Consider the following 57,671-nt stretch of genomic DNA (forward strand, 5'->3'; position numbering starts at 1 on the left):
TAGGCTACGATCTGCTCGTGTTCACGGACGCGCTGCGCGCCGACATTCGCGGCATTCCGCATAATCGGATTCCGTTTACGGTCAACGACTCTCATTTTTTCAGCTTGCATGAGGAGCTGTTTATTTTCGCGCAAGCGGTCCGGAGCACTCAGAACGGCTCGAGCTACTACACGCCTATGGCTTTGAACGCCGTGTTCGAGGAGCTGTTGAACTGGATCTCGGTACGTTCCGCGCAGTTCCATCTTCCCGATACGGAGACGCGGATGCTGCAAACATTCGGCTACATGCGCAGCCAGATGGCGGTGGAACCCGGACAGAGCTTCTTTTTTTATCGTCTTTACACGATGTTATGGAAGCTATGGCTGGAGCCGCATCCGGAGCGGGACCGTATAGTGAGGCTTGAGGCGGAGGCAGCGGACAAACAGCTGTCGCACGCGGAGACTCCTGCATCCCCGTCCCTTGCGCTGGCCAGAGGGTATGTCTTGTTCCATGCGGGCAACTATGAGGAAGCCTGGCAAGCGCTGTCGTCGCTCGGAACGGGTATCCGCTCGGTCGCCAGGCTGTACCTTCCTTTCCTGGAGAGGTTGGCCGCGGAGGAAGCTTGGGAGCCGCTGCTGGACTGGCTGATGAAGTCGACTTCGGCTTTTCAGCGCGGGCTGCAAGTGGAGATGGACGCCTATTTGAGCTGCTGGAAAACGTTGATCGCGCATCGGCCGGAAGCCGAACAGCGGCTGTGGGACGCCTTGGAGGAGCTGCTTCCTTACTCAAGAAGAATTCTGGAGGATCTGCTGTACGAGCAAGGCAAGTGGAAAGCGTGGATTGAGCTGCAGCTGGTGCAGGATACGGATCCGTTCTACCATCGCGCCACGGTCTTCGCCCCGATCGAGAAGGAAGCGCCGGAAGCGCTGCTCCCCTACTACCATCAAGCGATTGACCGGCATGTCTCGCTCAAAAATCGGGATTCCTACAAAGCTGCGGTCAAGCTGCTGAAACGGTTGAAAAAGGTGTACAAGCGGCTTAAGCAGGAGGAGCGCTGGGCGCGGTTTTTGGCGCGGTTCACGGAGCGGTACAGCCGTCTCAGGGCGCTGCAGGAGGAAATGGCGAAAGGAAAGCTGGCGGAATGAGCGCGAAATGGATGACTTTGGAATTGCATGTGATGCTGACGGAAAGCGGCGATGCGCTCTTGTGGGCGACCCGCGAAGGCGAAGTCGATGTGCAGGGAGTGCTGCTCCGCAGGCTGCTGTTCGCGTGGCATGAGCCCTCCTGCTACGGAACGGAGCTGGAGCTGCAGCAAGCCGGGGACTTGACGGTCATTGTGCTGCCGGCCGAGATGGTGCTGCCTTTCTTCGCCGAACCTCCCTTCGTGAAGGCGGTGCGCTGGGAGGCGGGGAACGACGCGGCTCGGGTTTTGCTCGCCGCCGCGCCGGCGCTGTGCCGGGAAGCGCGGGAAGGCCGGTATGCGCCGAACCACGACGCGTTCCGGCAGGGCAAGCTGCAGTGGACGTGGGAGGCTGACTCGGAACGGTTGGCGGATCGGGACGGGCTGCTAGGGCGGGACGGACTGCTAGGGCGGGACGCGCTGCTGGGGCGGGATGGGCTGCAAGGGCGAGACGGACTACAAGGGCGGGACGCGCGGGACGGACTGCTAGGGCGGGACGGGCTGCTAGGGCGGGACGCGCTGCTAGGGCTGGACGCCCTGCTGGGGCGGGACGGGCTGCAAGGGCTGGGGGCGGCGTTCTCCGCTGTTGTTTCCGCAGAGCACTACGCGGACGAAGCGTCGGCTGCTGAGCTGCGGCGTAACTATCCCGCGCTGTTCGAGCGTTCGCCGTCGGCGGCCGCGAGCCGGGGCAGCGCAGAGGAATGGCTTGCCGCCATCGGCTGGAAGCCGGACACGGCCCCGTTCCGCCCGGCGCTGCAGCTGCTTGAGCCGGACGAGGCGGAGGAGCGGGCCGATTGGCGGCTGCGCCTCGTGCTGCAGGACAAGCGGGACGCGCAGACGCTCGTGCCGCTTCGCTTGTTCACAGATGGGCACGCAAGTGGGGTATGGCCCGACGAGTGGAGCCTCTACATCCGCGAGCGGGCGGCCGGCTGGGCGGCGGGGCTGGCGGCGGCGTTGCCGGGTGTGGCGGGCGGTGATCTCAGCGCTGTGGCGGGTGTTGGCGGTGAAGACGGCGGGGCTGCACCTGGCGGCGGTGAAGACGGCACGGCTGCGCTTGGCGGTGGCGGCACCGCCGTCGCTCAGCAGCTGCTCGCCGAGCCGCTGAGCGATGAAGCCGCCTGGCGGTTCCTGACGACGGACAGCCGGCAGTTGCTGAGCGACGGCTGGAACGTCATGCTGCCCGCCTGGTGGGAAGCCGCTTCCCGGCGCAAGCCTCGCTTGCGAGCTCGGGTGAAGGCTGACGCCGGAGGCGAGGCAAGCGGAGGCGCCGATGGCGGCAAGCGCCGCTCGCTGTTCGGGTTGAACTCGATCGTCGAGTTCGATTGGCGCATCGCGATCGGGGAGTCCGACTTGGATGCCGCCGAGTTTGCCCAACTGCTGGAAAGCCACGAGCGACTCATCAAGTTCCGAGGCGAATGGGTGTATCTCGATCCTGTCCTGCTGGACCGCATCCGTCAGTTCATGGCCGGCCTGAAGCCGGAGGAAGGCTTGTCCTTGCAGGACGTGCTGCAGCTGCATCTTCTGAACGAAGCGGATCGCGAGTCACGCTGGGCGGGCGGCAAGCGGCGAGCTGGCGAAGCAGCGGAGGACGATGAGGAAGAAGAGCGCGTCCGACTCGATGTCGAGCTGAACACGCATCTGCTCGGGCTGCTTCGTCAGCTAAGCCAGCCCGCGGAGCTGCTCGCCGAGGTGACCGTGCCGAGCGGCTTGCAAGCCGAGCTGCGCGGCTATCAGCGCGAAGGCTTCGCCTGGCTCAGCCTGCTCCGCAGGTTCGGGCTTGGCGCTTGCCTCGCCGACGATATGGGGCTTGGCAAAACGGTCCAGTTCATCGCCTATTTGCTGCAGCACCAGCCGGAGTCGGACACCCCCGCCCTGCTCGTCTGCCCTACCTCGGTGCTCGGCAATTGGCAGCGGGAGCTCGCTCGGTTCGCACCTGGCTTGAAGGTGCATCTGCATTATGGTAAAGGCCGATCGACCAGCGGGGACTCATCGGATGCCACAACATGGTCGGACGGATCCATCGATATCGTCCTCACCAGCTACACGACGGCACAGCTCGATCAGGAGCTGCTGCAAGCGACGAATTGGAGCTCGCTCTGTCTCGACGAGGCGCAGAACATCAAGAATGCGCAGACGAAGCAGTCCGCCGCCGTCCGTTCTCTCCAGGCACGGCATCGCATCGCGCTGACCGGGACGCCGATCGAGAACCGGCTGTCCGAGCTGTGGTCGATCTACGATTTTCTAAACCCCGGCTACCTTGGAACTCAGCGCGGGTTCCAGCAGCGATTCGCGAATCCGATCGAGAAGGATCGCGACGAGGAGCGCACGGCTCAGCTGCAGAAGCTGGTCAAGCCGTTCCTGCTGCGCCGCAAGAAGAAGGATCCCGCGATCCAGCTCGATCTGCCGGACAAGCTGGAAATGAAGGTTTACATCAACCTTACCGCCGAGCAAGGCGCCATGTACGAGCAGTCGGTCAAGACGCTGATGGAGCGTATGACCCAGCTCGAAGGCATCGAGCGCAAAGGCGCGATTCTCGTCGCCCTCACCCAGCTCAAGCAAATCTGCGATCATCCCGTGCTGCACACCAAAGAGACCGGTGCCGCCGGCAGCAACGACCTGCAAGACGAGGGCTTGCGCGAAACGTTCGTCGTGCGCTCCGCCAAGCTCGAGCGGCTCGTCGCGATGGTCGACGAGCTGCGGGACGAAGGCGACCGCTGCCTCATCTTCACGCAGTACATCGGCATGGGGCAGATGATCGCCGATGTACTGCGAGCGCAGCGCGACGAGCCCGTGCTGTGGCTGAACGGCAGCACGTCCAAGGTCGACCGCGACAAGATGATCGACACCTTCCAAGCGTCGGACGGGAGCGGTCCCGGCATCTTCGTCCTGTCGCTCAAAGCCGGCGGCGTCGGCCTCAACCTGACGGCGGCGAATCATGTGTTCCACTTCGACCGTTGGTGGAACCCCGCCGTCGAGAACCAGGCGACCGACCGCGCCTTTCGCATGGGCCAGAAACGCAACGTGCAGGTGCACAAGTTCATCTCGCTCGGCACGCTCGAGGAGAAAATCGACGAGATGCTCGAGAGCAAGATGAGCCTGAGCGAGAACGTCATCTCCACCTCGGAGAACTGGATCACCGAGCTGTCGAACGACGAGCTGCGCGATCTGTTCGCGCTGCGGCAAGCTTGGTGATGGAGCCGTGCAGCCCCATCTCTACGAGTCTGCAATGTGGAGCAATTGACAGATGGACAATTCACAGCCGAAGTAGAAGGAAGGGGCGATCTGCAAGCATATTGCAGCGGCAGCTATCGTGATTAAAGAAACTTATTTCGACCTTGAATCGTTGGAGGAGCCTTCGCAGCCTGCCTCCCTACCTGAGAGTCTGGAGAAGCAATTGGCCGACATACCAAAGGAGCGCTTGGTCTCCCTTCTGCTAGAGTTGACCAAACACTCCGAATCGGTCCGGCAGCGAATCCGACTGTTCGTCTCCCAATCAGGCGACAAAGAGGAGCTCGTAGAGAGCCGCAAGCTGATCCGATCCTATATCAAACAGGCAAGCGACCGCCACGGGTTCGTCGATTACAATCATGTACATGAAGCGGTGGAAGGCGCGGAATTCGTCCTTAGAGCTTGTGAGCAGGCTGCTGAGGACGAGGAGTGGATGCGGGCCTTCGGTTTGTACTTGTGCGTGGCCAAGGAAATGATCCTCCTCCTGCAGTCCGTCGACGATTCGGACGGAACGGTTGGCGGGCTCGTAGAGGATGGGTTGCAGGGGATGCTGGAAGTCGCGGCTCAACGAGAACACATTCCACCCGGTCAGCAGGAGCAGATTTTTCGACAGCTTATAGAGGAAAGCTCTCAGCCCTATATGGCAGAATGGGCGGATTGGAGTCTCCACATGCTCGAGATCGCCTCCAAGCTTGCCATTTCGCCCGAACGGCGTCAGGAATGGGAGAATCGCTTGAGCGCGGCAGAGAATCGATTGTCTGACCGGAGCTACTATACCGCGAGAATAGCTCAACTGCGCTATGCCATGATCGTTAATCAGGACGGTGAAGAACAAGCGGAGCATTTCATAGACCGTCATCTGCATCTGGAGCACTTCCGAACGATAGCATTCCAGAAGGCAATGGATGGCTCCCAGTACGAGAGAGCCGTCCAACTGGCAGAAGAAGCGATACGGTTGGAATCCGGCAGCATGCGCGGCTACGGCTCCAAATGGAAACGGATGTTGTTTGATGCTTATGAGCGGTCGGGTGACGTAGCAAAAGTCAGGCAGTTAAGCGAGTTGCTGCTGCTCGCCGGCGCTGTTGAATACTACACGAAATTGAAAGAAAGCTGTCCGGCTGATGAATGACCAACCGTGTATGCCCGTATTGTAGAGAAGTTAGAGCGAACCGGTTATTTCCAAGCCTATACTTCAATCCTAGTTGCAGAGAAAGAGTGGTCACTGCTTCTAGTCTATGTCAGGAAGTACCCTGATCAGATCATCAGCTACTACAAGTATCTGAAAGCGCCCTATCCGGCGGAAGTTATTGAGTTATTCAGACAGCATATTTCCACACAGGCAGCTATTGCGGCTAAACGCCCTCACTATCAAGCTGTGTGCAGGCTGATCGGTACGATGCGCGAAGCTTGCGGGTCTGAGCCTGCTGGGGTGATGGTTCACTCACTATTGTCGAGGTACTTGAACAAACCTGCCTTCCAGGATGAACTGCTGCAGGTCCGAGTAAAATAGCGATACGAAATCTAGTTCAACTTTGGTTCTCAAATTGGCCGAAATTGGAGCACTAATGCGAAATTTGGTTCTCCGATAGCGAAATTTGGTATCCAGCACACCCCTCAATTTGGTTTGGCGGACACAGATGCGCTTATTTGCCCTTTCGCCCCCTCAAAACCTCACTTTTGGCCCCAATAACGCATCGTATGTCCGCTTACCCCGTAAAATAGCCATTTTGTTCACAAATAAGGGCCGTATGGTCCGCATACTCGCCGTTGTTGGAGTCCCTACCCTGACAGCATTGAGCACACCCCGCCACCCTCCCTCCTCCAACATCACTATCACCGGACGATCACCTGAGCGTAAAATAGTCCCCTATCTGCTGACCAGATGGGGACTATTAAAGGCTTACAACCATAACTCTACGTTGGCCGCAGCCGACTATTTCACTCACTAATCAGACCAGTTTTTTTATGCATTTTGTTTAGGTTGCTGCTGATTGGGGGAACAGCGCTATGCTTATTTCGCCGAAGCCTCGCCCACGAGTAGCTCGCCGCCCACAATTTCGACGGCGTCGATCGTGACGAAGGTGCCGACGGACTCGGCGCGGCGTTTGCCGCTGACGACGAGGCGCAGCTCGTGCTGCTGCGCCGGGTCGAGCCCGTGCACCGCGATCAGCGCTTTGCGGTAGCCAGCGATCCGGCTGTAGGCGTCGACGGTGCCGCGATACTGGCCGTCCACGAAGACGTCGGCCAGTCCACCGTCTTCGCCGGTCGTGCCGACGAGCCGGACCGAGCGGCCTGTGAAGGCGAAGCTCAGCGCGGCACCTGCGGCGTCGGAGCGGTGGACGGTACGGGTGTACACGTTGTAGTTGCCCTCGACCGGCGTCCAGCCCAGGTCGTTCGCGGCTGCGGCTTCGCTGCCGGCGTTGGCTGCAACGCCAGCAGCGGGTACACCAAGCGCTCCTTGTTCAGCCGACGCAAAGCGCAGCACCGGGTGCCGGTCATCGTATCGCCGGCAGCTCACGGGCAACATCCCTGCACCGACGTCGCTGCACTCGCCACCAACTACACCAGTACCAGCTCCTGCACCAGCTCCTGCACCAGCCCCTGCACCAGCCCCTGCACTAGCCCCTGCACTAGCCCCTGCACTAGCTCCTACACCAGCCTCTGCACCGGCTCCTGCACCAGCTCCTGCACCAGCTCCTGCACCAGCCCCTGCACCAGCCCCTGCACCAGCCCCTGCACTAGCCCCTGCACTAGCCCCTACACTAGCTCCTACACCAGCCTCTGCACCGGCTCCTGCACCATCACCTGCACCGACATCAGTGCCTGCACCTTGACCGGCACTGGCACTAGCAACGGCACCTCCACCAATACCAACACCCGCAACAACACAGGCACCATCACCATCACCTGCACTATCACCTGCACCATCACCTGCACCATCACAGGCACCATCACCTGCACCATCACCTGGACCGGCACCAACACCTCCAGCCGCACCAACTACACCCACGCCCACGCCAGTGCCGACACCTGCACCTGCACCTGCACCAGCACCCGCATCGGCATCGGCATCGGCACTAGCACTAGCGGCTGCCCCGGCGCCGGCCTCGACCGGCTCGATGCGCAGCCGACGGAACGCCGCCGCGTGGTAGCCGCTCATGAGCGCCACGTGGCCGGCCGGCAGCCGGCTGTCTCGGATGCGCACAAGCGGTTCCGCTGCCGCAGCACGGCCCCAGCGTACTTCGATGTTGTCGTCTGCGAGGCGCAGCTCGACCCGCTGCCAAGCATCCGCGTCGAACGGCTCCGTGCGCCCGTGGACGAGCAGCTCCAACGCCCGCCACAGCTCATACCTGCCGTCCGGCCGAATGAGAAACCGGTAACCCTCCGGCGGGTCGCTGCTTTTGGACGTATAGCTGACCCGCCCGGCTAGCCCGACATATCCTTCCGACGAGCCGACCTTTACGTCGACCGACACCTTGTAATTCGTCCACTCCAGGCTCCCGAGCAGCGTGTAAGGCTCCGGCGTCTTGCGGTACGTCCAGTCGATCGGCACTTGCCCTGCGCCGATCTGCTGCCGCAGACAAACTCCATCGCCGGACCCGTCGTCAACAAGCTCGAAAGCCCCGCCTTGATCCGATGCATACAGCGGATAATACCCGGCCACCTCCCGCGTCGTATCGAAGTCGTCCGCATAAGGAAGCGGGAACATCGTAAATGCATCGGCCGCATCCTCTGCATGTACACCGCCACCCGCTGCCACACGCGCCGCCACCCCAGCATCCGCGATCGCACCCGCACCGGCAATTGCGCTTGCTCCGGTACGCGCCGCAACGCCCGTCTTCACCTCCGCTGCTCCCGCACGCGAGCAATCCGAGGTGCCTTTGCGCTGCCCCGTCGTCGTGCTGACCGTGTACATCGCATACGGCTCCGCCGTAAACGCGAGCACCCGGTCATCTCCGCACGACACCGTCGCCACGCGAACGAACTGCTCGCGCTCGTCGGTTCGCCAGATATGGACCGGCTTGCCCGCGACGAGTCCCGGCGCGAGCTCGAACCGGTACTCGCGCCGCTCCGCGCTCCGGTTGACGAGCATAATACTGTAGTCGCCGGAGCCGCTGTCCGGCGGCGCGAGCAGCGTGACGAAGCCGCCCGCTTCGTCCATGGCGCAGCCGCTGTCCACGTACGTCCAGCCCGGCTCGGCGAACTGGGTGAAATGCGCGACGACCCACAAGCCCGGGTCGACTACATAATGGCCGGACCACGGCCAAGTGGCGACGAGGATGCCTTTGTAGCTGAACGGCGTGTTCTCGTACTCAGCCTCTATTAGCGGATGCAGCACATACTTGACCATTCGGCCGGATACATACATCTCGATCATCCGCCGTCCGATATCGAGCGCCCCCGCCGTGAACCGGTGGCGGAACGGGGCCAGGTCCTCGCTCAACCACAAAGGCTTGCCGCTTGCCTTGGCCGTGTCCGTGCTGTCCTGGCGATAGTGGACGGCGTAGCTGTGCACCGCCGCGAACAGCGCCGGGTCGGCCGCCGCATGGTCGGCTATGTCCCAGCCGTGGTCGCTATCGTCGGCCACGAGCCGCACATGCGCGAAGCCGTCGCGATCGAGCCCCGGCCTCAGCACTTCGACCGTCCAATCGCGGCTGAACGCACCTTCGTTAATATCCGGTCCGAGGAAGTCGAACTCGAGCCCGAACTCCTCGCGAGCTCCGCGCAGGAAGCTCAAGTAATATTCCAGCTTGTCGTCGAAGCTCTCGATCCATCGCGGCGTACCCCAGCGCAGCGCGTCGAGGATCAGGTCCGGCCGAATTGCCTTGGCCTGCCTCGCAAGCTGCAGCCCGATGCCGCGACGGATGTCGAAGTCGTCCCGGCTGCGCATATGCGAAGGCTCGGTGCCGCTCGACGTGTTGACGTCGGAGCCGAGCTCGACCTTCAGATGCTGCAGGCTTGCGCCGAACCCCGGCTTGAACAGCAGCTCCATGATTTCCTGCCGCACCGCCTCCGGATAGTCCATCAGCAGCTTGGACATCCCGTTGCTCGTAATGCCGCCAATCCCCTCGAACATGCGCCCCCCGCTTGCCGGGTCGATTCGAATTCGTTTTTCAGCCGCATTAGCCGTCCCTGCCGCACCGCCTGCCATCGCTCCGCCAACTCCATTGCCTATCGTCATACTCCTTCTCCCTCTCCTTTTCCCCGAAAAGCGATTCGCCCAGCCAAACCGCCGAAGCGCCAGCCGGGCGAACCCTCCTTACAGTTATTTTTTCAGGTAAGCCTGATACGCGTCGTTATACACTTTCTCCAAGTCGGCCAGCCCGCGGGACTGCAGCTCCTTCACGAACGCATCCCACTCCCCGATCGGGCGCGCGCCCATGATGAACTTGTCGATGTTTTGCTTGAAGTAGTCGGTAACCGCCGTGCCTTTGCTGCGCAGCACCTTGTTCTGCTCCTCGTCGAAGCTAAGCGTAGGATCCCATTGCACGATGCCCTTGGCGTCTTCCATTACCTTGCGCGAGTACAGGTAGAGGTTCTCGTCCTTGTTGTCGTTCGGGTTCAGCGGCTTCTCATGCTCGAGCGGGAACTCATATTTGTTAAGGTAGTACACCCAACCGAAATCTTTCACAAGGTCTTTGCCCGTCGGATTGTTCTTGCCCTGCATCTGAGCGGAAATGGAGATCGTACCGTCGCTGTTCTTCGCAAATGTCTCGCCCTCGATGCCATAACGCACGATATCGCGGCCGGCTCCATACACCCAGTTGACGAACTTGAACGCCGCATCCGGATTCTTGGCATTCTTGGTCACGACGATCCCCGCATTGGCCAGAACCGGAGAGCGCCCTTCAATGCCGCTATTGCCTGTCGGGCCCTTAGGAGGCGCTACTGCCGCCACGCGAGCATTGCTCTTTTTGCCCAAATACTGATCGTTCAACGTCTGAATCCGCGCTATGAAGTCGATCGTGAACAAGGCTCCCTCATTCGCATAAGCCTGCTCCCACTGCGGCGTCGTGCGCAAAGCGTATTCTTTGTCCAGCAAGCCCTGATCGAACATTTTCTTGAGCCATACCACCAACTGCTTGAACCCGTCCTCGGTCGGCCCATACACATATTTCTTGCTGGTCGTGTTCAAGTAAAATCCGCCCGTTGCCGGCTCATACCCCGTGTTCCAACTGTGCGCCAGACGATTGATGATATGCTCCGAGCCGTTGCGGTTGATCCATGGCACTTTGTCCGGGTATTTCGCCTTCAACGCCAGCAGCACTTGCTCCAGCTCGTCGAACGTTTTCGGCGCACCTAGCTTCTCTGCATCGAGCAAATCCTTGCGGAAAATGAACAGCTCCGTCATCGTGTCGAACAAAATGCGCGGCATAATGTACAGCTTGCCGTTGCTGGCGGCGATCGTCTTGCGGATGTCCGGGTACTTGTCGATTGTGCTCTTGATGTCCGGCGTTTTGCTCAGGTAATCGTCGTACGCGAGGAAAGCGCCCTTTTCGCCCAAAGCGTTGATGTTCGCATCGTTGCTGCTGTTCCAGATGATATCGGGCATGTCGGTGCTGTTCAGGACGAGGCTCAGCTTCTGCTTGTAGGCGTCTCCGTCCGGCACGGACATGATGTTCAGCTTAATGCCCGTTTTGTCCAAAATATACTTGAGGAACGCGCTGTCATTGAAAGCCTTCACGGGGAACGACGGATGCTCCTGCATAAGCACGGTCAGCTCCGTTTCTTTGTCGACGATCCAGCCTTCTTTGCCATTGCCCGTTGGTTTGACGCTAGCGCCGGCACTCGGACTGCTGCTCGATGTCCCTTTGTCCCCGCTGCCCCCTCCGCCCGAGCAAGCTGTCAATGCCACTACGAACGCGAGAAAGATAGCCAGCAATGCGGTCGGTTTTTTGTATTTTCGTGTAAGCATGTCTATAGAACCCTCCCTATTTCGATTCAGAATCGGTTAACCCCATTAACCTTTAATCGAGCCCATCATAGCCCCTTTGACAAAATACTTCTGAATAAACGGATACACCATCACAATCGGCGCTATCGCCACCACGATTGTCGCGTACTTGACCGAGTCGGAAATAATTAGCTTGCTCGGATCGATACCCGCCGTCGCTTCCGCGAACGAAGTGTCGTCCGAGATGAGGATCTGCTGCAGAAGGATCTGGAGCGGATACTTCACTTTCTCATTCAGATAGACGAGCGGCAGGAAATACGAGTTCCAATGCCAGACCGCGTAGAACAGCATGATCGTCAGCAGGATCGGCTTCGACAGCGGCACTACGATGCGGATGAGCACCTGCAGCGGGTTGCAGCCATCCACAATCGCAGCCTCCTCCAGCTCCGACGGGAACGCTTGGAAGAAGGTGCGCATGATCATCAAGTTCCACGTGCTCACCGCAATCGGCAGGATGACCGCCCACATCGTATTGATCAGCCCCAGCTCGCGGACGATCAAGTAATTCGGGATGATCCCCCCGTGAAAAAACATCGTGAACACGACCAGCACAGTGAAAAAGCTTCTGCCGTACAGCGTCCGCTTCGAGAGCGCGTATGCCATCAGCGTTGTGAGCACCAGGTTGACCGCCGTGCCGATGATCGTGTACTGGAGCGTGTTGCCATAGGCCGTCCATAAGAACGAGTTTTCCAGCACCGCCTGGTACGCGGTCATGTCGAAGCCGATCGGGAAAAACGTCACTCTTTTTTCGATGACCGCATTTGCCTCGCTGATCGACACGGACGCCACGTGCAGGAACGGGTAAATCGTCGCGACGAGCACGAGCAGTAGCCAAGCGTGCGTAATCGCATCGAACAGTCGGGAGCCGAGTTTGCCGGCACGAGGAGCTTGCTTGTTGGGCAGCATGGGCTTGTGCGTAGACGCGGGCGTGAGCACGGGCAAAGGTTTGTTTTTGTTAGGCATAGGTGTCAATGTCCTCCTCTACCATAAGCTGCTCGACGCGAACCGCCGCGCCGCATAGTTGGCCAGAATGACCAGCATGAAGCCGATCACCGACTGAAATAGGCCGGCCGCCGCCGTGAAGCTCCACTCCGTGCCCACGATCCCCCGCCTGTACACGTAGGTGCCGATGACGTCGGCCGTCTCGTACACGTTCGGGTTGTAGAGCAGCAGCACTTTCTCATAGCTCGCGTTCATGATGCCGCCGATCTGGAAAATGAGCAGCACGACCGCCGTCGGGATAAGCGCCGGGATGTTGATGTACACGATGCGGTGCCAACGGTTCGCTCCGTCGATTTTGGCCGACTCGTACAGCTGCGGGTCTACGGCGGCGAGCGCCGCCAAGTAGAGGATCGAGCCCCAGCCGATCGACTGCCAAATGTCCGAGACGACGAAGATCGTCCGGAAGTATCCGGGCAGCAGCAGGAACTGCTTCGGCTCGAAGCCGAACCACCCGCCGATCTGGTTCACCATCCCGTGCAGCGACACGAAGTTGAACACCATCCCGCTGATGACGACCGTCGAGATGAAATGCGGCAAGTAGCTGACGCTTTGCACCGTTCTTTTCCACCACCGGCTGGTGACTTCATTGAGCGCAAGCGCCAGCAGGATCGGCATCGGGAACGAGAAGACGATCGTATAGACGCTCAGAAGCACCGTGTTGCGGAAGATGATGTAGAAATCGGGCGACTGGAACAAGTCGATGAAGTGCTGCATGCCCTTGCTGTCCGCCCACGGGCTGCCCCATATGCCGTCGAAGATGTTGAAGTCTTTGAAGGCAATCAGAATCCCGTAGATCGGCGCGTAGTGAAACACCAAATAATAGATGAGCCCGGGCAGCAGCATCCACAAGTAGTATCGGCTGCGATAGACGGAACGCAGATGGTTCCGTATCGGCTGACCCAAGTTCATGACCGTGAGCCCCTCCTTCTCTTGCTGGGATGATGCCGATTATGCGGGATGGAGGAGGGGGTGAAAATAGCAAAGTTGTTAGGTTGCGATTGAGCTACGGGTTGATGGGGCGGGAATGGGGTTGCAGTTCCGATAGGTTGCGTTTGTTGTATAGTTGGCGCCGGTGCGGGCAGAATTGACTCGTTTCGAGTAACACTTCTCCGCGCCACCGCCGGTTTCAGCGAAATTAGTCCGTTTCGAGCAACAACTCCACTCCCCAACGCCTGTTGCGCCAACGCGCCCAGCTAAGTCCCGGTGCCCGCTCCTGCGCGATCCGCCGCCAGCTGTTCGATGAATTTGCCCGGCGTGACGTTCATCTGCTTCTTGAACACCTTGATGAAGTAATGCGTATTGTTGAAGCCGACTGCCTCGGCGATTTCCATAACCTTCATGTTCGTCCCGGTCATGAGCTCGACCGACTTGTCGATCCTCACCTGATTGATGTAATCGGCCATGTTCTGGTTGACCGCTTGCTTGAACAGCCGGCCGACGTACACCCGGTTCAGACCGATCTGCTCGGCGATTCCGTCCACGGAGATCGGCTCGCGATAGTGCTTGTGGATATAGTCGAGCATCTGGCGGACATGCTCATTGGAGTGATGCTCCCGTCGTTCGACGATGTAGCCGCAGAACCAATCCGTCCAGCGCTGTAGGAGAGCAAGCTTCATCTGATCGGATTTCGCCTGCAGCACCGCCTGGCAGAGCGTTGAGAAAGACAGGCCGTCGAACAGCTCGTCGGTCTCGGGAATTTGCAGCTCCATCAGCCTGCGAGCCAAAGTGTGCAGCAATTGGAACGACAGCCATTGCTGCTCACCGGGATTAGCCGAACGCCGTTCGCGCATGACGTCAAACATCTCGCGCAGCCTCGCCGCCGCACCCTCCCTGTCGCCCTTCATCAGCTGCTGAAGCAGCTTCTCCTCGAGCTGGGTCGGGTACTCCGGCTGAGCTGCCGCCCCATGCAGCTCGCGGTACGTGACGACCTCGAACGGTCCTACCGTCTCGGCGTACGCGAGCGCAGCCAGCCCTTCCTGGTACGACTTGTTCAGTTGAGCCGCCGATTCTCTCGCCAGTCCGACTCCCGCGCTGAGCGAGATTTTGATGTAGCTGCGGACCGCTTCCTTGATTGCGTAGGCGAGGTCGGCGGCCCGATTCTCGGTTTCCGCGGCACCCGGGCGTATGTCCGATCCACCACCGGCCCCCGTGCCCGCACTCCCCATCCCCGTCGCCGTGTCCTCAAAGCTGACGGCGACGGCGAACTTCGCCGTCTCCAGGCTGAGGAAGAACCCGCTCCCCGTCCGGCGCACGATCTCCATGACGATGTTCTCCATCGCGAACTCCCACAGCATCCGGTCACGCAGCGAGAACCGGTTCACATACTGCTCCATTTCGTCCACGCCAATGACGATAATCGTATAGTTCGCCTGCGGCGCCAGGCCGAAATAGTCGAGCTTCTCGCGAATTTCCTGCTCGCCGTAGACGTTGCGCACAAGCAAATCGTATAGAAATTGCCGCTTCAGCGAAGAGCGATTGAGATCGACCGCTTCCTTCAGCTTCTGGTTCTCATTGATGAACTGGTGGATATGCCCGGTAATCAGCTCGTATTCGTCGCGGTTGTCCGCTTCGTTCAGCCCCAGCAGGCGGACGATGTCCTTGACCGGCCGATATAGCCTGCGCGACAGGCTCGTGACCGCCAGTACACTGACGACCAGCGACAACGCCACGATGACGGCGATAATTTGCAAAGGCACTAGCATACTGCGAGACAACGGATCGTAATCGGATTCGCTGACATATTTCCAACCGTACAAGGGGGATGAATAGGAGGAAACGATTCGTTTTTTCCCATCCCGCGTGGTGATGTAATTATCCTCCAGGCTGCCAAGCACCCGCTCCGGACGCAAGTAAGCATAGTCCTGGATTTGACGGAACAGCTCGTCTTCCGGGTCGGAGGACACGAATATCATCCCGGACGGGTCGATAATCCGGAACTGAAAGCCTTCATAGACGTCCTGATTGCGGATCAGAAAGCGGAACAGTTGGTTGGCGTCGATATGAAGCACATAGGTGTACGTATGGTTTAGCGCATGCAATGGGAAATTCATAACGATCGGAATGACTTCCTTGTCGCCGTTCGGGAGCGTCGGCAGCTTGCGCGCCGGGAGCACGGTCAAGTCCTTCGACGTGTCGAGAGACTCCGTCCAGTCTTTATCGTAGAAATCGGACAATTCGAAGCTGAAGCCCATCGAGACATACACATGATTGCGTGTGTAGTAGTAGGCCGAGTGGATGAAGTCGGAAATGCGGGTCAGCCGGTTCAACTGCTCGTATATTTGTCGGTTCTCGAATTCGACGCGGTTGCGGTTGTCCAGCGGGGGTTGGGGGAAAGCGGTACCTGCCGATACCCCGGTGACCGCGCCGTCGGCGGACTCGTCGGAGGGACCGGCTGTCGAGGCGGGGCCGCCGGGAACGCCGGATGCGCCGGAGCCTGCTCCGACGGCCGTTCCTGCTCCCGCGCCTGCTCCTCCTTGCTCCTCGCCGATCGACACCATCGCCGCCTTAATCGTCGTATCGAGGAACAGCTCGTACGTGGAGGCGATCTGCTTGTCCATGCGAGCATTGCTCGTCATCAGCTCGTTCAGGATATGGCTGCGGATGCTCGTGTAATACACGGCGCAGCCGAGCAGCACGACGGCGGACACGATGGTGATCATATAGATGACGGAACGGAGATAGACGCTTTTTCCACTCATGCTGATTCCTCCGTTACTTCTGCATATTCAACAGCTGCGCATAGCGGGTGCGAACCGCCTTCCGCAGGTCGCTGCGCATGCCCGCGCCATCGCGCTTGATCGTCTCCTGCAGCTGCGCGAGCGGCAGACTGCCCACGACGACCTGGAGCTCGGCGTTCCTGGCCTGCTCCGCATAGGCCGGATGCGTCATCGAGAAGCGGACCGCCTCCGGCACGAAGCCCATGCTGTACGAGACCGGATTCGTGATCAGCAGCTGCCCCTTCTTGCGGTAGTATTGGAGCCGCTCGTTCTCCGTCGCATTGTCGCCCACCCGGGCGAGGCTCTCCCCGCGGAACGTGTCAGAGATGCCGAACAAATCGCGTTTGACCGCGGCGTTCTGCGCTTCCGTCCGGACGATCAGGCTGCGGTTCGAATCGTAGCTTTCATAATGTACGCCCTTCACGCCCAGATTGCTGAGCTGGATCATCTCGCGCGTGTTCATCTTGTCCAGGAAAGCGAGCGCCGTCTCATAGGGGGCGTTCTTCGTAATCGCGAACAAGGCGTTCGCCCCCATCATGCTGCCTGCGCCGTTGTAGCCGTATGACTCTGGCGCGAAGTTCCAGATGCGGCCTTCCTCATCGCTCGGCCCGAGCAGCCACTCGAGCCTGGCGCCCGGCACGAATGCCTGGAGCTCCTTCTCGAGCTGGACCGTCTCGTTGGAGTAGGCGCCGATGAGTCCGATTTTGCCGAGAATGAACTTCTGCTCCGGACGGCTCAGGCTGAGGAAGTCCGGGTCGAGCCATTGCTTCTCATAGGCTTGCCGTGCAAATTGGAGCAGGGCGGGGTAGCCGGCCTGCTGCTCGCGCAGCTGTACCGCCTCGGCGGATCCGGCGTCCGGGTGCAGCGTGTTCCAGAGGTAATCCGTCTGGAACGCCCCGCCGAACACGCCGCCGAATTCATTCAGCCGCCACGACGTGATGCCGAACGTGTCGTTCCTGCCGTTGCCGTCCGGGTCTCGGGCGACGAAAGCGGCCATTGCCAGCTCGAAGTCCGCCAACGTCCTCGGCTCGGTCAGGCCGAGCTTGTCGAGCCAGTCCTTGCGGACGATGACGCCGTACGGATACGAGGTGGTGACGCCGGGGACGCCATATACTTGATCGTCGCTCCCCACCTTCATGAGGGAGAGGAGCGTATTCGTCACGTTCAATTGGATGTTCGGCGCTTGATCCAGTTGGATCGGGGCAAGCCGCCCCGTACGCGCCCAGCCGGGGAAGTTCTCCTCGCCCGACCAGCCCAGCTGTATTATATCCGGCTCGCGCCCAGACGCCATCAGCACGTCCAGCCGCTCGTTATAGCTGCTCGCCGGCACCGTCATAATTTCGAGCTCGATGCCGAGCTCTTCGGACAGTTTGGCGATGTAAGGGTTGTTTTGGGATTTGAAAGCATCTCCCATCTTCAGCAGCACAGTCAAGCGCGGCTTGGACGGAGGCGGGGAGGCCGGCACCCAGCGGGTGTAGAGAAGCCAGGCCACGGGTATGGCCGCCGCCAGAACCAGCAGCAGCATCCACTTCATTCGCAGCAAAGGGGGACACTCCTTCTCGCGCGTGCGCGGGCATTCTGTAGGGAAGCCAAGATGTAGCTCTAATTTTGATTCATACTCGGGGGGATGTAAATAGCAAACATTTGATGTATGGGGATTGCTATCGGCTCCATACGCTCCATTTCACGAAAAATAACGCTACGGCTGCTTATTTCCCCGGAATTGACTCGGTTCGAGTCCATGAGGGTGAAATTGCGCTACGCCGTAGCGTTATTTTGGTGCATGAGCCGCATTTGGGGGAAATAGCGTTATGGCTGCACCACCTTATCGGTTGACGGCGGTACGTGCAGCAGGTGCTAGATCCCGAAAAACGCTTTAGCTGTGCTGGTAGTAGCCTCGGCTACCTCTTCAGGCGACTTGCCCACACACCGAGCCACTTCCTGCAAAATATGCGGCAAAAAGGCAGGTTCGTTGCGACCTTCTGCCGGCTTCACCTTGAGGTCGCGCGGCGTCAAGAACGGAGCGTCCGTCTCAATCATGAGACGATCCAACGGGATCAAGCGCACAAGCTCCTTCAAGTGCCGGCCCCGCCGCTCGTCGCAGATCCAGCCGGTAATGCCGATGAGCAGCCCCATGTTCAGGTAAGCCTGCAGCTCCGCTCGGTTGCCGGTGAAGCAGTGAACGACCGCTCTTTTCACCTGGTGCTCCTTCAGCATCGACACAAACTCGGCGGACGCATCCCTTGCGGATGAATCCCGGCGGTGGCGTAAAGTTGCCGGGGGTAGCGTGCGGCATATCGAGCGGCGTCCTGACTATTTCTTAAGCTGGTGCCGGTGATGACAAGTGGGGAAACCTGCTGCTCCAACGCATGCTGCACCACTTGGTCACGGTCCCCATGGAACGAACGGTGCATCAAATTGACGCCAATATCGATAAGTGGGGTATGGGTTTTCATAAGTGGTTAGACTCCTCCATTGGCGATATGTAGACTCTACAGCAAGCCGCAGGGACGAAATCCGCTAACCGATAAAGAACAGCAGGCGGCTGGCCTGGCGTATAAGCAACTCGGTCATGACTATGACCATAGCGGGCTCGAATGCGATCCCGATTGATTTCGTAGCGCTGCTTGTCGGAACGGGCAACCACCAGTTCGATGTTTGTCTGGGTATGGGTACTCCCCTGATTGAATTATATCGCCCCTACCGGTTATTTGCTGGTACTATTTTCCTAAAGCGATTCTCTCCCGACCCTTAACCGATACAGCCGCTCCGACACGTCCCGCAATCTATCGCGGATCAAAAGGGTGTCGACGTATCGCCGCGGCAACTGCTCATAGCCCCAATACAATCCGGCCGGTCCGCCGGCTATCGCCGCATTCGTGTCCGAATCGCCGCCTTGGTTCGCCGCTCGCTGCACAATGTCCCCGTAACTCGTCCCTGTCCACAAGTGATGCAGCACCCAGTGCAGCGTATGCACGACATAGCCGTCAGGCTCGCAAGCAGGTGGTGCATCCGAGAGTGAGGTAGCATATTCGGTCCCCGTGACGGATTGCTCGATCGCCTGTCTTAGGGTCACCCCTCCCTGGAGCAGCAGATAAGCAGTCCGATTGTATAGGACGCAAGCTTCGCTGCAGCTTTCGTCATAGTGGGTCATCTTGGACTGCATTCGCGTGACCCGCTCCACCGTTGGCCAGTCTGGAAAAGCAAGCGCGACCGGCAAACAGCGCATCAGCGACCCGTTGCCCCCGCTTCGGCCCAGATCCAGATCGGCCAGAAAGGCGGCCTCGAACCAGTTCCCTTCGTACAGCTCGAATACGTGGCGGATGATGTTGCCGATGTCCTTGGGGCGCGTCATGTACCAGTCCATAAACCGCGTCCCGATCGATACCATCGGTTCAGCCGGATCGTCCAAAACGCCCTCCGCCACGCACAAGGTCATCATCGTATCGTCCGTCACCTCGCCCGGCTTCAGCCCCCACACACCACCGCCGATGATTTCAGTCAAGTAACCATGCTTCGCTCGAATTTCAGCCCGGCTCCTAAACTCCGTCGTCCCTCCCAACGCATCGCCGATCGCTACGCCGAACAAACCGCCTCGAATTTGGTCCAATAGCTTATCATTACGCTTCACTCTGTCTCCTCCTCCTCTCTCATAGCACCAACCGACTACTGTACCACGCATGCCGTAGAGGGAGTTGCTCCAGGCAAAATCCATTCGCCCACGCTGCGATACTTGCGAAACCGCCTCAGCGCCTCGCGCACCCGCGCCGCCCGCTCCTCCACCGTGCCGCGAAGCAGCATGTAAGGGATTTTGCGCCGCTGGAGATCCGCCACGATCTGCTTCTGGAACACTTGCCGATCGGCGTCGCCGGAACGGTCCCACGTGTCCGCATACGGAATGTCCACGTCGCACACGAACACCAAGTCGTACCGCGACGCCGCCTCCAGCGCCAGCCGTTCCAGCCGGGCCGTCGCCCGGCCGTGGTACGCGCAGCTGAACATGTACGTCGTGATCGCGTTCGTGTCGACGAACAGCGTCCCGCGCGCCTCCCGCGCCAGCAGGTCCTCCCGCTCGAGATGCCCCACGGCGATCTCCTCCAGCTGCTCCAGCGTGAGCCGCCGATCGACCTGATGCCGCTCCCAATACTCGCGCCCGTACTCCGGCATCCAGACGGTCCGCTCCAGCTCGGCCATCGCGGCGGCCAAAGTCGTCTTCCCCGTCGAAGGCGCACCCAGAAACGCCACCCGCACGATCAAGTCCCGATACACCTCTGGCGCCACATAAGCCCGCTGTCCATAAGGATCCTGCCTCACCAACGTCCCCGAAACCGGCACCTGCAGCCGATTCGGATCCACCTGCCGGTTCACCGCCCCCAAAGCCGCGCTCATATGCTCCCCATAAAACTCGCTGGAATAAAAATGCGTCACCTTCACGCCCCCCAGCAGCTCCAGCATATACGCCTCATGCCGCGCCATAATCTCCGGCGTATCCCCGATCTCGGTTGGACCGTCCCACGCCTCCAGCACCTGCACCCGCTCCGGATACAGCTCGCGAATCCATCCGGCACGCACCTGCAGCGGTATGTCTATAGTCTCCGGACAGTCGTACACAACGACGATCACTTCATCCATTTCCGCCAGCGCCGTCTCGATTATCAGTTGATGACCGCGATGCAGCGGTGCGAATTTACCCAACGTCAAGCCTCTTCGTGTTTCCGCCGCCATAGCCGCCACACGACCTCCCCCTTCCGTCCGGCTCCCGCCATTTCCCGCCGCCACGAGATGTATCCGCTAGTCGCGATCAGCAAATATACGACGTACAGCATCGCCACCGTGTTCAACTCTTTGTAAGCATACATCCCGATGGACAGCACATCGACGGAGATCCACACGAGCCAGTTTTGTAGCACCTTCGACGACAGCAAATATTGAGCGATTAAGCTAAGGGTAGCGATAAAAGCATCGATATAAGGAATGGAAGCGTCGGTGAACCGAGCCAGCACATGGCCCCAGCCCAGCGTCACCACGACAAGCAGCACCCCGAGCACCACAGCCAATCCAGGTGTGATCGATCGTGTCGGCCGCACTTTGGCGCCTTCCCGTTGAGTTAGCCAATGAATCCACCCATAGATGCTGAGCACGAAAAATACAACCTGCAGCGACATATCCGCATATAGCTTCGCCTCCTCGAACAGGAAGAAGAAGCATCCCACATTGATCAGGCTGATCGGCCATGCCCAGATGTTTTGTCGAGCGGTCAGCCAGACACATAACAACCCGGTAGTCGTAGCCCATAGCTCCAAGGTGGTGGTGGATGTCCAGTAGGCGATTGCGAACAGGACGACGAATACGGCGGCCATTCCCCATTTTCTCAACATAACAAGCAGCCTCCCGCAACGAATAATAATGTCAAAATGACAATATAGATCCCGAAAAAAATTTTCCTCTCCGTCAGCCGTAAATCGACAAAGCCGGCACCGCATCGCTAAACCGGTACAGCTGCGCCGCCCGTTGCGAATAGCGATTCGACTGCTTCGGTCGCCCTTGCGCGTCCAACGCTTCCTCCAGAATCCCTTTGCGGCTCTGGGTGGACGTCACCTTGCGGATAAAATTGCGCTCCTCGAAGTCCGGCACGACCGTTCGGATCACCTGATACAGCTCGCTCAGCGTAAACTCCTCCGGCAGAAACGACCGGGCGATTGTCGTCGTCAGCATCTTCTCGCGGATTTTCGCATAGGCGTCGGTCAAAATGTCCCGGTGATCAAAAGCTAGCTCCATCCCCAGCGCCTCCTGCAACGGAAATAACCGTACATCCGCCGCATCATCGTCCGCACGCCGGTCCGCCAGCAAATTCTCCTGCACTAACGCATAGAACGCATGCGACAAAATCCAGCCCCGCGGATCGCGCCCCGGCTCGCTGTACACGTTGAAATATTCCATCGGCACATCGGTCACGCCGGCCTCCTCTTGCAGCTCCCGTCTGGCGCAGTCGTACATGCTCTCCGTCTCCCGGCAAAACCCGCCCGGCAACGCCCATCGGCCTTTATACGGCCATTTTTTCCGCTGAATCAGCAGCACTTGCAGCTCGCGGTGAGGGAGTGCTTTCTGCGTCGTTTTGCGCTCGGTGGAGGTAATGGTGAAAATAACGATGTCGCTTGGCGCCCCATCCGGCGTACGGTAGCGCGATGGCGTATAGTTGGATTCGTTCTCGATCGGGGAGTCCATAGGGGGTCACCAGCTTCCGTCAATGTAATTGTCGATTTGATAATATCAATATGACATATTAAATTGCTTATTGTCAATGGGCATACGTAAAAAAGAACAACCCCTCATCTCCGCCACTACTCCGAGACAAAGGGTTGATCTTCACCGCCAACCTACTCTACTTCAAAAACCGCTCTTGCCGACACCCCGGTGGCCACGTCCTTCGCGACAATCGTCCACTCGCCCGCCTGCGCGTTGAAAGGCATGCTCCACGACCACTCGCCGCCGCTCGCATCGACGCTCCTGTTTTCCGAATAGATCCCCTCGTACTCGCCGGCAGGATTATACACATTCACATTAAGCACATGCCCGTACGATCCATTCGGCCGCTCGCTGTCGACGCGAATAACCGCCTGCACCGTTTCGCCTCGCTGCACCCGCTGTGCCGCCAGCTCAACATGCACCCCGTTCACCGCAACAGGTAAAATCGAGAACAAACAAGCCTCGCCATGCGGCAGATCGACTTCTACGCGGTCCGTGAACCCGAGATAAGCTTTGTCGCGAATGCTGTACACATGCCCCACCCGATCGAACTCCACCGCAACCCGGTTCGAAGAGCTCGAGCCCGTCTGTCCGCCGCCGACCGCCAGCCCGTCATGGCCGAGCGCTCGCGCTTCCAGCTTGCTTTGCACCGCCACGTACCGGGCTTCCCCGTCCGCATAATACACCGTCTCATAGCCGAACTCGATCAGATTCCCGTGGCCATCGCGCAGAACGGCGGGACGGCTCACATCGGCCATCGCCAGGATATGCTTCATCAGCGCCCTCAGCCCAAAGCCGCTGCCATCCCGACGCAGCTTCGGATAGCCGTCCAAGGACAGATTCAGGTACACTCCTTTTCCGCCGCCATTCCCATATTCATTGACCACCACCGAAGCTACCGTTCCCATAAAATCATCGACATAAGCCGCCTGCCCGTCCTTCACCCGCGTACCGATCTCGGCCATCGTCAGGCCCGACTCCCCATCCTCACGTCCCGGGATATGGGCGAGATTGAAGTCGAAGTAACGGAAGCTGCTGTTTGTTCGGAACCCTTTGTTGATGTAGAAAGGCCGCGCCTGCACGCTTAGCCGCTCGATCCCGAACACTTCATCCAGTTGGCCGGCTTGCGCCACGACATTGTGCACGTCCATGATGCCCGTCTGGAAATCGCCTACCACCGTGCCGCCGCCTGCGACAAATCGTTTGATCTGCGCCGCTTCCTCCTCCGTAAGTGCGATGGAGTATGGCAGGATGAGCAGCTTGCAGCCGGAGTCGAGCAGGAAGCCCGCTTCGATTTGCTGCGTGGCGACGAAATTGTATTGACAGCCCAAATCCTCCAGCAGATCGATCCACCCTTGCCGGTTGCTCTCGAACCGCGGGGTGTCGCCTTGCAGATGAGCGCCATGAATCGAAGGAATCGAATAATGAACCGCTATGCCGAGCGAGTCGCGCTTCGCTCCGTACAGCAGCAGCTTGCCGATCCCTTCCCGGCGAATTTCCAAGAAAGCCTTGCTCATATCCTGCGCGCTGCGGCTGTATGTGAAGTCCGGATTCAAGCAGCTGTACTCCCAGAACAGGCTGATCAGCGTCAAGTTGTGGAACAAGGCGTTCCAGATGCTGTTCTGCACGCCGATGCCGTCCGCCCCATAGCCGTACCAGCCGCCGATGATCGTATTCGGTCTCGCAAATGAGCGGTGGTATTCGAACTGGTTGCCGACTCCGTAAGCTTCGAAATAGCCGACATGCTGATGAAGCTGATAATAGTCGTAGCCGGAGTAAGCGGTCGACGCTTGGCAGCCGGACATGCGGATCACGCCGCCCGGGTCCGCCGCCCGAACGAGCTCGGCAATTTTCTTGTACGAGGCGGTAAACGTCCGCTCCATAAAAATCCGGTGATCGGCCCACGGTGCGAATTTGCCTTGGCTTTGAGCTTCCTCCAGGGTGAATGGCACCACGTCCTCCCAAGCGCGGAAATCCGTCCTCCACACTCGGTTCAGCTCCTCCAGGCCGCCGTAGGAGGCTTGCAGCCACTGCCGCATCCCGCTCAGGCAGTGCGGACAGAAGCACAGATCAAGCTCATCCACATAGCAGGTGATCGAGCCTTCGTCGTTGGCGAAATAGGAAACCGGTCCGTATTTGCGGAACTGGCCGATCGTCGATGTAACTCGCTCTTGCAGCTCGTTCCACAGCGCGGGATCGTTCAGGCAGGGAACACGTTGCAAGTAGGCTTTGTCCTTCGTGCGGAAGTATTGCTCCTTGCGCTCGACGTAAGGGCCGCGGTGGTACCAGTAGACGCCGAGCCCTTTGGCGCCGGACATCGTCAGCGTCTTCGGACTTCCCGGGTATAAGCCGGTCACGCCCATCTCGCGGGACAGCCGGCCGACTAGCGGCAGATGATCGCCGTGTCCGCGGTTCTGCGGGCACATGAATACTTCGAAATCGCGGAGTGCGCGATCGGCCGGGGTCAGCACCTTGCGCGGCGAGTCCAGCCGCTGGAGCAGCAGGCCGCCCAGCCACAGCTCCGCGCGGACGCGCAGGTTCATGGACGGCACCGGCTGCACCAGGTGCTCATAACGGATCGGCGCCTCTCCCGTGGCGGCTGCCGCATGCTGGGCGATGACGCGATCAAAGTCATCGAGCACTTGGATCCGGCACTCGCATGGCGTGCCGGTCGTGTAGAGGCAGACGGCGAGCCGATCGCCCGCCTGCAGCTCCGTGGCGCCGAAGTCGGCCGACACGAACGATGAGGCCGGCGGCACGGACAGCGACGCCGTGCCCCAGTCGAGCAGGCGACCGTCGGCCAGCAGGCTGACTTCGACCCGATAGTCGCCGCCGAGGCGAAGCTGCTCCGGCAGGCGGATGGCCGATGCGGACGGCGTCTCTCCTTCGGCGACGAGGAGGTCGTAGGCGTTTCTGACCGCGTAGCGGAGGGTGTATCCGTCTGGCGCCTCTGCTGCCACGCCCACGCTTACTCGAAACTCCTCGCCCACAGCCGCCGCGACCTCGATCGACTCGATCCGGCTCGGAGATTCCTGGCCCGCCGCCCACACGACGCTGCGGTAGATCAGCTCATAGAAGTATTCCAGGAACGGGAACGTCACGCTCGTTCTGGAGCCGCCCCAGTTTTCGATGATGGCGTCGAACGTCGATTCCTTGCCGGTAAAGGCGCTATGCTGCGGCAAAATATCGCGCGGGTAGTAGCCAAAAGCGACTACCCGGCCTTTGCCGAACGGCTGAACCGCCGCGATCGGCTGCCCGGACTCGCCGCGCAGAATCGTTTCGCCGACGGCCTCGTACGGGTAATAAGCCAGCTCGCCGTAAGGAAATTGGTCGAACGGAATGCCGCTTGTGATATAGTGCCCGCCGTTCGACTCGGCTGACACGGGGAGCCAAGCCTCCTGGATATGCCGATCGTACGCGGTCTGCGGGAACCCCCCGCCTGCATTCGGATCGTCGCCCAAGCCTTCCTCGACCAGGTTGCGCAATGGCGACAACCGGTTCAGTTCCTCGGACGGCTCCATCCCTTGACCGTGGAACGGTCGGATCAGCACGAGCCCGGCACCGGCTTCCACCCTGCGCAGGATCGCTTGCCGCGCGGCGGCCGGGAAGTGCGCCCAGCCGTTGACGCCCGGGATGACCAGCACGTCGAAGTGCTCGTCCGACGTCAACACGTCCTCCAGATTTTGATGGATCGCCCGAAAGTCATCAATCGCCGCACGCACATCGTAGAAATCGCCGATTCCCCATTTATTCAGATCCCATGCCTTGTCGTAGGTCACGGTCTCATAGTCGATGTCGGTCCGCTGGATGAACTCCACGATTTCGCGGCCATAGCGTACGCTCGGCACGAAGAACACTTTCAATTTGCCATTCACGAACGAACGAAGCTTCTCTGGATACTCGGTTGCAATGGCAGTGGAATAACGAATGTCAAACCGTTTTTGAGTCACAAGTGGTCCTCCCCATCCTCTTTTTGTATAGAGCTCTTCACCTTCTACTCTACCTGATTGTCTCTCCGAGTCCCATTGTCGCGTTTATGGAAATGTTCATGGAATTAACGATATCGAAATATCCGTTAATAATCGAAAAAAGTGAGTAGTCGGCGGAGGATGGTCGGTAGGCGGGGATTGCAAGTTGAGGCGCCTCGCAAAAAGCCGCCCTCGGCGAGGGCGGCTCGACAAACCAAGTTGCGCCATCACCTGACTTGCAACAGATGATGGCAGACCAACGCATAGAATTGGCGGGTGGAGCGGGTGCCAAGCTTCTTCATCATGTTCGCGAGATGATTCTGCACCGTTTTCTCGCTAATGAAGCACTGCTCGGCAATGTCGCGATTCGACAACCCGTTCACCACCAGCAACAGCAGCATTTCATACTCCCGCCCAGTAAACTGGTACCTCTCTGCAAACTCCTTCATCACGAAGGAGGGATCCAGTCGATCCACTACAACCAACTCTCTCATGGCCCTCATACCGGAGCCCTGGTATTCGGATAAATTTGCAACAACAGCAGCAGCACGTCCTGCCGGTCAAATTGGCCGTCTCCGGTCACATCCGCGCCTGACAACCGAATGTAGTCGACTACATGCTGGATCCGGACGGCTTCCCCGCTGCCGTAAGTCAGCAGCTGATTGCGCAGTGCAACGGACTCCGACTGCGACTTGACCGGAAGACCGCTCCAGCGCAGCATCGCCTTGCCGTTCTTCGCTTGGACCGCGCCGGCATCGACGTTCAGCTGCACCGGCATCGTCGATGTGCTTTCGTAGACCGGCTCGTTCAGCATCAGCACTACAACCTGATCCGAGCTGTAACGAGCGTAGCTGACGGTGAGCGAAGTTCCCTTCAGATGGAAGCTCGACGCATTCAGCAGAACAGAAGTATCGAGCGGATAATTGAACTGCAGCGTCATCTCCGTGCCGCTCGCACGGATGGCCGCCACCGACACGCGGAGCGGGTCAGGATCGGTGATAATATTGTCCACCTGGAATCGGCCGACACCGGATTCATTGCCCGCGGCGTCTTTCCCTCTTGCTTCCAGCGTACCATTCTCCGCCATCGTTACGAGCTCCGACTCGGTAGCAGCGAGCCAGGAGCCTCCGTTGACCCGGTACTCGCGCACCGAAGCGTCCCCCCAGCCCGACAACGTCACCAACACCGGGCCGGTCGTCGGATTCACCGTATTCGGCGTCAAGGTTGGCGTCGGTGGGGCGGTCATATCGATGTTGCTTACGACTATACTTCCAGGTGCACTGACATTGCCGGCCGAATCAGTCGCATAACCGTGCACAATATCATTCACGGTTAAAATAACCGGACCGGTATAACTCAGCAATGCTCCTTCTCCGATCCGATATTGATTCAACACCGAGTCGACCGGATAAGAAATTGCAACCGTGACCGGGCTGTTGGTCGGTGTCGCAGGATTAACCGTCAAAGTAGGCGAAGCAGGAGCCGTTCGATCGATCTGAGTTACTTCATGAAAGCCAATAAGCGAAACGTTCCCTGCAGTATCCTTCCATCGCGCCCAAATCGTTCCATTCTCCGTCATGGTGACCGGGGAGCTGTAATTGAGCCAGGTAGACATGTTTACGCTGTATTGCTTGACCACTGCATCGATCGGGTAATAGACAGCGACACTGACTGTGCCGGTCGTCGGCGTCGACGGAGTGCTGCTAAGCGTGGGGGCAGAAAGGATAGGACCCGTAACTACAGTTGGCGCAGTAGAAGCCTCCACACGAATGATGAGCTTGTAGTTGAAACCGACCATGCCACCACTGTCGGTCAATTCCATGTACAGTTCATTCATCCCGGGCCTCAATTTATTATTAAATCTTGAATCGTTATCAAGACTCCCCTCGCTACCACCACTAATAATATTGTTACTAGCCACATCTTGATTGTTCAGATCGACCTTGAGTCCGTTATCCGCCTTGAACTCGAAAAAGGAATACGGATTGGAAAACGAATCCGGCATAATAAATCTGACCCGGTAGAGAACCGTTTGATATTCACAGGCTGACCAGCTGACAGCGCAATTCAACCAGTTGTTTGTTCCATCGACCAGACCCCAAGGATGCTCACCAGGATTTAGGCCAGGCAAATAAGCTGGCTTCCATGTTTGACCGCCGTCAAGTGTGAACTCCGTATGGGAGCTGATCTCGCCCGTTTCGCCATTGTCGCCCAAAATCGTCAACGTCTGCGTTGCAGGCGGAACAACGGCCTGAACCGGAGGCACCGGCACGACCAGCCCGACCAGCCCGCATAGCACCAACCCGACTACGATCCAACGAATCCATTGTTTGCCCATCTCCACCATCCTCTCGCATCGTTCAACCGGATTCACCGCTCGATCGATTAAAGCCTGTCTAGTACGCCATGTGAATCTCTCTCCTTTCATCATAGATATATCCAAGGACCTATTCAAGGGAGGTATTTCACTAGAATCGGGTATGAAGAGGTCATTTTCGCAGCTGAATTCACTAAACGCATATGACTAAGGTCATGTTTGTGTGTTACACTTAGCATGGTAAATATTTCTTCCGGCTTGCGAGGCTATAGTATGGACCCCCAACTTAACAAAAAAATCCTCTTTCTCCTGCACGTGATCGTCGTATTGACCGCCATCCTTACTTTGGTCAATACCCCCTACTTCTCCTGGGGGCTTGTCGCGTTGTCCGGTTTGTATGCAGCGGTCGCACTAACCCGGAATTGGCTGTTCCATGTCCCCTTAAGCCGATTATCCGGCAACCTCTATCTGTACATGCAGCTAGCGATAGCCGCCACGCTGTTCGTCTGGTCCCAGAGCTTCTTCGCGCAAGTGTTCGTGCTCGTTCTCATTGCCGAATATACGTTTCATAACAAGCGGCTGCCTTCCTTCCTATTCACATTGGTCAGCTATGGAAGCTGGTACGCGAGCCTCATGCTCTACCTGAATTTTCCGGACTTCCGGGAAGTGTATCACTTGCTTCCTCGTCTCATTGAATACTTGGGAATATTCGGGATGAGCTACATGGCCAAGATCGCCTATCAGCAAAAAAATCAACTGGCCCTCGACAACGAGCAGCTGCGCATCGCTTCCTTAGAATTAGAGCGGAAAACCCAACTCCAGGAACGAACCCGCATTTCCCGCGAAATTCACGACTCCGTCGGCCACACCCTCACATCGGCGCTTACTGGACTGCAAACGGCCGCTTATGCCATGGAGAAAAACCAACTCGCCTTGGCACAAGAAATGATCGATCGAACGAAAGAAAATATTAAGCGCGGGCTGGATGACGTGCGGAGCTCCGTCCATTTGCTTAGAGAGAGCCTCCCCGAGCAACAGCCGTTCATCCCCGAGCTCATCCGGCTCATCGAAGACACGAAGAAACAGACGCAAGTGGACATTGCTTATGAAATTTACAGCTCCTTGCCCGACTTGTCGCCGCGGGTCGAGCTCACGCTGTACCGGGCGTTGCAGGAAGGGCTCACGAACGGCATCCGGCACGGGGCCAGCACGAAGTTCCAGCTGCGCTTGACCCAGCACGCCGATCATATTCGGTTCGCCCTAAGCGATAACGGGTCGGCCGTGACCGAGATTGTACCGGGCTTCGGTCTGACCGCCATGCGGGAACGGGTCGAGGATGTCGGCGGGAAGCTGAACATTGTCCCGAATACCGCCCGTGGCGTCGGTGGAGGCGTGCTCTTGGAAATTCTCATTCCATTACAGTCGAATACGATCCAGAGGAGGGAGCAAATTGGCTAAAACGAAAGTGCTGATCGCCGACGATCAGCCGTTGATCCGCGACGGCCTGGCCGCCATTCTGAGCATGGAGGAGGCGTTTGAGGTCGTGGCGCGGAGCGGGGACGGTCTGGCTACGATCGAGGCTGTGGCCCTGCATCGTCCCCATCTCGTGATGATGGACATCCATATGCCCAAGCTGAACGGCCTCGAAGCGACGAAGCGGATTAAGGCGGAGTGGCCGGACACCAAGGTGCTGATCCTGACAACGTTCGAGGATGAGGATTATGTGTGGGATGCGATGCTTCACGGAGCAAGCGGCTTTCTCGTCAAAGGGGTGGAGACGGGGGCGATGCTGACCGCGATCCAGGATTGCCTGGGCGGACGGATCAACTACCCGGCAAGCCTGCAGCGGCGTCTGCTGCAAGCGATGCAGATGAGCGGCGGTTCCGCCGCATCACCGCTGCCGGGGACGGCGGCAGAACCGGAGGCGGCGGCAACCGCTGCCGGCGAATGGCAGGGCGACAAGCTGAACGGCTTGTCCGCGCAAGAGAGGAACATCGTCCGCCAGCTCATGCTCGGCAAATCGAACCAAGCGATCGCGGCGGAGCTGTTCCTCTCCATCGGGACAGTCAAAAATTATTTGAGCACTATATATAGGAAGCTTGATGTAGCGAGCCGCTCAGAAGCGCTCGCGCATCTGAATCAATCGGGTAAGAATCATAAATTATTATAAATTCAATTCAATATATTGAATTATTGTTGGGTGGATAGTATAGTGAATGCTGTACTATCTTTTTCATGTTTGATTACCATTCAACCTATTGAATATCATACAAAGGAGTGAAACTATGTCCACTCAGCAAGATCCTGTCCGTCTCGCCGTCGTTGGCGGACGCCGCGGCGCCTCCTTCAAGCATGCGCTTGGCATTCTCGCCGACCGGGTGCAGCTTGTGGCGGTTTGCGAGTTGAACGAAGGCATGCTGCGCGACTGGCAGGCCGCTTATCCCGGGATCGCCGCTTACTCCGATTACGATCGGCTGCTGGAGAATCCGAACGTCGACGCCGTCCTGCTGGCGACTCCGCTGACGCTGCACGCCGGGCAGGCCGTCCGAGCGCTGCGCGCCGGCAAACATGTACTGAGCGAGGTTATCGCCGCCCATACGCTCGAGGACGCTTGGGAGCTTGTGGAGACCGTCGAGCAGACCGGTCTGACCTACATGATGGCCGAGAATTACTGCTACATGCGCCCGAACATGATGATCGGCCATATGGTGGAGCAAGGCGTGTTCGGCGACATCACCTTCGTCGAAGGCGCCTATCTGCACGACTGCCGGCGGCTGACGCATGATGCTGGCGGGGCGCTTACTTGGCGGGGCAACCTGCAGCGAAGTCATGACACGATGAACTATCCGACGCATTCGCTCGGCCCGCTGGCCCAGTGGCTCGGCATCAATCGGACCGACGAGCTTGATTATATGAGCACCTACACGTCCAGGAACGGATCGATGGCCAAGTACTTCCGCGAGCAGTTCGGCGAGCAGCACCCGGGCAGCCGCGACGACTACTGGCTGCAAGGCGATTCAGCTGTTACGACGATTCGCACCAAGAAGGGCGTCGTCATCTCGCTGCGGCTCGACTGGGTGTCCGGCCGCCCGCACCAGATGACCCACTACGGCCTGCAAGGCACCGGCGGGGCCTATATCTCGTCCCGGCACCACGACGAGGACCCGCTCGTCTGGATCGAGGGTCGCTCGCCCGGCTCCTCGATCGACTTGCCGGGGCAGCCGCGGGCGACATGGGAGTCGCTCTGGGGCTACCGCGACGAGTACGAGCATCCGCTCTGGCGAAGCTGGCTGAAGGAGGCCGAGCAGGCAGGCCACGGCGGCGGCGACTTCTTCGTCATCGACGAGTTCGTCGGCGCCATCCTCGAGCGACGTCCGCCGGCGATCGACGTCTACGACGCGGTCACCTGGAGCTCGGTGTTCCCGCTGTCCGCGCAATCCGTCGCCGCCCGCGGCAAGCCGGTCGATTTCCCGGCATTTGCGCGGAATCGGCGAACTCCGGCGCGGTAGGCGGAGCGCTCGCGGCGCCCGCGTGGCGGCTGCGTGGCGCGTGGCGGCGACACTTGCACTCGCACCGTGCCTGTATTTGCCCTCGCGCGCTTGGACACGCCGGCCGGCGCAACCCAAATAGCGTTATGGCATCCCCTTATTTTCCCGGAATCCCCCTTTTCGCGGAAAATAAGAATCTCCCATAACGCTATTCCACCCAAATCCCTTGCGCAGAGCGGCTAACCGAAGCCAATAACACTGTGCCGTATCGCTATTTGAGCGCCGAGCCTGCCATCCCGCCGAATAACGATACGGCATCCCCTTATTTTCCCGCGTCATGTCACTTCCGGAATCCTGCCTGATTTCTTAGCGGACTCAGATGACACTATTTTCTCCAAAACAGCCCCCACCGCCTTCTTGGCGGACACAGATAACCTTATTCTTGTCATTTTGTCTCCCTGTCCTTCCTTTTGCGCGAAATAAGAGCATCTGTGTCCGCCAACCTGCCGAAAAGCCCGGTTTGTTCACAAATAGCGGCTCTATTGTCCGGCAAATGTTCTTCGTTGCTCAACCCTTTCGTAAAACTCTAGTATGACATAACCACCAAAGCTACTCAGACAAGATCAGACGGTAGCGTGGGTGGGGAATGTTAAGATACCAAGGTTACTTGGCCGAGGCCAGAGTTGCTGCAGAATACGATGGTGTTCAATCTGCACGGACCCAGTACCAGTTCTCCTTCATTCTCTCTATTTCTCGCAACGTGCCGCCGAAATCATCAGCTTGGGGCTCTTGTCCGCTTGGGGAGTAAACAAACCCCGAGAAATTGTCAACCACACCGCGAAACGTAAAGAATAAAACCTTCCCGCTTCGACTGTCCAGCAAAACATCTCCGCCGCCCCTGGATACATGTTTGTACTCAAGCGGCAATGGAATGACGGCTTGAACTCCGCTCGTGTCAGGCTGGATCAGGATCGGCTTCGTCTCCAATTGTTGAATGACTTGCTCCCGATCGGCAAGGTTCCTATGGAAATCGACATAAAGTATTACCGTGGTGAAGGGAAATAGCGCATACATAAGCAGAGCAGCCACACAAACGATCAATGGAGTCCTTATTCTTGTAAAAAGAAATAAGAGCAACCCGGCTAGCAGTACGATTATAAACAAGAGAAACACTACGCCATGAACAAATGGCCAAAGGAACGGTGTGAACAGCTCGATCAAACTCCACTGGAAGGCAACCGTTGCTAGTAAGAGCAGGCTGCTGAACAAAGAGAATGCCAATCCAGCCGCGTATAAAATCCGTTTCAATTCCACATTTCCCTTCGTCACCCCCACCCCCTCCACTTCACGCTAGAACCGCATCCGCATCCGTTTTACTCCGGTCTACATCCACTCGCTTGAACCATGCCGAGCAGCAGCTCCAGAAGCTTTTCCTTCGAACAGCCTTTCAACTCCCGCTTAATCTGAGCCTGTGATATCATTCCTCTTCCCCTACTTGTCTTCTTGTTTCATTCCCTCATTTCCTCGTACCGAGCTGCGATTTTCCTCACATAAGCCCCAAATGCTTCCCGTACCTCCGTCGGCTCCAGCACCTCGCATTTGTCCCCGAACCGCAGCAGCACATCGTACCCGGAGGCATCGTTCACGATCTCATAGAGCGCCAGGCAATGATCTTCCTCCACGCGCAAAATGTGGTCCTCTCCGAACCGCTCGATCACTTGATCCTTGACCGACAGTGCCAGCCGCAGGGTCACCGTCACCCGATTCCCGCTCATCCAGTCCGTCCCATCCATGGCCATCGGGGTAAACGGACGCGCCGCGAACGTCTCCGCCATCACGCAAAGTCCGCTCATCCGAGACAGCTTGAAAATCCGGTACGCCTCCCGATCGACGCAATAGGCTTGGACATACCACTTGCTTTCCTTAAACACGACACGATAAGGCTCCACTCTCCTGGAGGTTGCCTTCCCGTCCTTGTCCATGTAGCCAAACTCCAAGTAACGACGCTCATTCATAGCCGTCTCCAGTAAGCTGAGCAGCGCGCGCAGCTTTCGGTTGCCCCGGTTCAAAGCCAAATCTGCCACAAAACCGCCGGCCCCCACTCTCGACTCAATCCCCACTCCAGCTCCAGATTCCGATCGGAGGCTATTCAGCTTCTCCAGCGCATGCAGAATGTCCTTGTGTCCGAATAGCTGCTTGTAGCTTTCCAGGCTTGTGGCAAGAGCTTGCACATCCTTCGGCGTGAACAGCTTCTTGTCCATCTTGAAGGCGCTCATCAGCCCTACTCCGCCCGTTGCCCCCTGCGTCGTGAACACCGGCAGCCCGGCCATCGTCAACGCCTCGATATCCCGGTACACCGTCCGCCGGCTAACCTCCAGCTTCCGGGCGAGCGCTCCGGCACTAATGACTTCATGCTCCAGCAGAATAAAAACAATAGCAAGCAAACGATCGATTTTCATGCTCTCCCCCCGCCTCAAGTATGCCACACTGCTGTCATAGTTGTCATGCTAAGCTGGATGCGTAAGGCAGCCAACATAACGTATGGGAGGAACTACAATGAGCGAGTACCGGGTTGAGCAAAAAGAAAGCTTCCGTCTAGTAGGCTTCAAAACCATGTTAACGGGATCAACCGAGATTCATTCGCCAGCCTTCACGGGGCAAAAAACAGCCTTTTTCAAAACCGTGATCCAAGACGGGCAAATGGCGCTCCTTCGGCCGCTGGCGGAAAGTCCTTATGGGTATGGCGCGATCGCTGTGGAGGGAAACACCGTTTCCTACTATGCAGGCGTTGTCACCAACCGGCAGGCGGAGGAAGGTCTCGGAGCGGACGAGCTGCTGTTTCCGGGCGGAGATTACTTGGTGCTGGAGGGAGCCGGCGGATTGTCGCGATTGGCGTTCGATAAGCTGGAGGATCAAGCGTTCGGCGAGATGCTGCGCGAGTCGGATGAATGGGCCTATGCCGGCGGGCCGGTGGCCGAGGTGCTGCTGAACGGCAATCCGACCGACGCGCAGGTGGAGGTTTGGGTGCCGGTTAGGAAGCGCGGGTAGAGGCGAAATGATGTCGACTAGAAAAAGACTGCCGACAACCGGCAGTCTTCTCGCTTTATCCGTTATTCTTCCACGCCCCAAGCTTCCTTCAAGTCCGCCACATATTGCACCAAAGCAGCCTTAGCCGCCGCAGACACATGCTGTTGCATATTCGACTTGTTCAGATGCTTCAGCAAATCGTTCAAATGCTTGGCCGCCTTATCCGGCGAGCCTTTGTCGTACTGATGCTGCGCCTGCGCCAGACCGTTGGTCACCTGGGGCACCAACGGGCCGGACAGCTCGCCGGAAGCGATATACCCTTGCACAAGCCCGCCCAAGCCCAACAGGGTGACAGGCACCGCCTCCGTCTCAAACGTGACCCCCACCGGCACGGTGTTCACGTACGAATAAGGAACGGATGTCGGATTCGGCCTCACATGCCGCAGCACATTCGGCTGAACCTCCACGTAGTAGTCGGTGCCAGGCTCCAGTCCGCCTGGGAAGCTCACTACCATCCGCTTCTCCTTGTACGTGTAGCCTACACCGGTCTTGAACTGGACCACAAAGTCCGTACCTTCCGCCAACTGCACGCCTGTAGCATCCGTGCCTTCGTACACCTTCACGATCCCCGCGAAATTCGAACCGCTCAGCAGCTGCGGCGTGCTCGTCGGGTCGATCTTGTTGATGTCGCCGATGCCCTCGCGGTTCAGGAACTCGACGTTGAAGCCGATCTCCACTTGAGCATCTACCGGCACTGCAGTCGCATTGCTCCCCGGCGCGATGAACACATCCGGCGTTGCATCATATGTCCATACGTCCGACCATCTGGCCGGGTCCAGCTGGCGAGTCGTCAAGACGGCCCATGAATTCCCCGGAATTCCCGTAACCCTGTACACGCCTCCAGCCGTATTGGACGATTGCGTTGACGCAGCCCCGCTTGAGGATAGAACGCCTTTCGCCGTAATCTTACCGTCGCCGTTCTCGTTCCACATGTACACATAATAGGTTTTGGACGTATCCAGCCCTTCGACGCTAATGCTCGTAGCCGCCGTCAGCGACTGATTGAGCAGGAACAAGCTTTGCTCCGTCCCGTCCGCACTTTCCAGTGCCGCAACGATTTTACCCGACACCCCGCCGTCTCCCATACCGCCGCGAACTTTCGCCGTACTCCAGCCGGTTTCCGTCGTCAGCGATTGCAGCAAGAAAGACCAGTACTCCGGACGAAGCTCATACCCGTCTCGCGCGTCTCGAATCATGCTGTGGTCCTGAATGTCCCCGTCATACTTGGCATGATACACGTCCCACTTGCTGGTGCCGTCGAACCCAAGCGCAGCCGACATAATGTTGAAGCCCGACGTTTCGTACGCGTATTTGATCAAATTGGCCTGGTTTCCGCTGTAATTCGGATTCATGTAGCCTTTGTTCGGGCCGAATTCGGTAATCTGAACCGGCTTGCGCTGATTTTCCGGCAAAGCGTTGATAATCGCCTGCACCGTAAGCAGCATATTGTAGCGCGTCGAGCCGTCGAACCAGTAGCGATGGATCGAGTACACGTCGACCACGTCGTTCAGATTTTCGCCCATCAGCTTGAACCATGCCATCTGGCTGCCGGTCAGCAAGTCGCCGCCCACGATATCCACCAGATTGCGAATGCCCTCGTTCTTCAAAGCCGTATCAAGCGCGCGATACACCTGCACGTACTTGTTCATATCGATCGGCGTATCGTCGTTCGGCTCGTTGTAGATCGTCAGCGATTTGATATTGCTGTACCCTTTGGTCACGATCAGCGTCTTCAGATGCTGCGCCCAACGCGCCATCCCGGTGCTGATGTCCCAATTGAGATCGCCGCTCGCCACGACCTGCCCACCTATCTCCACCGCCGGGTGCCAGTATGTGAGGTTCACAGCGGAACCGGTGTCCATCGCGAGCTGCAGCGTTTGCTCCAGCGACTCATAGTTCAAATCCCCGTAGATCCCCGTGTAGCCCGTGTTGCCGCCGGCCGCCGTGTTGATGTACGGAATCGCCCGCTGCGGATCCGGGTCATAGAAAATGCGCGTATATTTCGGATTCAAATTGATCAGCTTGTCCTTCAAGTTCTCAAGGTTGGCGTCGGTGGCGTTGTAGACGGCCCGGTTCAGGTCGGAGAACAGCTGATGATTGTACTGGCCGCCCCAGCCGTAGAAGTCTTCCACCAAAATATTGCCGTTCACCTCTTGCGATATAGCCGGTTTGTACACAAAGTTGGCGTTCGTCCCCTCGAGCGGTGTATCCGGTGCAGCCGGAGGATCCCCATCCGGAGCAGCGGCTTGCAAGCCCGGGATATTCACCAAATACGGCTTCGTAATCGGCAGCGGCGACAAGTTGTAGTCCGCTATGTTTGTCCCGTTGGCCAGCGTGTTATAGGGATTGGAGCCCCATGTGTACAGCACGTCGCTTTTCCAGGCGATCACCGTATCGTTGAACCCGAAGAAGCCTTCCACCCCGTTCAGGGCCGTATTCTCTGTGGCAAAAGGAACGACGGAGCTGTTGCTGATGTCCCCGATGCCGAGACCCAGCTTGGCGCTCTGGTTGCTGCCCCATACGTACACCTTGCCGTCCGAGGCTTGGACCATATAAGTAACGTTAGTGCCGGCCCCAAAGGCTAGAATGCCGTCGAAAATGATAGTCTCCGCATTCGGAATGCCGTTCGTCGCATCATAGATCGCCGCTGTTTTCTGCGGAGCCAGGTTCGCCTTGTTGTTAGAGAAGGTGCCTGCGAACAGTGAGTACACTTGGCCGATATCGTCCAGCATGATCGCTGTGCCGGCCACGGATGCGCTGATCTCGACGAATTTCCGCCCCGTCACCGGGTGAACGACCTTCGCGAAGCGATTGCCCGAATCGGAGGAGAATTGCCCTGCCCCCGTGCCGCCGAAAGCGTACAAATTCCCGAGGTCGGTCAAAATGATTGCGGAAGTCGTGCCGGCCCCGACGATTTCGATTGCTTTCTCAGCCGGATCGGTGCTGAACAGGATCTGCTCCGGCTTCGCCGAATACCAGGCTTTGCCCGCTTCGCTGTACTTGATGCCGTTCGCAACCTGCGCTTCCCACACGGGGCGCAATATGCCAGCCGAGGTCGGGATTCCAGACAGAATGCGGCCTAGCCGGAAGTCATTGTTCCAGCCGTTCGACTCGCTGCCCGTGTTGGCCGCCGATGCTTGCCCCCAGGACCATACTGCTCCGTTCTCGTCGATCACATACGTGCTGCCGACACTGCCCGTAAGCGAACGCTTCTCGCCGGCGAATGCAATCGGGGTCCCGTGGAACGTAGAGGCGGTCGCCCATTGCACCGATGCGCTGGAGTTCGGAATGCCGGAACGCTCGAAGCCGTTTTTGCCCCAGGCATACAGCTGATCGGTGTCCTCGTCCCAAGCGTACAGCAGGTTGCCCTGCGATGTGTAGATGCGGTCGATTCCGCTCAGCTCGACGCCTGCGCTTGTTTGAGCCGCACGGAAAATCCCGGTCAACCCGCCGCTAGGCATAGCTGGAGAGCCGCTGGCGTATATGCCGTTCACGTTGTTGCCGTTCACATACACTTTGCCGTCGGTGGTCAGCAGAGCGGTAGCATTGCCGTCCGCATCCGAGCCGCTGAACGTCACGGCTTGCCGGATGACCGTGGACGGGGATGCTGGAGCGGAGCCGGTCGCGAACTTGTAAGCCGTATCCGACGGCGGGTACTGGCCATGATCTTGATCTTCGAAGGCGCCCGCCTTCACGATGAGGTAGTAGTCCGTGCTGTAGCTAAGCTCGGACGCCGGTGTGAGACGCACTACGGTGTTCTGGTTCTCGAACATTGCCGTAGTGGAGACCAGCGTACCCGAGACGCTGCCTTGTCGCAGCTCGACCGCTGCGTTCAGGCTGCTTAAGTTCGTGACCGCTTTTGAGAACGTGATCGTCGGTTTGATCTTCGTCGAAACCCCGGTTGCGTTGTTAGCCGGTTGAGGGTCGGCTGAGATTTGCCCGACCGTCCGGAACGTTGCACCTTGTGTGGAGATGGCGGCTCCTTGGAAATCCTGAAGCGTACCGCCCTGCAGCTCCACGTAGTAGTCGGCCGTTTCATCCAGCGGACCCGCGAATGTGACGATGAGCGTCTTCCCGACATTCGAGACCGTGTAGGCGCTCGACGCGAGAGCAGTGCCGGCAGCAGATGTGCCGCTGTATACCTTGACGGTATCGGCTATGGAGCTGCCTCCGGTCAGGGTTAAGATCTTGTTGAACGCGATGCTGGGGCTGGCGGTGAGAGATACGCCAGTCGCCTGATGCGCTGGCGAGAACGTTACGGCAAGCGCCGTATCGTCGTTCGCATGCGCAGCCAGCGCCGGCACATTCACGAGCGCCGCTTCGTTGATCGGCTTCGGTGTGCCTTGGGAAACGGTTTGCCCAAGCCCCGAGCCGTTGGCCAGCAGATCGACGCCGGCATTATACCCCCACGTATAGACGACATTGCCCTTCACTGCGGCCCCCGTCGTCCGGAACATGCTCATCGACTCGGCGTCCTTGAGGTACTCGTTGCGGACCGCCGTGGACACGGTTTTGCTGGCCGCCGTCCCATCGCCGAAGCGTACGCCGTGAACCGCACCGCCTGTGGACGCCCCCCACTCATACACATTGCCGTCGGTGGCAACGCCGAACAGCACATGGTTCATCGTCGGACCGAGCGCATACACGTCGCGGAACGTAATCCCCGCAGCCGCGTTGCCGCCAATGCCGCCGGTCGTCCCGTTGCCGTACACAGCCGTTGGCCGTGCTGCGGTGCGCGCGTTGGCGTCGTACACGTTGTTGGCGGCGCCGGAGTTGAACACCGTATAGATCGCGCCTTGATCGTCAAGCAGGATCACAATCCCGCCGGAGGAGACGCTCATTTGCACGAAGGCTCGTCCCGCCGCTTTGTCCGGATGCTCGACTTTGACGAAGATGGCCGAGGCCGAGGTGGAGATCCCTTTGCCGAACGCATACAGGTCCCCTGCCTCGGAGAGGATATAGTTCACACTCGGCACATCGTCCGTCCCGGCAACCGCTATGGCGCGTTCGTCCGGATCGCTCGGGTTGAACACCACTTGACCCGGCAGTACGCTGCTGAGCGTTCCGTTCATCGTGTAAACCGAGTCGCCAACCGTGATCGTGCGACCAAGACGGTAGTCATACGTCGCCAGATTATTCGTGCCGCTGGAGCCCCACGAATACACCTTGCCGTCGGTGGCAACGGCCAGAATCGTGCTCGGCTTGGCGCCGTCGGCGCCGGCTATGCCGCCGAGCGTCCGCTCCTGCGAGCCGTCGAAGGCGATGCCGAGATCGGCCAGCGTCTGGTTGCCGGCAAACTTCAGCTCGGTTGCATAGGGCTGGTCTGCCGGGGTTGTCCCCGTTCCGCCGAGCACCCCCAATTTGCCGCCGTAAGCGCGCCCCCAGCCGTACAGCTTGCCTTCGGCTTGGCTCCAGGCGTACATCGTGCCGCTGTTCTGGTAAATACGCGTGATGCCGGTGAGCGGCGTTCCCGCGCTTTTCAACACCGGGGTGAAGACCGTCGCCGTACCGCCGATCGTCCCGTCTCCCAGCTGACCGTTGCCATTGCCGCCCAGCATGTAGACGCGTCCGTCTACCAGCAGAGCCGTGCTGCCGAATGTTGCAGAAGAATTCGACGTGTTCATCACCACTTGCTGAATGTGCCGGGTCGCCCCATCTTCGCCCGTAATGTCGGAATGCGCCGACACCGGGATGACGAACGACAGGACTAGCGCCAGGGCAAGAATCACGCTGAGCGCCTTACGCATGTAACCAGTTCTCACTATACGGCCTCCTCTTTTCATCCACTTGGAATCGCTTACATTTCTATATAGTACATCACCTCTTCCTAGTTGAAGTATGGTTGAGATTGCAGAAGCATGTCATTTTATGAATCAATTGGGCTCCACTTGTTGGGGGGGCTTGGTGTAGGTGCGGGGCGGGGGGAGGAGTGCGAGGCGTTGCGTGTGGGACGGGCGCGGGGGAAGACGTTAGGCGCAGGGTAGGAGCAGGGTAGGCGTAGGGTAGGCGCAGGGGCGGGGTGCTGGATACCAAACTTCGCTATTGGAGTACCAAATTTCGCATACAAGCTCCATTTCGGCCAATCTGAGTACCAAAGTATCCAATTCGCGAACCTAGCTTCCCGATTAGAGTACTTAGGTACTCAGATTAACCTCCCTCACGCAAAAGAAGGAAATTTAGTTCTCAGTCTGAGTACATAGGTTCTCAGTCCGAAGCAAATACAATCGCATCACTACAAATGGAATCTGCACATCCGATACGCTGCTATAGAAACCCTCACCCGGGACGAACCCAGCCTTGCCATATGCTTTGATTGCTCTTTCGTTAGACGCTGCAACGACTAACCGGAAATTCGACTTACCAAAATAGCTGCCTAAAAAAGAAACGGCTTGCATTAGAAAACCACCTCCGAGTCCTTGGCCGGTTAGATCGGGTCGCAATCCCAGTCCTATGTCGAGCAAGTCCTCGTTGTCATAAACTCCAATTTCATAGCCTCCCGGTACTCGAGCAGAACAGCCGCTGCAAACAAAGCCTACTAGTTGGAACCCTTCATCTTCGACATAAAAATATTCACCATTCATGAATTCTTGGATGCATTCCTCGCTTCCATCCATCGTATACAAGTCATATGGCGGCGGATAGGTCCATGAGGATATTGTTTTTGCGACCGATTCGGTCATAGGCACAAAATGATACATGTCATTCACTCCCGCCATAACGGTTCTCGGAAAAAAGCCAATATACTCTTTTAGTCTAACACTACATTCCTACATTCTCCCAGTCGAAATCTATGTTATCAGTGATGGCACAAGCCGTGTACAGATGAAGTAAGCCAACCATCCGGCAATCAGCCTGATGGTCCTCTGGCGTTGGTGTTCCGTATCCCGCAACCAGCTATCCCACGAGGCGAAGAGCATTCTCGAGAGGCGTGGCGCCTGTACCCTTGCTCCCCAGTCCGAATAAATCGGACTACCGCTCGACTCTCCGCCCGGCAACGCTTTTCTCTGAACATTCGCCTCATTTCAGCATCCATGGTGCCGCCTTCCTGCATCGGTATCCGTAGTCCGACTTTTTCGGACTGCATAGCGTGAGCGGGTCCTGATAGACGCCGTAGTCCGATTACATCCACTTGCAGAGCCATTTGCGCACACCCCCTCCGAAAACGCCGCTCCAATTCGGCAAGTTCGGACTGCAGAGCTTTTCTGGACGGGGAAACGATCTGTAGACCGATTTTTTCGGACTACGGAGCATACGGAGCAAGGTTACTTGGAGCTCGGCGACTATTTTCTGCGTTTCATTGGAAGGCGCAAGCCCTCCTTTACTATTCCAGCTTCCCCTTCATCGAACCGTACGTGAGGTTTTCCCTCATACGGCATTCCGATGTTCTTCTTCCCTCGGCGTTACGGTCCTTTCCTTAACCGCGAATTTCTTGAGCCCCGCAAGTTGAGCCGCTACGGCTGCCTGTTGAGGCTTGCTTGGGGCCTTCCCAGAAAGTCGAAGCCCTGCTCATCTCCCCTCAGGTTGACAAGCTTGGACTTCGACTTGTTCATTTCCGGACGACGAGCGCCCCCAGGGCTTGTTCTTTGGGTTTGCACAGGCCGACGATGGCGTCGGTATAGCGCGCCAGTGTTCCGGTTTCCGCAACCATCATATCCAGATCGTATCCAAGTATTTAGTGGTAATTTTTTCCCATAAACGCAGGTTTGGTTGTCCCCGCTTCTCAGTAATACGACCGCCTCCGCGCCTTTCCCGCACCAGTTTCCTGCTCGCTACGAGGCGACTTGACTCTTGCCTCAATCGCGCTATTGCCTCAACCGGACTTGCACCGGCTATTTGTGCCTAGCTTGGCTAGGTCCGCTATGTCAAAAGGGACGACCTCCCGGCCGTCCCCTGCTTGAGATACAGACTGACTACTTCACGATCACAATGTACTGGCCGTACGAAGTGTGGCCGTTGTTGCCGAGCGACACCGTCGAGCCCGAGGTGAACGATTTGCGGTACAGGCTGTAGGTTACGCCGTTGCCCGCGATGTCCGTGCCCGTATCCGTCCAGGTCGACAGCCAGGAAGGCTTCGTGGTGATGGCGTCGTTATGCGCCACATACACATCGGCATTGCTCGTCACTTGGAACGAGACTAGTGTTGTGCCCGTGTACGCCTTGGAGTCCATCGCCGGGCGAATCCATTCGCTGCCCGCTACGCCGGACGCCACTGCGGAGAACGTCACGGCCCGGTCGCCGTAGGACAAGCTGCCCACTTGCAGATTGTATTGCGATGACCAGTCGGCGGCGTTGGCCGAGTCGTTCACAGTCAGCCCGCTGACCTTCGAGACCGGAGCGACGATGACGATATATTGCGCGTAAGAGGTGTGCCCGTTGTTGCCGAGCGATACCGTCGAGCCGGCGGTGAACGTTTTCTTGTACAAGCTGTACGTCACGCCGTTGCCGGCAATGTCCGCCCCCGTATCCGTCCATGTCGACAACCAGGAAGGCTTCGTGGTGATGGCGTCGTTATGGGCGACATAAACATCCGAAGCACTGCTCACCGTGAAGGAGACGAGCGTGGTACCCGTGTAAGCCTTGGAATCCTGCGCAGGACGGATCCAGTATTTGCCGGCTACACTGGGAGCGATGGACGAAAATACCGTTGTTCGGTCGCCGTAGGAGACATTACCGTTCTGCAGGTTAGCTTGGATGGACCAGTCCGCGCTGTTGGCCGAATCGTTGATCGTCAGCCCTGCAATCGGACCTGCCCCCGGAGGCGCTACGATAGTACGGCCTTCCACTTCTGCGGCCATCAAGTCGAGCCACTCTTCCAGGTTCGTATAGCCGTCGCCGTCATCATCCGCCGTGCTGCTCGGCACGGTCAGCGTGCGGGTGTTGTTGGCTACAACCGGCCAGCCGCCGGCTTCAGCGATGGAATCGATAATCGTCCCTGTTCCGTTCAGCATCTGGTTGATGATTCGAGTCTCATAAGGCAGGCGGTCAGCCGGTCTGGCTCCCGCATTAGCCGCTACGTAGGCCTTCACTTGGCTGGATGGCATCGCCGTCAACCCGGTCGGCCAGACGGTTGCGGAGGAAGCTTGCAGCTGGGACTGGGTGAATGAGGTGCTGTTGCTGACCAAGTCCCATTGCGAGCTGACGGGGAACGAGTGGTTCTCGACGATATTGTCCGAGAGGTACAGCTTGCCGCCGGATGCGAACGTATTGATGATGTCGATCGGCTTCTTGCCTACCGCCCAAGTCGCAAGCGACGGGCCGTTCGAGAAGACGTTGCCCACAATGGCGTTCTGCGTCGGCACTCCCCGATGCGCATTGAATCGGTTGAACGTGTTGACACGATCGTAGAAAACATTGTTCACTTGGACGTAGCCGTCCGACTCCGAATAAGGCATCCGGCCTTCGGCATGGCTGACAAGACTGCCATAGAACAGCAAGTTGGAATTTTGCTGGTTGTCATAGAGCGGACCAAAGCCGTGCGGCGTCGGCGCCGTATCCCCTTCGTCGACATGAATCGAATCATGCAGCGGCTCTGAAGCAATGACATTGCGGAACGTGATGTTGCCGTAAGCGTTGTAGGTCTCGAAGATTTCATCCACCGACCAAGTGAATGTGCAGTGGTCGATGACGACATTCTCGACGCGCCCATTCAAGCCGTTGATGGAGACAGCATCGCGATTCTGCGGCAGCACGCCGGTTGTCGAATCCCCCGGAGCCGAGCGGATATGCTGGATAAGCACGTCGTGCGTGAGGATGCGGATGACCGCGCCGCGCAGGAAAATGCCCGGAGACGGAGCGGTTTGGCCGGCAATCGTGACGTACGGATCTCGAATATCGAGGTAGCCGTCCACGACAATCGTGCCCGATACCTCGAACACAATCGTTCTTGGCCCGGTTTGTGCGAGCGCGTGTCGGAGCGTGCCCGGCGTATTCGTGTTCGCCAAGCTGTTGACTTTGTATACCGTGCCGCCGCGGCCGGCCGGGGTGTCCATGCCGAAGCCCGTGGCGCCGGGAATGACCGGGATGGCGAATGCGGATTGTGCGGCAATGAGCATCAGGAGCAGAGCGAAAGCGCTTACGAAAGTCATCCGGAAAAACTTTGCTGACAGGTTTCCTTTTCCTTGATCCATCAGTGTCACCTCATTCATTAGATTGGAAATGCACCTGGAGGCCTGACCAAGATGAATTCGCCTACAGAATCAGATCATGTTCCTATGTCCGATCCGCTCCTTCCTTGCCAAAATCTGCTTACACCGTCTACTATAGCAACCCTTATGGGGCCTGTAAGACCCGCTATGCCGCCATTTCGTTCATTAATTCGAGATGTCTACCTGCCGGAAGTACACTTTCGAGGCAATTCGTCCAATAATCCGTCAAATCGAGGCGCTGGCTAACTCTGAAAATGCGAAAAACCGCCCAATCGGACGGTCCTTCGCTTATCTTTGCTTTGCTCGCCTCACTCCCTCTTACTCGTCAAGCAGCTCACACACTACCGCCTCCGGCAAAGGAAACCGCCCAGCACAGCCCAAGCTCACCACCACATTTTAAGTATACACACCTGTCATCCAGTAGTAGCGCTACAGCAGGCAGGGATGCTTATTAAGTACGCCAGCCTAAGAATCCGGCAGTTTATATCGTGCTTCGAACCGATCGAGCGTCTGCCTCAGCCCGAAGTCCAGCTTGAATCGGACCATGTCCGCCACATTATGCGGGATGTCCTTATAGTAAGCGTGGGCGATGGCCCCGGTCATACAAGCAATCGTATCGCTATCCCCGCCAAGGGAAATCGCTTTTCGCACAGCATCCATGAAGTTGTCCGCCTCCAGAAAAGCGATGATCGCCTCCGGCACGGAGCCCTGGCAACTGGAATCAAACTTATACGTCTCGCGTAATACCTCTAGCCTGCGATCCAACCGGTATCGGAACTTCGCTGCAATAAAGGATTGGACTTCCTGCTTGCTCTTCCCCGTCCTTGCGAGAAAAACCGCGCTGGCAATAGCCTGGGCCCCTCTGATGCCTTCTCTGTGATTGTGAGTCACTTCGGCGCTTTGCTTGGCTTCGGCAAGCACCTCATTCAGCGTATCAAAAGCGAGCCCAATCGGACTTGCCCGCATAGCGGCTCCATTCCCGAAACTATTATAAGGACGCATCGATTCGCTCTTCATCCACTCCTCGAAACGTCCCCCATATCCGGCATCCGGGTACCTTCTGGCATACTGTTTGATCATTTGAGCGTATAACCGCCTGTTTCGCCTTGCCCTCCAGAACGTTTGATCCGTTTCCTCTTGATGAAGGATCGCATGGGCCACTGCAAGAGTCAACACACTATCGTCCGTAAACCGGGTGAACCGACTGAACAGAGGGAACTCCTCGGTTTTGACATTGTTGATCTCATAAACCGAACCGATCACGTCCCCAACAATAGCACCCAGCACGCCGATCCTCCTTGTCTCACTCCACCAGCACGGTCCCCTAACACCTCACATGCTTGCGCTTGAACCCGATTTTTCCTTTAGCCATAAACTTCTCAATATTCACCATAGCCTCGATATGTTTGCTCTTGCCTTTCTCCTTCTTCACTTCTACCGGACCAACGGCTTTGGCCGTCTCGATGGCTTTCTCATGCAGCGGCATATAAGAGGTCGCCACCGTGTAGAGGAAGTTGTTCATCGAATATTGCGCACGCTCAGGCGCGCCGTGAATCGTCTCCTTCACCAGGTCCAGCAGGCCGGACAGCTTGTCCGCGGAAAATTCCCGGTCCGGCCGGTTCCCGATCAGCCAGCAGTAGCAGCTCCACCCTGCCGACATCCGCAGCTCATCGCCGCTGGCGATCCATTGGTCAGCCACTTCTTGGGCAATATCCGCCTCCGACAACGTCACCGCCACCACGAAATCCGAGATCATATAGAAATAAGCCGCATCGATCCAACGATCATAATCGGCAACCGTCATCCCATTGGGATCGGCAATGATGCCGGCAAAGTACATCGCATCGTAGTTTCCAGTCGCATATAGCTGCTCGGCCAGCTCTTGATTGATTCTGATCTGCTTCACCATCGGCTTCATCTCGCCGGTAGCGACTCCGAACAGCGGCTCCTGCGCTCCGTTGGACACGTACATTTTCTTCAGGCGATCTTTGCCGAGCGTTTCGAGTCCTTGCATGACCATTTCCGCATTCATCGGTTCTACACATCCTTTTCTTTTTCAATCGCCACTCTCAACAACAACAAAGCCGACAAGCCGGTCAAAGGAGTCATCAGCCACATTTCCAAGCCGGAGCTGGAGGCCAAATTCCCAAGCGTATTCAACACCATGAGGGCAAACAGCACCCAGATGGCGATTCTAACGGTTCTACTAAACCGATCCTTCAAAATATATCCCGCTCTCGCAGCAACCACCGTCATGAACACGGCTAGGACCAGGATGGATAAGGCTTCGAACACGATAAACTCGCTGTCCCCCTCCAGTCTGCCTCCCCAAACAAAATCATGCGGCAAAATGCGCAGCAAAATCAATAGATGCATCAACACCGCGGCACCGTTAATCACCAGAATAATCTGGCACGCACGTCTAACACTAATGAAGCTTCTCATTGTTCAACTTGCCCCCCCATTATATCATGGACTCTTGGCTCGGATTAAACACCGGCACGTGACTCTCCCAAAGATCCTCTCGCTGAAATAGCTCCGTAGGCGTCATGTTGGCGTATTTGCGAAAATCGCGGTACAGGTGGGATTGGTCATAATAGCCGCATGCTAACGCCAGCTCCAAGCTCGAGCTTACCCGCTCTTCCCGGATCATCCGGAAGGCTTGCTGGAATCGGACCAGATTGCCGTAGCTCTTGGGGGTGAGCCCCACCTCGTCCTTGAAAACCCGAATGAACCGCTCCGTGCTCAAATTGGCCTGGTCTGCGATTACAGCAACTTGCGGCTGGATAGCGATAGGCGAATGCTCCAACTGTTGAAGCGCGAAAGCTACGGCCGGATGCCCCTTCGGGACCAGCATCTGCTTCTCCAACAAACGCAACAGAAACTGCTCAACCCTCTGGAATCGCGGCTCCGCTCCTGAAGCTTCCAACAGCCTATCCCTCAACTCATCAACCCGCGCTTGTCGACCCAGCCCCTCCGCGAGCGGCATGTCCACATCCTTCAGCTCCCCCATCAAGTCCCCTAGAAAAGGCAGCGCTCCTCCCGGCTTAAACTCGATGCCCAAACAAGCTTCCTGGCATACCGTGTCCAAGTAATAGTAGGAAGACCGCGGACCCGCGATCAAGCTGCCGGGCAAAGTCGCATAACGCTCCATCCGATTGCCCTCGTACACGCGAATCCGATCCTCCTTTAGATTGATAATCCAGGCCAAGGAAACATCGGGCAGCTTCGATTCGAATGGATGATCGGGACGATAGCCTTCACAGCTCCACAGCTTGTCGATCCATTTCGTTAAGGGGTGTATAGGTTGGCGAGCATGGAAAATCACCGGAACGCCCTCCTTGCTTCATCCGATTCTGTTAGTCAAATTATACCACCCTCGCGAGGAAAAGAAGATCACCAGATCAATTTTTTACAATACGAGCCTGGTTGCTGTAGCTATACTAAAGAGGAAACGTCCACTATGAAAAAGGAGGATTCATCATGACAAAGTCCTACAAACCGGAAGGCTTTACCGCGGTTACCCCGTACTTTATCGTTGCCGGTGCCGACAAATTTATTGATTTCCTGAAAGAGGCCTTCGACGCGGAAGAGCTGGAACGAGGCACTCGGCCGGACGGTAGCATACAACACGCCACATGTCGAATCGGCGATGCCGTCGTGGAGCTCGGGGGAGGCACCAACCCGGACTTCCCTCCGATGAAGCTGGCGATTCATCTCTTCGTGCCGGATGCGGACGAGGTGTACAAGCGAGCGCTGCAAGCAGGGGCGCGTTCCCTGTACGAGCCGCAAACCCATGACTACGGGGAGCGCTCGGGCGGCGTGGAGGACCCGTTCGGGAACCAATGGTACATCGCAACGAATATAAGCCGGTAAGGGAAAAGAAGGCTGTCGCCACCAGGAGTCGATCGGACTTCAGGTGGACGGCAGCCTTTTTTATTTTCGCCAAAACGTAGTACAGTTCGCTTTATCCCAAATATTGAAATCGATCATTTTCTGAAGCATGTCGTAATGGACCGCACTTCCCCACGGAATCCGCACCAACAGCTCAGTGTGATCGTAACCAGCCAGCTCGATCGCCTCCGCGCAATGGATCATGCCCGCCCGCTCCGGGGCTACCGCCATATGCTTTTTGGATACGCTGAAGCCGATGATGTAGGTGTCGTGATCGGTGTACATCGGCTGGTTCCACCCGACCTTCCGCTCCAGCTGGGGAAAGGTTTGCTCGATCCATTCGAACACTTCTTCCATTCGGGCGCGGTGCTGCGGGTTCTCAATCTTATTCAGGAAATCTGCGAAAATGTCCATTGGGGTTCCTCCTCCAAACACTCCTATTAAAACTTCATCCCGTGGTAGCCCATGGCTTGATAACCCTTGACTCTCTTCCTATACATGGCCATGAGCAACGGGACTTGCAAATCCACATAGTCATAAATCTGAACAACCTGTTTACATTTTTGGCAAAATGCTTCAGCCGTTGCTCGAAGTACTCCACATGCGCCGTTCGTTCAGCCAACAGGATCGGCGACCTTCCTTGATCCAAAGCCTTAAGCATGTCATCAAAAATCATACTATTCCGTTCTTCGTCTTGGACCAGCAACTGATAAACGTCTTGAATCCCAAGGGCAGGTGTATCCGCCGGCAACCGGAAGTTGGTATAACGCGGAAGGACCTGTTGCTCCAGATCGTGATTCATACAGCCTCCGGAGTTAAGGATGATGGGTTTATTTTAGCATAGGTGGGAGCAAACATCATTTCCAGTTGGTTTGATAAATTAGAAATCGTTTGAATATATTGCTTATCGATTGACCATATATATTAACAGCTTAAAGTTTTCTTTTAGTTACATTTTAGTTTAGTTGTAGTTTGAATAAAAATCTGTTAAAATATGGGGTGAGGTGATGTTTATGATAACTTCCGAGGACCGTAGATTGGTCGAGGAAGAGGTCGTCCGAGATGTGCAGGATAATCCTCAATTTGGAATTGCTGCCTTTAAGCTACTTTATAATTTGTTAAGCCGGATTAGTCCGGCACAACTTCACGAGTCCCCTTTTGCTCAATCCATTCCGTTTCACGACAAGGATACGATTCTTCAAGAAGATCTGTCCAAGGAGATTGTTAAACTTCTCGACCTTGCCTTTCAATTCGCATCTGAACAAGACAAACCGCTTTATTATTCGACTGGTCAAATTAGTACCTATTTCGGCGTTTCCATCACGACTATTAATAACTGGCTTCGAGAAAAGCGATTATCATATCCCAGCATGGACAATAAGCCCTCGTTCAAACAAGCTCGAATCCCTGACACTGCCATCTATAAAGCCCCTAATGGAAACGAAACCATCCTTCGCGAAATCATTGCAGAATATAATTGCCGCAAAGCTTCCGAACCCGTTTACCAAGACGTTGAACGAGTTAAGGAACTGGTCAAGACCATGATGGTTTTTGAGGGGAACTACGGTGGTACTTACGAGGAAGTGGTTGTTCGACTAGGAGATCCCGCTTTATCCACGGATTGGAAATGGTCTCGGGATGCAGAAGAATGGCGTTACCTTATGAGGGAGATCTCAGGTGAACGGTAATCCCAAAAGTGATCTACGGCGTATACATCGCGAGCTGAACCACGGTATACATGGCGAGATTCGAGATACCGATCGCTCCGGAGCATCCTCTACTATGTATATCCAGAGGGCGACCATTACTTTCAATGATTTCTCCAAGCTTTACGTCACAGAGTATCTCAATAAGTCTGGTACGATTGACAAGTATTATTATGACTGGGAAGATGCAAGCAGCAGGCTAAAAGCCCAATATCATAGCGAATCTCACGAACAAGATAGACGCTATCAAACTATAACCGAGCCTTATCATATACACCCGCCTAAGGATTCGATACTCTCCAATATGGATCGATTCCCCAATTACTCTCATCAGGATTTATACTCTATCGTGGAGGGCATTGTTATCTTCGCTGTAATTCCTACCCGACCTACTTTAAATGCAAGCTTTGATGGGCAGGACTAGCCGATCACTCTAACGCTCGCCTTTAATCTCTAGATAAAAAAAAGCACAAGCGTCGGCTAGGGCAGCCGGCATTTGTGCTTTTAGCTTGACTGCTTCCCTCTGCCGAAACGGGACGGGTTTTCCCGCAGACTGAACAGAAGTGTTTCCTTGTCGCCTACAAGGCCCTCCGGCCGATCGTAGTATCGCAAGGACCGCAGCTCGCGAATTTCGTCGACCTGCCGGTTCGTCTCCAAGCGGAACTCGACCGGTTGACCGCTTTCGTTGGCGATGTAGACCAAGTCGTCGTTCTTTCTACGAACGAGCCTGGCCTCCAGCCCTTGCACCCGTTGCCCGGTCTGGTCCGTTACTTTCAGCTCTCGCTCGATTCCGGCATCGTCTATCAGCCTGTCTAGCAAAGCATAGAGCGAGTCGGTCCGAAGCGTCCCCATCGCCGCCCACACGGCCCCCAAGCCGACTTGCCGCTTCAGCAAAAGTGCCCGCCCCTGCTCATCGGATGCCATGACGTCGGCTTCATCAGAATCGACATGCTGGAACAAGCCGGTGATCCCCAGCTTCAATCCGGCCACAGCGGCAGCGGTTCGAACGGACATCGTGTCGACACCGTCGCTATACGTAACCGTCTGCTCCAGATTCTGGTCGTACCGCTGCTCCAGCTCGCCATAGACGACTACACGAGGAACGACCGTGCTCACGATCCGAATGCCCCAACGCTGCAAATAATCGCGCGGCCGGACATATTCATCGTGGGTGAGCGACTCCGCCAGCACCAGCAGCTTGCCTCCTTGCCTGACATACTGATCCAAGGCGGAGAAGACAGATTCAGGCAAATACTTGGCCGCCGGGATCATGATCAGCCTGAATCGTTGCGCTTTCCCCTCCAGCAGTTGCCGCTCGCTTACGAAAGTGATGCCGGTGTCCAAGCATCTCGCCGCTTCGTAGCTTTCCCTAAGCGATTTCAGATAGGGGGTAGTCGAAGCGGTCATGAGCTCAGGCGGCACTTGCAGCACATTCGTTTTGGAATACAGCAGCGCTACTTCCTTGGGAAGCTCCCAGAAGGACACGATTTCCTTGCTCAAGCGACGGACATCGAGCGCGGTGTACAGATTGTCCGCCACCTTATCGATCGTGTGCATGCCGTGCGCCGGCGATCGGAGCGTGCTCAGCGGGAATTGGCGAGAAGGCTGCTTCGGCCACCAAAACTTCGAGATCGCGGTTTTGCCGTGCAAGTAGTTGAGCAGCCATCGTGAGCAATCGCCTCCCTGCTCCGGATCCACCATAGGCTTCGGCCGGTCGGAGAGCGCATTAAACAAATCAATGCCCAGCAGGTCATCCCCCTCATGCAGGATGACGTCGTCCACTTCATTGATGATCTGCTCCTCGTCAATGCCGCTAGTCCCATTATGCGGGCTCAGCATAATCGAGGTCCCTCCTGCGCTAATCGGCATCGTAGCGTGCAACCGGCGAACCGATTGCTTCGACCACTTGAGATGATCAGTGAAGCGTCGCGTGTTCCAATCGGACCAGTCGAACCATGCGGCACGATTCGCATCGCCGGCCGGCGTGAGCCCTTCGGTCGGCGGAGGCGATGCCTCCTCGAAGCTCTCGTATCGGGTGCCCCAGCACGCGTTTAGCCGCCCGATCGTCCCGTGCCGCTCCGCCAGCCATGTACGGAATCGCTGCAGCGATTGCTCGCAATAGCACAAGTAGGTCAACTCATAGCCCAGAATGACATAAATCAAGTGAGGGTGGTTGTTCCAGTCGGCGGCATGATCTCGGTTGTAAGTATCAATTGCCGCCAGAATATGCTCGTTCTCCAGGCAAATAACAACATTCTCCTTACGGCCGCCCATCGCCCACTGATCCTTGATCAGATGGCCGCACCAGCCTTTCCAGCCGACCCGCTCCGTCCCCTCAAATGTGTGAAACGCTTCATAAACGGGGGAGCTTTCGATATCGTAGCGGGAGCCTCCGCCCACCGCGTATAGTTCCATCTTGTGCTGCTCCGGCGCGAAAAAGGGCATCAAAGCCCCTTCATTGTGATAGCTCATCGAACAGATTAAGAACGGTGCTCCGCTCGGATCGACGAACGACCGGCCTTCGATGCGCAGCGACTTGAGATCGGGCAGCGGCTTGACGACGTGCAACGGCAAGTTCGAGTCGTCCTCATCGTCCTCGTGCTTGCGGGACGACAGCAGCTGCTCCAGCGGCACCCGGTGCTTCCGCAGCTCCACCAGCGCACCGCTCAGGTTGCGCCTTCTCGCTCCCGGCGAGGAGTGCCAGGCGAGCAGCGGTCGACTCTTGAGCGCGATATCCGCCGCTACAAGACCTGCCCGAGCGTACAAGGTCTGCTTGCCGTTTATTTCGGCCGCATCAATAGCACGAAGCAGTCGTTCTCGCTCGGCCCACACTTCCTGTTCCAACTGGAGCACATCCTCCGGCAGCTTTACATGATCCGGCTCATAGGTATAGCAGCTAATATCTTGATGCTTGAGGTACAGAATCGTATCTCCCGGCACCGCGCCTGCGCATTCGTCAGGAGTATCCGTCAAGACCGACAAACGCAGGGCCGAGATCTCCAACGGCTCCGCAGATCCGTCAGGCAGCGGGAAGTGCAGATTGACCTTCTCGATATGCGACAGGTCGAGCAGCCGATCGCCTCGCTGAGTTTGCATCGGATCGATCTGAATGACCACATGGGTCGTCCCCTCGCCCAGCAGCAGCGCTCGCTTACGGTCGACCAAGTTGCCGTAATCCAGCTCGGAGCTAGCCGCAGCGGCTCGGTCCCATATTTCAATTCCCCCGATGACAGGCTCCGGATACGGGTTGAAGACGGTGAATTGCAGGGAACGATACCCGCTCCAATCGCTCAATCCATCCGCTATTTTCCAGTTTGTCATGTTCTGTTCTCCTTTACCCTTTGATCGAGCCGAGCAGCACACCCTTCACAAAGTACTTTTGCAGGAAAGGGTACAGCACTAAGATCGGCAGCGTACTGACAATGATCGTAGAATATTTCAGGGAATCCGCGACAACGACGTCGCCGCCTTGCTGCTGCTGCGAGGCCGCCTCCGATGCGATTGTTCCCGAGATCACCAAATCCCTCAGAATGAGCTGAAGCGGGAACATATCCGCCGACTTCAGATAGATCAGCGCGCTATAGAAATTGTTCCAGATCCCCACCGCCACGAATAGACCAATTGCGGCGAACACCGGCTTGGACAGCGGGACAACCAGCCGTAAGAAAATACCCAGATCATTCATCCCGTCAACTCGACCTGCATCGAACAGCTCTTCCGGAAGGCCTTCGAAAAACGTTCGGAAAATCAGGACATTGAATGTATTGATAACGCCCGGAATCACCATCGCCCATACCGTGTCGAGCAGCCCTAAGGCTTGGACGACCATGTACGATGGAATCATCCCGCCGCTGAACAAAATCGTGAATACGAAGCCCAGCATGATGGACTTGCGCATCACCATATGCCTCTGCGACAAAGCGAAGGCGGCCATGGAAGTCAACGCCAAAGAAAGGAAGGTGCCCAAGGTCGTGTAAATCACCGTATTTTTATAGCCCGTCCAAATCCGCTCATCTTGAACCACTTGCGCGTACCATTTTAATGTGAATCCTTTCGGCCAGAAGCTGACCGCATTTTGCAAGACGTACGTTTCGCTGCTTAGCGACACATTCAGTACATAAACAAACGGATACACCGTAACGAACATGAGCACCAGCATGAGCAGCGCGTTAACGATCGTGAACAGATCCAGTCTGCGCCCTCTCACAAGATCATCCTCCTCACCATAAGCTCGTCTCCTTCAGCTTCCGCGCCAAGTAGTTGGAGCAATAGATCAGTATGAAGCTTGTGATGCCGTTAAATAAGCCGATCGCGGTGGCATAGCTGAAATTCCCTTTGAGTAGCCCGGTCCGATACGTATAAGTTGACAAAATATCCGCCGTACTGTAAGTCATCGGTGTATACAGCAGCAATACTTTCTCAAAGCCGATCCCGAACAGCGACCCGATGTTCAGAATGAGCAGCACGATGATGACCGGTACGATCCCCGGCAATGAAATCGACCACATCTTCCTCCAGCGTCCCGCTCCGTCCAGGTCTGCGGATTCATACAGATGCGGATCGATCGTCGTCAGCGCCGCCAAATAAATGATCGCCCCCCACCCTAATCCCTGCCAGATGCCGGATGCCACATAGATCGTACGGAAGTATTCCGGTATGGATAAGAAGTAGATCGGCTCTATATGGAATACGCCCAACATTTTATTGACCAGCCCCGTTGTAGGCGAAAGCATCATGACGATCAGGCTGGCAATGACGACATTGGACAGAAAGTGCGGGAGATAGCTGACTGTCTGAACGACCCGCTTGAACACGCTGTTGCGAAGCTCATTTAGCAGGAGGGCCAAGACGATCGGCGCGGGGAACCCCCAGATCAAGCTGTAGAAGCCCAGCAGGAACGTATTGCGCAGAAGGGGCCAGAAGTCCGGATTGCTGAAAAAAATGTTGAAATATTTGAGCCCTACCCACTCGCTCTCCCACAGGCCGCGGAATACATTGTAATCCTTGAACGCCACAACTAATCCGAACATAGGCAAATATTCAAACAGCAAATAATAGATCAACGCAGGCGAGAGCAGCAGGATCAGGAACCTGGCGCGATAAATCCGGCTCAGGCTCTCGTTCTTCGGTATCGCGGCTTTGACTTTAACCGGTGAGGACATCCCAAACTCCTTTCAGCAGAATGAGGAATGGGAACAGACCTGCTCCCATCCCCATTACCGGCTTACACCTATTTTTTGGTCAAAGCAGCCTGTTGCCGTTCATACGCCTGCTGTCTGACTTTGATGACATCATCAATCCCAAGCTTCTTCAATCCGTTAACGTAATCATCCCATTCGCTGAGCGGGCGGTTGCCCAGGATGAATTTCGTAATATTTTCCTCAAAATATTTGCTGATCGCATCGGACTTGATCGTGATCGAATCGGACTCCGCTTTGGTCAGCGCCGGTGCCGGCTTGCTCGGAGACATATACTTCACGGCAATCTCCTGCGCTTCCTTCGACTCCTTCGTCAAGAGCGACATCCAGGCGTTCTCGTCATACCAGGGGAAGTTCCCCGAAGACTTCAGTCCATAGTCGCGAGTCGCGGTAGCCATGTCTTTGACGGAGTCCACGAACTTGTTCTGTCCGTTCACTTTGGTGTAGGTAACGCCTTCCAGTCCCCAGCTCAATGCTTCCTTGCCGGCCTCGGAGTACTGCCAGTCGACCAGCTTCAAGGCATCCTCCAGCTTCTTGGATGTCGTGGTCACGCCCCAGCCCTCGGAGATGAACGACTGCCTCGCCGACAACCGGCCGCCGGGTCCTTCCGGTGGAATCATGCCTGCAAGCGTATAGTCCGGGTTCGTCTTGCGCGCTGCCGTATTGTAAGTGTCGATGTTGTTGAGATAGCCGTATACCATAAACGTTTTGTTGGTGGTCACCAATTCGTTCCGCTGCTTCTCGTCCAAGGAGAGGAAATCGATAGGAATCAGCTTTTCTTTATACAGCTTGCTTACCCACGTGATCATATCGCGGAAGTTGTTTTCCATCGGACCGTAAGACATGGCCTTCAGCTTGTTGTTGTAGTAAAAGCCCACCCCGGTTCCCCACGGCTCGGTAAGCGAATACAGCACATCATTCAGCTTCTGGAACGTAACCGGATAACTGTCGGGATACAGCTCCTTCAGCTTCTTCAGCACATTGTAGAATTCGTCGTAATTTTTGGGCTGCTCCAGCTTATGCTTGTCGAAAATATCCTTGCGGTACATGAACAAGGAGCTTACCGCCGCATAAGCGCCTTTCGTCGGAGGGATATACAGCTTCCCGGTAGCGGACAGCATCCCTGCGGTTTCGTTAGGGTTGTTCTGGATAAACTTTGCTAGATTCGGCATTTTGTCCAGGTGGTCCAGCAGATTGACCAAAGCACCCTCGTCCCCATACTTATGAATCATATCGGTGCCGGACATCCACATCAGATCCGGCAAATCGCGCGAGGCGATTACGAGCGGAATCGTTTCCCACCAGTTGCCTTGATACCCCGAGACCTGAATTTTGACGTTGGCCTTCTTCTCATAAACATTCCAGATCAGCCAGTCTTCCTTGAACGGTGTCGAGGGGTGATTCTGCACCTTTGCCGTCAATGTGAGCGGCAGTTTGGCCGTAGCCGCTGCTGAAGGATGGGTCCCCGGACTTGCACTTGAGCTTCCGCTCGACCCCCCGCTCGAACAAGCGGTCACTAGAGCTGCGACCACCGCGACGGCCGTCAACACTATGCCTGCCTT

The 57,671-nt window shown here is 57.2% G+C and carries 37 protein-coding genes and 2 pseudogenes (2 of these 39 cut by a window edge); 10 read left to right on the top strand and 29 right to left on the bottom strand.

What is annotated here, in order from left to right; translation table 11 throughout:
- From PKO02S_RS01975 to PKO02S_RS01985, 3 genes are all read left to right on the top strand, one after another.
- Positions 1 to 1,124, top strand: the 3' portion of a protein-coding gene (locus tag PKO02S_RS01975) for an SWIM zinc finger family protein (RefSeq protein ID WP_127579409.1). Its footprint begins 463 nt before the window's first position; only the last 1,124 of its 1,587 coding nucleotides appear in the window; the start codon falls outside the window, past its left edge; it ends in the stop codon at positions 1,122 to 1,124.
- Positions 1,121 to 4,351 carry a DEAD/DEAH box helicase gene (locus PKO02S_RS01980; RefSeq protein ID WP_246066790.1) on the top strand — a complete coding sequence of 1,077 codons (3,231 nt, stop codon included), beginning with the start codon at positions 1,121 to 1,123 and terminating at the stop codon, positions 4,349 to 4,351. The genes PKO02S_RS01975 and PKO02S_RS01980 overlap by 4 nt, the downstream gene beginning before the upstream one ends.
- Before the next feature lie 118 nt (positions 4,352 to 4,469).
- A complete protein-coding gene (locus PKO02S_RS01985) occupies positions 4,470 to 5,516 on the top strand; it encodes a hypothetical protein (RefSeq protein ID WP_127579410.1) in 1,047 nt (348 codons plus the stop codon).
- An 882-nt stretch (positions 5,517 to 6,398) separates the two neighbouring features.
- Here the strand turns inward: PKO02S_RS01985 and PKO02S_RS32840 are convergent.
- The 15 genes and pseudogenes from PKO02S_RS32840 to PKO02S_RS02060 form a co-directional block, all read right to left on the bottom strand.
- Complete coding sequence (locus PKO02S_RS32840) at positions 6,399 to 9,569, bottom strand: glycoside hydrolase family 30 protein (protein ID WP_127579411.1); 3,171 nt, start codon at positions 9,567 to 9,569, stop codon at positions 6,399 to 6,401.
- A gap of 84 nt (positions 9,570 to 9,653) precedes the next feature.
- The gene (locus PKO02S_RS01995; RefSeq protein WP_127579412.1) at positions 9,654 to 11,303 is read right to left on the bottom strand and encodes an extracellular solute-binding protein; all 1,650 of its coding nucleotides are present in this window, start codon (positions 11,301 to 11,303) and stop codon (positions 9,654 to 9,656) included.
- Between the two features lie 45 nt (positions 11,304 to 11,348).
- Positions 11,349 to 12,305: a carbohydrate ABC transporter permease gene (locus PKO02S_RS02000; protein ID WP_246066791.1), complete on the bottom strand. Its 957-nt coding sequence runs from the start codon at positions 12,303 to 12,305 to the stop codon at positions 11,349 to 11,351.
- 18 nt (positions 12,306 to 12,323) lie between these two features.
- Positions 12,324 to 13,253, bottom strand: a complete 930-nt coding sequence (locus tag PKO02S_RS02005; protein WP_127579413.1) for an ABC transporter permease — start codon at positions 13,251 to 13,253, stop codon at positions 12,324 to 12,326.
- Between the two features lie 284 nt (positions 13,254 to 13,537).
- The gene (locus PKO02S_RS02010; RefSeq protein ID WP_127579414.1) at positions 13,538 to 16,042 is read right to left on the bottom strand and encodes a helix-turn-helix domain-containing protein; all 2,505 of its coding nucleotides are present in this window, start codon (positions 16,040 to 16,042) and stop codon (positions 13,538 to 13,540) included.
- 13 nt (positions 16,043 to 16,055) lie between these two features.
- A complete protein-coding gene (locus PKO02S_RS02015) occupies positions 16,056 to 17,594 on the bottom strand; it encodes an extracellular solute-binding protein (protein ID WP_246066795.1) in 1,539 nt (512 codons plus the stop codon).
- 323 nt (positions 17,595 to 17,917) lie between these two features.
- Positions 17,918 to 18,516 (bottom strand): annotated as a pseudogene (locus PKO02S_RS02020) (TatD family hydrolase).
- Positions 18,513 to 18,722: pseudogene (locus tag PKO02S_RS33780) on the bottom strand (hypothetical protein); the annotation flags it as partial. The pseudogenes PKO02S_RS33780 and PKO02S_RS02020, both read right to left, overlap by 4 nt.
- 66 nt (positions 18,723 to 18,788) lie before the next feature.
- Entirely contained in the window at positions 18,789 to 19,691 is a 903-nt protein-coding gene (locus PKO02S_RS02030; RefSeq protein WP_246066792.1) for an ADP-ribosylglycohydrolase family protein, read from the bottom strand.
- Between the two features lie 35 nt (positions 19,692 to 19,726).
- On the bottom strand, positions 19,727 to 20,785 hold the full coding sequence (locus PKO02S_RS02035; protein ID WP_127579416.1) for an AAA family ATPase: 1,059 nt from the start codon (positions 20,783 to 20,785) through the stop codon (positions 19,727 to 19,729).
- On the bottom strand, positions 20,758 to 21,438 hold the full coding sequence (gene pnuC, locus PKO02S_RS02040) for a nicotinamide riboside transporter PnuC (protein WP_127579417.1): 681 nt from the start codon (positions 21,436 to 21,438) through the stop codon (positions 20,758 to 20,760). Before pnuC ends, PKO02S_RS02035 begins: the two co-directional genes overlap by 28 nt.
- A gap of 73 nt (positions 21,439 to 21,511) precedes the next feature.
- Positions 21,512 to 22,285, bottom strand: coding sequence for an NUDIX domain-containing protein (locus tag PKO02S_RS02045; RefSeq protein WP_127579418.1), 774 nt, complete (start codon positions 22,283 to 22,285; stop codon positions 21,512 to 21,514).
- Positions 22,286 to 22,437: 152 nt separating this feature from the next.
- On the bottom strand, positions 22,438 to 26,256 hold the full coding sequence (locus PKO02S_RS02050; protein WP_127579419.1) for a beta-galactosidase trimerization domain-containing protein: 3,819 nt from the start codon (positions 26,254 to 26,256) through the stop codon (positions 22,438 to 22,440).
- A 245-nt stretch (positions 26,257 to 26,501) separates the two neighbouring features.
- On the bottom strand, positions 26,502 to 26,768 hold the full coding sequence (locus PKO02S_RS02055) for a helix-turn-helix domain-containing protein (RefSeq protein WP_246066793.1): 267 nt from the start codon (positions 26,766 to 26,768) through the stop codon (positions 26,502 to 26,504).
- Positions 26,769 to 26,773: 5 nt separating this feature from the next.
- Positions 26,774 to 28,612: a hypothetical protein gene (locus tag PKO02S_RS02060; RefSeq protein ID WP_127579420.1), complete on the bottom strand. Its 1,839-nt coding sequence runs from the start codon at positions 28,610 to 28,612 to the stop codon at positions 26,774 to 26,776.
- Positions 28,613 to 28,864: 252 nt separating this feature from the next.
- Between PKO02S_RS02060 and PKO02S_RS02065 the strand changes: the two genes are divergently transcribed.
- The 3 genes from PKO02S_RS02065 to PKO02S_RS02075 all read left to right on the top strand — a co-directional run bounded on the left by PKO02S_RS02065 (position 28,865) and on the right by PKO02S_RS02075 (position 32,100).
- A complete protein-coding gene (locus tag PKO02S_RS02065) occupies positions 28,865 to 30,049 on the top strand; it encodes a sensor histidine kinase (RefSeq protein ID WP_164821244.1) in 1,185 nt (394 codons plus the stop codon).
- The gene (locus PKO02S_RS02070; RefSeq protein WP_164821245.1) at positions 30,042 to 30,761 is read left to right on the top strand and encodes a response regulator transcription factor; all 720 of its coding nucleotides are present in this window, start codon (positions 30,042 to 30,044) and stop codon (positions 30,759 to 30,761) included. The genes PKO02S_RS02065 and PKO02S_RS02070 overlap by 8 nt, the downstream gene beginning before the upstream one ends.
- A gap of 115 nt (positions 30,762 to 30,876) precedes the next feature.
- Positions 30,877 to 32,100 carry a Gfo/Idh/MocA family protein gene (locus PKO02S_RS02075; RefSeq protein WP_127579423.1) on the top strand — a complete coding sequence of 408 codons (1,224 nt, stop codon included), beginning with the start codon at positions 30,877 to 30,879 and terminating at the stop codon, positions 32,098 to 32,100.
- 684 nt (positions 32,101 to 32,784) lie between these two features.
- Here PKO02S_RS02075 and PKO02S_RS02080 read toward each other — a convergent pair.
- Both PKO02S_RS02080 and PKO02S_RS02085 read right to left on the bottom strand, forming a co-directional pair.
- Entirely contained in the window at positions 32,785 to 33,393 is a 609-nt protein-coding gene (locus tag PKO02S_RS02080; protein WP_127579424.1) for a hypothetical protein, read from the bottom strand.
- 194 nt (positions 33,394 to 33,587) lie between these two features.
- The gene (locus tag PKO02S_RS02085; protein WP_127579425.1) at positions 33,588 to 34,538 is read right to left on the bottom strand and encodes a helix-turn-helix transcriptional regulator; all 951 of its coding nucleotides are present in this window, start codon (positions 34,536 to 34,538) and stop codon (positions 33,588 to 33,590) included.
- Positions 34,539 to 34,635: 97 nt separating this feature from the next.
- Between PKO02S_RS02085 and PKO02S_RS02090 the strand changes: the two genes are divergently transcribed.
- A complete protein-coding gene (locus PKO02S_RS02090) occupies positions 34,636 to 35,127 on the top strand; it encodes a GyrI-like domain-containing protein (protein ID WP_127579426.1) in 492 nt (163 codons plus the stop codon).
- Between the two features lie 62 nt (positions 35,128 to 35,189).
- On the opposite strand, the gene PKO02S_RS02095 is transcribed toward PKO02S_RS02090, so the two are convergent.
- The 7 genes from PKO02S_RS02095 to PKO02S_RS02125 all read right to left on the bottom strand — a co-directional run bounded on the left by PKO02S_RS02095 (position 35,190) and on the right by PKO02S_RS02125 (position 48,639).
- The gene (locus PKO02S_RS02095; protein ID WP_164821246.1) at positions 35,190 to 40,928 is read right to left on the bottom strand and encodes an Ig-like domain-containing domain; all 5,739 of its coding nucleotides are present in this window, start codon (positions 40,926 to 40,928) and stop codon (positions 35,190 to 35,192) included.
- Between the two features lie 414 nt (positions 40,929 to 41,342).
- Complete coding sequence (locus tag PKO02S_RS02100) at positions 41,343 to 41,864, bottom strand: GNAT family N-acetyltransferase (protein WP_127579428.1); 522 nt, start codon at positions 41,862 to 41,864, stop codon at positions 41,343 to 41,345.
- Between the two features lie 1,212 nt (positions 41,865 to 43,076).
- Positions 43,077 to 45,311: a hypothetical protein gene (locus PKO02S_RS02105; protein ID WP_127579429.1), complete on the bottom strand. Its 2,235-nt coding sequence runs from the start codon at positions 45,309 to 45,311 to the stop codon at positions 43,077 to 43,079.
- Between the two features lie 465 nt (positions 45,312 to 45,776).
- Positions 45,777 to 46,598, bottom strand: a complete 822-nt coding sequence (locus tag PKO02S_RS02110) for an ADP-ribosylglycohydrolase family protein (RefSeq protein ID WP_127579430.1) — start codon at positions 46,596 to 46,598, stop codon at positions 45,777 to 45,779.
- Between the two features lie 37 nt (positions 46,599 to 46,635).
- The gene (locus tag PKO02S_RS02115) at positions 46,636 to 47,343 is read right to left on the bottom strand and encodes a DNA alkylation repair protein (RefSeq protein ID WP_127579431.1); all 708 of its coding nucleotides are present in this window, start codon (positions 47,341 to 47,343) and stop codon (positions 46,636 to 46,638) included.
- Between the two features lie 5 nt (positions 47,344 to 47,348).
- Entirely contained in the window at positions 47,349 to 47,756 is a 408-nt protein-coding gene (locus PKO02S_RS02120; protein ID WP_127579432.1) for a hypothetical protein, read from the bottom strand.
- A gap of 19 nt (positions 47,757 to 47,775) precedes the next feature.
- Entirely contained in the window at positions 47,776 to 48,639 is an 864-nt protein-coding gene (locus tag PKO02S_RS02125; RefSeq protein ID WP_127579433.1) for a helix-turn-helix domain-containing protein, read from the bottom strand.
- 155 nt (positions 48,640 to 48,794) lie between these two features.
- Here PKO02S_RS02125 and PKO02S_RS02130 point away from each other — a divergent pair, with 155 nt between their 5' ends.
- Positions 48,795 to 49,187 (top strand): VOC family protein, encoded by a 393-nt coding sequence (locus PKO02S_RS02130; RefSeq protein WP_127579434.1) that lies wholly within the window; start codon positions 48,795 to 48,797, stop codon positions 49,185 to 49,187.
- A gap of 60 nt (positions 49,188 to 49,247) precedes the next feature.
- Here the strand turns inward: PKO02S_RS02130 and PKO02S_RS02135 are convergent, their stop codons facing one another.
- Complete coding sequence (locus PKO02S_RS02135) at positions 49,248 to 49,619, bottom strand: iron chaperone (protein ID WP_127579435.1); 372 nt, start codon at positions 49,617 to 49,619, stop codon at positions 49,248 to 49,250.
- Positions 49,620 to 50,269: 650 nt separating this feature from the next.
- Here PKO02S_RS02135 and PKO02S_RS02145 point away from each other — a divergent pair.
- Complete coding sequence (locus tag PKO02S_RS02145; RefSeq protein ID WP_164821247.1) at positions 50,270 to 50,893, top strand: hypothetical protein; 624 nt, start codon at positions 50,270 to 50,272, stop codon at positions 50,891 to 50,893.
- Complete coding sequence (locus tag PKO02S_RS02150; RefSeq protein ID WP_127579437.1) at positions 50,883 to 51,335, top strand: toxin-antitoxin system TumE family protein; 453 nt, start codon at positions 50,883 to 50,885, stop codon at positions 51,333 to 51,335. The genes PKO02S_RS02145 and PKO02S_RS02150 overlap by 11 nt, the downstream gene beginning before the upstream one ends.
- Before the next feature lie 80 nt (positions 51,336 to 51,415).
- Here the strand turns inward: PKO02S_RS02150 and PKO02S_RS02155 are convergent, their stop codons facing one another.
- From PKO02S_RS02155 to PKO02S_RS02170, 4 genes are all read right to left on the bottom strand, one after another.
- Positions 51,416 to 54,232, bottom strand: coding sequence for a beta-galactosidase (locus tag PKO02S_RS02155; RefSeq protein ID WP_127579438.1), 2,817 nt, complete (start codon positions 54,230 to 54,232; stop codon positions 51,416 to 51,418).
- A 13-nt stretch (positions 54,233 to 54,245) separates the two neighbouring features.
- Positions 54,246 to 55,118, bottom strand: a complete 873-nt coding sequence (locus PKO02S_RS02160; protein ID WP_246066794.1) for a carbohydrate ABC transporter permease — start codon at positions 55,116 to 55,118, stop codon at positions 54,246 to 54,248.
- Between the two features lie 13 nt (positions 55,119 to 55,131).
- Positions 55,132 to 56,073, bottom strand: a complete 942-nt coding sequence (locus PKO02S_RS02165) for an ABC transporter permease (protein ID WP_127579439.1) — start codon at positions 56,071 to 56,073, stop codon at positions 55,132 to 55,134.
- A gap of 68 nt (positions 56,074 to 56,141) precedes the next feature.
- Positions 56,142 to 57,671, bottom strand: partial view of an extracellular solute-binding protein gene (locus PKO02S_RS02170; RefSeq protein ID WP_164821248.1) — the 3' portion only. 6 nt of this gene lie beyond the right edge of the window; 1,530 of the gene's 1,536 nt are visible here — the last part of the coding sequence; its start codon lies beyond the right edge, outside the window; it ends in the stop codon at positions 56,142 to 56,144.

This window comes from Paenibacillus koleovorans NBRC 103111, assembly GCF_004000845.1.
In the GTDB taxonomy this organism is placed as follows: domain Bacteria; phylum Bacillota; class Bacilli; order Paenibacillales; family NBRC-103111; genus Paenibacillus_AA; species Paenibacillus_AA koleovorans.

Coding starts and splice junctions, on each gene's coding strand:
- PKO02S_RS01980 (WP_246066790.1), top strand. CDS start 1,121: ATGAGCGCGAAATGGATGACTTTGGAATTGCATGTGATGCTGACGGAA.
- PKO02S_RS32840 (WP_127579411.1), bottom strand. CDS start 9,569: ATGACGATAGGCAATGGAGTTGGCGGAGCGATGGCAGGCGGTGCGGCA.
- PKO02S_RS01995 (WP_127579412.1), bottom strand. CDS start 11,303: ATGCTTACACGAAAATACAAAAAACCGACCGCATTGCTGGCTATCTTT.
- PKO02S_RS02000 (WP_246066791.1), bottom strand. CDS start 12,305: ATGCCTAACAAAAACAAACCTTTGCCCGTGCTCACGCCCGCGTCTACG.
- PKO02S_RS02005 (WP_127579413.1), bottom strand. CDS start 13,253: ATGAACTTGGGTCAGCCGATACGGAACCATCTGCGTTCCGTCTATCGC.
- PKO02S_RS02010 (WP_127579414.1), bottom strand. CDS start 16,042: ATGAGTGGAAAAAGCGTCTATCTCCGTTCCGTCATCTATATGATCACC.
- PKO02S_RS02015 (WP_246066795.1), bottom strand. CDS start 17,594: ATGAAGTGGATGCTGCTGCTGGTTCTGGCGGCGGCCATACCCGTGGCC.
- PKO02S_RS02035 (WP_127579416.1), bottom strand. CDS start 20,785: ATGGCGGCGGAAACACGAAGAGGCTTGACGTTGGGTAAATTCGCACCG.
- pnuC (WP_127579417.1), bottom strand. CDS start 21,438: ATGTTGAGAAAATGGGGAATGGCCGCCGTATTCGTCGTCCTGTTCGCA.
- PKO02S_RS02045 (WP_127579418.1), bottom strand. CDS start 22,285: ATGGACTCCCCGATCGAGAACGAATCCAACTATACGCCATCGCGCTAC.
- PKO02S_RS02055 (WP_246066793.1), bottom strand. CDS start 26,768: ATGAGAGAGTTGGTTGTAGTGGATCGACTGGATCCCTCCTTCGTGATG.
- PKO02S_RS02060 (WP_127579420.1), bottom strand. CDS start 28,612: ATGGGCAAACAATGGATTCGTTGGATCGTAGTCGGGTTGGTGCTATGC.
- PKO02S_RS02065 (WP_164821244.1), top strand. CDS start 28,865: ATGGACCCCCAACTTAACAAAAAAATCCTCTTTCTCCTGCACGTGATC.
- PKO02S_RS02075 (WP_127579423.1), top strand. CDS start 30,877: ATGTCCACTCAGCAAGATCCTGTCCGTCTCGCCGTCGTTGGCGGACGC.
- PKO02S_RS02085 (WP_127579425.1), bottom strand. CDS start 34,538: ATGAAAATCGATCGTTTGCTTGCTATTGTTTTTATTCTGCTGGAGCAT.
- PKO02S_RS02090 (WP_127579426.1), top strand. CDS start 34,636: ATGAGCGAGTACCGGGTTGAGCAAAAAGAAAGCTTCCGTCTAGTAGGC.
- PKO02S_RS02100 (WP_127579428.1), bottom strand. CDS start 41,864: ATGTATCATTTTGTGCCTATGACCGAATCGGTCGCAAAAACAATATCC.
- PKO02S_RS02105 (WP_127579429.1), bottom strand. CDS start 45,311: ATGAATGAGGTGACACTGATGGATCAAGGAAAAGGAAACCTGTCAGCA.
- PKO02S_RS02115 (WP_127579431.1), bottom strand. CDS start 47,343: ATGAATGCGGAAATGGTCATGCAAGGACTCGAAACGCTCGGCAAAGAT.
- PKO02S_RS02120 (WP_127579432.1), bottom strand. CDS start 47,756: ATGAGAAGCTTCATTAGTGTTAGACGTGCGTGCCAGATTATTCTGGTG.
- PKO02S_RS02130 (WP_127579434.1), top strand. CDS start 48,795: ATGACAAAGTCCTACAAACCGGAAGGCTTTACCGCGGTTACCCCGTAC.
- PKO02S_RS02135 (WP_127579435.1), bottom strand. CDS start 49,619: ATGGACATTTTCGCAGATTTCCTGAATAAGATTGAGAACCCGCAGCAC.
- PKO02S_RS02155 (WP_127579438.1), bottom strand. CDS start 54,232: ATGACAAACTGGAAAATAGCGGATGGATTGAGCGATTGGAGCGGGTAT.
- PKO02S_RS02165 (WP_127579439.1), bottom strand. CDS start 56,073: ATGTCCTCACCGGTTAAAGTCAAAGCCGCGATACCGAAGAACGAGAGC.